The sequence below is a fragment of the Methanobacterium sp. genome (genome assembly GCA_030017655.1).
Lineage (GTDB): Archaea > Methanobacteriota > Methanobacteria > Methanobacteriales > Methanobacteriaceae > Methanobacterium_D.
Genome location: JASEIM010000001.1, coordinates 115344 through 173014, shown reverse-complemented (window position 1 = coordinate 173014; position 57671 = coordinate 115344). Strand labels below are relative to the sequence as shown.

The 57671-nt window shown below is 32.3% G+C and carries 61 protein-coding genes (2 of these 61 cut by a window edge); 18 read left to right on the top strand and 43 right to left on the bottom strand.

The window, feature by feature from the left end:
* Positions 1-402 carry the 3' portion of a zinc ribbon domain-containing protein gene (locus QMD61_00870; GenBank protein ID MDI6723177.1) on the top strand. 228 nt of this gene lie to the left of the window's left edge, so 402 of the gene's 630 nt are visible here — the last part of the coding sequence; its start codon lies off the left edge, out of view; the stop codon is at positions 400-402.
* Positions 403-606: 204 nt separating this feature from the next.
* On the opposite strand, the gene QMD61_00865 is transcribed toward QMD61_00870, so the two are convergent.
* Complete coding sequence (locus QMD61_00865; GenBank protein MDI6723176.1) at positions 607-1173, bottom strand: TetR/AcrR family transcriptional regulator; 567 nt, start codon at positions 1171-1173, stop codon at positions 607-609.
* 652 nt (positions 1174-1825) lie between these two features.
* Between QMD61_00865 and QMD61_00860 the strand changes: the two genes are divergently transcribed.
* On the top strand, positions 1826-2029 hold the full coding sequence (locus QMD61_00860) for a hypothetical protein (protein MDI6723175.1): 204 nt from the start codon (positions 1826-1828) through the stop codon (positions 2027-2029).
* A 76-nt stretch (positions 2030-2105) separates the two neighbouring features.
* Here the strand turns inward: QMD61_00860 and QMD61_00855 are convergent, their stop codons facing one another.
* Together QMD61_00855 and QMD61_00850 are read right to left on the bottom strand one after the other, a co-directional pair.
* Positions 2106-2372: a hypothetical protein gene (locus tag QMD61_00855; GenBank protein ID MDI6723174.1), complete on the bottom strand. Its 267-nt coding sequence runs from the start codon at positions 2370-2372 to the stop codon at positions 2106-2108.
* 559 nt (positions 2373-2931) lie between these two features.
* Positions 2932-3135, bottom strand: a complete 204-nt coding sequence (locus QMD61_00850; GenBank protein MDI6723173.1) for a hypothetical protein — start codon at positions 3133-3135, stop codon at positions 2932-2934.
* A gap of 255 nt (positions 3136-3390) precedes the next feature.
* Here QMD61_00850 and QMD61_00845 point away from each other — a divergent pair, with 255 nt between their 5' ends.
* A complete protein-coding gene (locus QMD61_00845; protein ID MDI6723172.1) occupies positions 3391-4581 on the top strand; it encodes a Xaa-Pro peptidase family protein in 1191 nt (396 codons plus the stop codon).
* Here QMD61_00845 and QMD61_00840 read toward each other — a convergent pair.
* From QMD61_00840 to hisF, 3 genes are all read right to left on the bottom strand, one after another.
* A complete protein-coding gene (locus tag QMD61_00840) occupies positions 4578-4862 on the bottom strand; it encodes a cyclase (GenBank protein MDI6723171.1) in 285 nt (94 codons plus the stop codon). The two genes, QMD61_00845 and QMD61_00840, sit on opposite strands and share 4 nt — an antisense overlap.
* Positions 4863-4978: 116 nt before the next feature.
* Positions 4979-5785, bottom strand: coding sequence for a hypothetical protein (locus tag QMD61_00835; protein MDI6723170.1), 807 nt, complete (start codon positions 5783-5785; stop codon positions 4979-4981).
* A gap of 785 nt (positions 5786-6570) precedes the next feature.
* Positions 6571-7335, bottom strand: a complete 765-nt coding sequence (gene hisF, locus QMD61_00830; GenBank protein MDI6723169.1) for an imidazole glycerol phosphate synthase subunit HisF — start codon at positions 7333-7335, stop codon at positions 6571-6573.
* Between the two features lie 60 nt (positions 7336-7395).
* Here hisF and QMD61_00825 point away from each other — a divergent pair, with 60 nt between their 5' ends.
* Complete coding sequence (locus tag QMD61_00825; GenBank protein ID MDI6723168.1) at positions 7396-7566, top strand: hypothetical protein; 171 nt, start codon at positions 7396-7398, stop codon at positions 7564-7566.
* Positions 7567-7569: 3 nt separating this feature from the next.
* The gene (locus tag QMD61_00820) at positions 7570-7743 is read left to right on the top strand and encodes a hypothetical protein (GenBank protein ID MDI6723167.1); all 174 of its coding nucleotides are present in this window, start codon (positions 7570-7572) and stop codon (positions 7741-7743) included.
* A gap of 51 nt (positions 7744-7794) precedes the next feature.
* Here QMD61_00820 and QMD61_00815 read toward each other — a convergent pair whose 3' ends face one another.
* A complete protein-coding gene (locus QMD61_00815; protein ID MDI6723166.1) occupies positions 7795-8313 on the bottom strand; it encodes a hypothetical protein in 519 nt (172 codons plus the stop codon).
* Positions 8314-8658: 345 nt separating this feature from the next.
* On the opposite strand from QMD61_00815, the gene QMD61_00810 reads away from it, so the two are divergent.
* Positions 8659-8841 carry a hypothetical protein gene (locus QMD61_00810; protein MDI6723165.1) on the top strand — a complete coding sequence of 61 codons (183 nt, stop codon included), beginning with the start codon at positions 8659-8661 and terminating at the stop codon, positions 8839-8841.
* A gap of 204 nt (positions 8842-9045) precedes the next feature.
* Here QMD61_00810 and QMD61_00805 read toward each other — a convergent pair whose 3' ends face one another.
* The 4 genes from QMD61_00805 to QMD61_00790 form a co-directional block, all read right to left on the bottom strand.
* The gene (locus QMD61_00805) at positions 9046-10302 is read right to left on the bottom strand and encodes a hypothetical protein (protein ID MDI6723164.1); all 1257 of its coding nucleotides are present in this window, start codon (positions 10300-10302) and stop codon (positions 9046-9048) included.
* A 712-nt stretch (positions 10303-11014) separates the two neighbouring features.
* On the bottom strand, positions 11015-11494 hold the full coding sequence (locus QMD61_00800; protein MDI6723163.1) for a hypothetical protein: 480 nt from the start codon (positions 11492-11494) through the stop codon (positions 11015-11017).
* 466 nt (positions 11495-11960) lie between these two features.
* On the bottom strand, positions 11961-13088 hold the full coding sequence (locus tag QMD61_00795; GenBank protein ID MDI6723162.1) for a GHMP kinase: 1128 nt from the start codon (positions 13086-13088) through the stop codon (positions 11961-11963).
* An 84-nt stretch (positions 13089-13172) separates the two neighbouring features.
* The gene (locus QMD61_00790) at positions 13173-14699 is read right to left on the bottom strand and encodes a trehalose-6-phosphate synthase (GenBank protein ID MDI6723161.1); all 1527 of its coding nucleotides are present in this window, start codon (positions 14697-14699) and stop codon (positions 13173-13175) included.
* Positions 14700-15288: 589 nt separating this feature from the next.
* Here QMD61_00790 and QMD61_00785 point away from each other — a divergent pair.
* Together QMD61_00785 and QMD61_00780 are read left to right on the top strand one after the other, a co-directional pair.
* A complete protein-coding gene (locus QMD61_00785; protein ID MDI6723160.1) occupies positions 15289-15447 on the top strand; it encodes a DUF305 domain-containing protein in 159 nt (52 codons plus the stop codon).
* A gap of 42 nt (positions 15448-15489) precedes the next feature.
* The gene (locus QMD61_00780) at positions 15490-15615 is read left to right on the top strand and encodes a hypothetical protein (protein MDI6723159.1); all 126 of its coding nucleotides are present in this window, start codon (positions 15490-15492) and stop codon (positions 15613-15615) included.
* A 350-nt stretch (positions 15616-15965) separates the two neighbouring features.
* Here the strand turns inward: QMD61_00780 and QMD61_00775 are convergent, their stop codons facing one another.
* Positions 15966-17489 (bottom strand): hypothetical protein, encoded by a 1524-nt coding sequence (locus QMD61_00775; GenBank protein ID MDI6723158.1) that lies wholly within the window; start codon positions 17487-17489, stop codon positions 15966-15968.
* A 459-nt stretch (positions 17490-17948) separates the two neighbouring features.
* Positions 17949-18776 (bottom strand): hypothetical protein, encoded by an 828-nt coding sequence (locus QMD61_00770; protein ID MDI6723157.1) that lies wholly within the window; start codon positions 18774-18776, stop codon positions 17949-17951.
* Between the two features lie 327 nt (positions 18777-19103).
* On the opposite strand from QMD61_00770, the gene QMD61_00765 reads away from it, so the two are divergent.
* Together QMD61_00765 and QMD61_00760 are read left to right on the top strand one after the other, a co-directional pair.
* A complete protein-coding gene (locus QMD61_00765; protein ID MDI6723156.1) occupies positions 19104-19313 on the top strand; it encodes a hypothetical protein in 210 nt (69 codons plus the stop codon).
* 555 nt (positions 19314-19868) lie between these two features.
* Positions 19869-20084 (top strand): hypothetical protein, encoded by a 216-nt coding sequence (locus QMD61_00760; GenBank protein MDI6723155.1) that lies wholly within the window; start codon positions 19869-19871, stop codon positions 20082-20084.
* Between the two features lie 95 nt (positions 20085-20179).
* Here the strand turns inward: QMD61_00760 and QMD61_00755 are convergent, their stop codons facing one another.
* Positions 20180-20392, bottom strand: a complete 213-nt coding sequence (locus QMD61_00755) for a hypothetical protein (GenBank protein MDI6723154.1) — start codon at positions 20390-20392, stop codon at positions 20180-20182.
* Between the two features lie 373 nt (positions 20393-20765).
* Entirely contained in the window at positions 20766-21032 is a 267-nt protein-coding gene (locus tag QMD61_00750; GenBank protein MDI6723153.1) for a hypothetical protein, read from the bottom strand.
* A gap of 94 nt (positions 21033-21126) precedes the next feature.
* On the opposite strand from QMD61_00750, the gene QMD61_00745 reads away from it, so the two are divergent.
* On the top strand, positions 21127-21285 hold the full coding sequence (locus QMD61_00745; GenBank protein ID MDI6723152.1) for a hypothetical protein: 159 nt from the start codon (positions 21127-21129) through the stop codon (positions 21283-21285).
* Between the two features lie 96 nt (positions 21286-21381).
* On the opposite strand, the gene QMD61_00740 is transcribed toward QMD61_00745, so the two are convergent.
* The 4 genes from QMD61_00740 to QMD61_00725 all read right to left on the bottom strand — a co-directional run bounded on the left by QMD61_00740 (position 21382) and on the right by QMD61_00725 (position 24626).
* Positions 21382-22359: a class E sortase gene (locus QMD61_00740; GenBank protein ID MDI6723151.1), complete on the bottom strand. Its 978-nt coding sequence runs from the start codon at positions 22357-22359 to the stop codon at positions 21382-21384.
* A 178-nt stretch (positions 22360-22537) separates the two neighbouring features.
* Positions 22538-23371, bottom strand: coding sequence for a cell division ATPase MinD (gene minD / locus QMD61_00735; protein MDI6723150.1), 834 nt, complete (start codon positions 23369-23371; stop codon positions 22538-22540).
* A gap of 459 nt (positions 23372-23830) precedes the next feature.
* Positions 23831-24061, bottom strand: coding sequence for a PRC-barrel domain-containing protein (locus QMD61_00730; GenBank protein MDI6723149.1), 231 nt, complete (start codon positions 24059-24061; stop codon positions 23831-23833).
* A 22-nt stretch (positions 24062-24083) separates the two neighbouring features.
* Positions 24084-24626: a hypothetical protein gene (locus tag QMD61_00725; protein ID MDI6723148.1), complete on the bottom strand. Its 543-nt coding sequence runs from the start codon at positions 24624-24626 to the stop codon at positions 24084-24086.
* Between the two features lie 438 nt (positions 24627-25064).
* Between QMD61_00725 and QMD61_00720 the strand changes: the two genes are divergently transcribed.
* Entirely contained in the window at positions 25065-25538 is a 474-nt protein-coding gene (locus tag QMD61_00720) for a DUF308 domain-containing protein (GenBank protein MDI6723147.1), read from the top strand.
* A 254-nt stretch (positions 25539-25792) separates the two neighbouring features.
* Here the strand turns inward: QMD61_00720 and QMD61_00715 are convergent, their stop codons facing one another.
* The 4 genes from QMD61_00715 to QMD61_00700 all read right to left on the bottom strand — a co-directional run bounded on the left by QMD61_00715 (position 25793) and on the right by QMD61_00700 (position 27839).
* On the bottom strand, positions 25793-26173 hold the full coding sequence (locus QMD61_00715; protein MDI6723146.1) for a zinc ribbon domain-containing protein: 381 nt from the start codon (positions 26171-26173) through the stop codon (positions 25793-25795).
* Positions 26174-26333: 160 nt separating this feature from the next.
* The gene (locus tag QMD61_00710) at positions 26334-26627 is read right to left on the bottom strand and encodes a hypothetical protein (protein ID MDI6723145.1); all 294 of its coding nucleotides are present in this window, start codon (positions 26625-26627) and stop codon (positions 26334-26336) included.
* A 14-nt stretch (positions 26628-26641) separates the two neighbouring features.
* On the bottom strand, positions 26642-27022 hold the full coding sequence (locus QMD61_00705; GenBank protein ID MDI6723144.1) for a DUF2769 domain-containing protein: 381 nt from the start codon (positions 27020-27022) through the stop codon (positions 26642-26644).
* A 187-nt stretch (positions 27023-27209) separates the two neighbouring features.
* Complete coding sequence (locus tag QMD61_00700) at positions 27210-27839, bottom strand: exopolysaccharide biosynthesis protein (protein MDI6723143.1); 630 nt, start codon at positions 27837-27839, stop codon at positions 27210-27212.
* A 79-nt stretch (positions 27840-27918) separates the two neighbouring features.
* On the opposite strand from QMD61_00700, the gene QMD61_00695 reads away from it, so the two are divergent.
* Positions 27919-29190: an alpha/beta fold hydrolase gene (locus QMD61_00695; protein MDI6723142.1), complete on the top strand. Its 1272-nt coding sequence runs from the start codon at positions 27919-27921 to the stop codon at positions 29188-29190.
* A 75-nt stretch (positions 29191-29265) separates the two neighbouring features.
* Here the strand turns inward: QMD61_00695 and QMD61_00690 are convergent, their stop codons facing one another.
* The 5 genes from QMD61_00690 to QMD61_00670 form a co-directional block, all read right to left on the bottom strand.
* Positions 29266-29625 (bottom strand): hypothetical protein, encoded by a 360-nt coding sequence (locus tag QMD61_00690; GenBank protein MDI6723141.1) that lies wholly within the window; start codon positions 29623-29625, stop codon positions 29266-29268.
* 39 nt (positions 29626-29664) lie between these two features.
* Positions 29665-30657, bottom strand: a complete 993-nt coding sequence (locus tag QMD61_00685; protein ID MDI6723140.1) for a hypothetical protein — start codon at positions 30655-30657, stop codon at positions 29665-29667.
* A 43-nt stretch (positions 30658-30700) separates the two neighbouring features.
* Positions 30701-31102 (bottom strand): response regulator, encoded by a 402-nt coding sequence (locus QMD61_00680; protein ID MDI6723139.1) that lies wholly within the window; start codon positions 31100-31102, stop codon positions 30701-30703.
* Positions 31103-31148: 46 nt separating this feature from the next.
* The gene (locus QMD61_00675; protein ID MDI6723138.1) at positions 31149-31523 is read right to left on the bottom strand and encodes a DUF4064 domain-containing protein; all 375 of its coding nucleotides are present in this window, start codon (positions 31521-31523) and stop codon (positions 31149-31151) included.
* Between the two features lie 133 nt (positions 31524-31656).
* Positions 31657-32106, bottom strand: coding sequence for an FxLYD domain-containing protein (locus QMD61_00670; GenBank protein MDI6723137.1), 450 nt, complete (start codon positions 32104-32106; stop codon positions 31657-31659).
* 400 nt (positions 32107-32506) lie between these two features.
* On the opposite strand from QMD61_00670, the gene csa3 reads away from it, so the two are divergent.
* The 4 genes from csa3 to QMD61_00650 all read left to right on the top strand — a co-directional run bounded on the left by csa3 (position 32507) and on the right by QMD61_00650 (position 34652).
* On the top strand, positions 32507-33100 hold the full coding sequence (gene csa3 / locus QMD61_00665; protein MDI6723136.1) for a CRISPR-associated CARF protein Csa3: 594 nt from the start codon (positions 32507-32509) through the stop codon (positions 33098-33100).
* Between the two features lie 26 nt (positions 33101-33126).
* Positions 33127-33375, top strand: a complete 249-nt coding sequence (locus tag QMD61_00660; GenBank protein MDI6723135.1) for a hypothetical protein — start codon at positions 33127-33129, stop codon at positions 33373-33375.
* A 72-nt stretch (positions 33376-33447) separates the two neighbouring features.
* Complete coding sequence (locus QMD61_00655; protein ID MDI6723134.1) at positions 33448-34296, top strand: nucleotidyltransferase domain-containing protein; 849 nt, start codon at positions 33448-33450, stop codon at positions 34294-34296.
* Positions 34284-34652, top strand: a complete 369-nt coding sequence (locus QMD61_00650; GenBank protein ID MDI6723133.1) for a HEPN domain-containing protein — start codon at positions 34284-34286, stop codon at positions 34650-34652. Before QMD61_00655 ends, QMD61_00650 begins: the two co-directional genes overlap by 13 nt.
* Positions 34653-34941: 289 nt before the next feature.
* Here the strand turns inward: QMD61_00650 and QMD61_00645 are convergent, their stop codons facing one another.
* The 14 genes from QMD61_00645 to QMD61_00580 all read right to left on the bottom strand — a co-directional run bounded on the left by QMD61_00645 (position 34942) and on the right by QMD61_00580 (position 55718).
* Complete coding sequence (locus QMD61_00645) at positions 34942-35265, bottom strand: nucleotidyltransferase domain-containing protein (protein MDI6723132.1); 324 nt, start codon at positions 35263-35265, stop codon at positions 34942-34944.
* Positions 35238-35621 carry a HEPN domain-containing protein gene (locus tag QMD61_00640; protein ID MDI6723131.1) on the bottom strand — a complete coding sequence of 128 codons (384 nt, stop codon included), beginning with the start codon at positions 35619-35621 and terminating at the stop codon, positions 35238-35240. Before QMD61_00640 ends, QMD61_00645 begins: the two co-directional genes overlap by 28 nt.
* A gap of 184 nt (positions 35622-35805) precedes the next feature.
* Complete coding sequence (locus QMD61_00635) at positions 35806-37041, bottom strand: PD-(D/E)XK nuclease family protein (GenBank protein MDI6723130.1); 1236 nt, start codon at positions 37039-37041, stop codon at positions 35806-35808.
* Positions 37042-37077: 36 nt separating this feature from the next.
* Positions 37078-39417 carry an ATP-dependent helicase gene (locus tag QMD61_00630; protein ID MDI6723129.1) on the bottom strand — a complete coding sequence of 780 codons (2340 nt, stop codon included), beginning with the start codon at positions 39415-39417 and terminating at the stop codon, positions 37078-37080.
* 23 nt (positions 39418-39440) lie between these two features.
* On the bottom strand, positions 39441-40481 hold the full coding sequence (locus tag QMD61_00625) for a hypothetical protein (GenBank protein MDI6723128.1): 1041 nt from the start codon (positions 40479-40481) through the stop codon (positions 39441-39443).
* A 5-nt stretch (positions 40482-40486) separates the two neighbouring features.
* Positions 40487-41005, bottom strand: a complete 519-nt coding sequence (locus tag QMD61_00620; GenBank protein ID MDI6723127.1) for a DUF1802 family protein — start codon at positions 41003-41005, stop codon at positions 40487-40489.
* A gap of 20 nt (positions 41006-41025) precedes the next feature.
* Entirely contained in the window at positions 41026-41784 is a 759-nt protein-coding gene (locus QMD61_00615; protein ID MDI6723126.1) for a hypothetical protein, read from the bottom strand.
* Positions 41771-43252 (bottom strand): PglZ domain-containing protein, encoded by a 1482-nt coding sequence (locus QMD61_00610; GenBank protein ID MDI6723125.1) that lies wholly within the window; start codon positions 43250-43252, stop codon positions 41771-41773. Before QMD61_00610 ends, QMD61_00615 begins: the two co-directional genes overlap by 14 nt.
* 20 nt (positions 43253-43272) lie before the next feature.
* On the bottom strand, positions 43273-46140 hold the full coding sequence (locus QMD61_00605; GenBank protein MDI6723124.1) for a helicase-related protein: 2868 nt from the start codon (positions 46138-46140) through the stop codon (positions 43273-43275).
* Positions 46141-46158: 18 nt separating this feature from the next.
* Positions 46159-48663 (bottom strand): DNA methyltransferase, encoded by a 2505-nt coding sequence (locus QMD61_00600; GenBank protein MDI6723123.1) that lies wholly within the window; start codon positions 48661-48663, stop codon positions 46159-46161.
* 2 nt (positions 48664-48665) lie between these two features.
* Complete coding sequence (locus tag QMD61_00595) at positions 48666-52286, bottom strand: DUF6079 family protein (GenBank protein ID MDI6723122.1); 3621 nt, start codon at positions 52284-52286, stop codon at positions 48666-48668.
* A complete protein-coding gene (brxF, locus tag QMD61_00590; GenBank protein ID MDI6723121.1) occupies positions 52273-52761 on the bottom strand; it encodes a BREX-3 system P-loop-containing protein BrxF in 489 nt (162 codons plus the stop codon). Before brxF ends, QMD61_00595 begins: the two co-directional genes overlap by 14 nt.
* A gap of 321 nt (positions 52762-53082) precedes the next feature.
* A complete protein-coding gene (locus tag QMD61_00585) occupies positions 53083-55536 on the bottom strand; it encodes an AAA family ATPase (GenBank protein ID MDI6723120.1) in 2454 nt (817 codons plus the stop codon).
* Entirely contained in the window at positions 55533-55718 is a 186-nt protein-coding gene (locus QMD61_00580; protein MDI6723119.1) for a hypothetical protein, read from the bottom strand. Before QMD61_00580 ends, QMD61_00585 begins: the two co-directional genes overlap by 4 nt.
* 202 nt (positions 55719-55920) lie before the next feature.
* Here QMD61_00580 and QMD61_00575 point away from each other — a divergent pair, with 202 nt between their 5' ends.
* Positions 55921-56898: a type I restriction enzyme HsdR N-terminal domain-containing protein gene (locus QMD61_00575; GenBank protein MDI6723118.1), complete on the top strand. Its 978-nt coding sequence runs from the start codon at positions 55921-55923 to the stop codon at positions 56896-56898.
* Positions 56899-56928: 30 nt separating this feature from the next.
* Here QMD61_00575 and QMD61_00570 read toward each other — a convergent pair whose 3' ends face one another.
* Positions 56929-57671, bottom strand: the 3' portion of a protein-coding gene (locus QMD61_00570; GenBank protein MDI6723117.1) for an ADP-ribosylglycohydrolase family protein. Its footprint extends 199 nt past the window's final position; only the last 743 of its 942 coding nucleotides appear in the window; the start codon falls outside the window, past its right edge; its stop codon occupies positions 56929-56931.

Below are 57671 nucleotides of genomic sequence, written 5' to 3'. Positions count from 1 at the left end.
AAAGTAGAGATAAAAGAAATTAAATCCAAATCAATTATTTGCCCTGACTGCCAGACTGAAAATGCGGAAAATTCCAGATTCTGCATTGGATGTGGAAAATACTTAAAGGATACTCCAGCCGAAGTAGCTGAAGAAGATATAAAAGAAATTACTGTAAATAACGAAGTTGAACATGAAAAATCTCCCGAAGAGACAGATTTATTAGAAGTATCCCAAGAAACTGATGATAATGCGGATGAAGAGCTGGATTTATCTAAAGATACTAAAGAGAGCTATACCGAACTTAAAAAAACAGATTTCTTTGAAGAAATAAAAAAAGCGAAAGAACTACTGGATTTGGGTGCGATTACAGAAGAAGAATATGAAAAAATTAAAAATAGCTATTTAAAACAGTTTGAATAATTATTATTTTTTTACAAATACTTTAAATACAGTTCTATTATCTCCATTACCATACTTTATCCTTTTCTTATCTTCCAAATAATCTTTGATCTTCTTAGTTTATTTTTAGTCTTCTGAATTATGGGCATCGCTAATTTACCCCATAATTCCAGGTTTATCCTATAAATATTATTCATCTTTCTCTTGGTTGTGTAATGAAGTATTTTATTTCAATTCAAAGTATTTAGCAGAACAATTAATGAATTCTTTTATCAATTCGTCTCTGTTAAGAGAATTTTGCCCCCTATATTTATCTAGAACAATGAAATAGGAAAAAGTAATTAAATTAAAGGCAAAAAATTTGAGATCTATATTGCTGTTTTGAAAGATTTTTAAATTTGCCATATTTTCTCCCATTTTAGAGAAAAAAATACTATTTGATCCCTTCATTACTGGAAATATTTCTGGATTTCCCTGAACTAAAATACTAATACATTCAAAATTCCTATCAATTAAATCAATAACGCCTTCTATAAAGGATTTCAGGAAATCCCTCGGGTCTTGTATATCTTCAAATATGAAGATTGAATCAAGATCATTTATAATTTTCTCCCTGTTTTGAAGGAGAACCATGTTAAAAAGATTTTCTTTGCTTTTAAATTTCCTGAACAATGTCATTTCGCTGAAACCTGCTTCTTCAGCTAAAGCCTTGGTTGTTGCACCGGTATATCCTCTTTCTGCAAAAATTTTTAATGCAGTGTCCATTATTTTTTGTTTAGTTTTATCTGTCATGATCTTCAATCTCCCGAATTATACAGGATATATTAACTCAATTAGTCAAATTCAATAAATATAATTAAAATTAACTCTCAATTCACTGCAACCTAATTAATGCCATTATTTATAATTAAATTATAAATGCTTATAAATATATTTTTTTTATGCCATTCACAAATAAATATAATATTATATTTATTTTTTGAATATTTTAAAGGTCTAAATATATATTCAAAATATATATGGATTTTATATCCACATAGTCTAATAGTTTATTTAGGTATAATAATTAAAATGCATCATTATGCCTCATAATCCATTTTCACCATGATTTTAGTGATAAAGTTCTTTATGGCTTGATCTTACTATTTAATTAACCAAAAAAAAATATTTTACTTTTGTTGGGATTTGATGATGGTTTTTTTCTTAATTAGGAATAGTCTAAATATTTAATAATAATTCTTGAAATTTTGGTTAACTCCCTTAAGGATTATATATTCACTGTTTAGATAACATACACTATGCAATTAAGTAATTAAGATAAATAAAACCGGATAAGCATATTTAATTCATATAAGAGATTGAATTTTTAAAATGAAGATTTAAAATATAACAATAAACAAATATAATAATTGACTTAGACTGTAAACGGTTCATGGTGATGAATATGGATTTAGAAAGAAAAACTAAAAAAATACTGGTAAAAACAGAAATGAGAGACGAGGGCATGTATGTTAAAATACCAAATACAGTGGTTGAATTTCTTGATCTTAAAGGTGGAGAATATCTTGAAGTAAGAGGCAAAATTAAGGGTGCGGCTGGAGAAAAAAGAAAAATTGGTATGAAAGTGACAGATGTTATTGAAGAATGAAATCTAAAATTCCCAATATCTCTTCAATTTTCTAATCACGTTTCACAATAATCTTCCCATTAACTATTTAAAGATGTCATTTTGATGACATTTTAATATGGTTGATCTCTTCAGATACTTTTAACAGATTATCAGTTAATCGTTTCAGTATATCTGCCACATTAGATTCTGTTATTTCTTCAAGATGGGGCTCATATGCAGTGGTATACACTTTTAGTTTTTCGTTAGTATAATTTTCCCTGTTATACCTCTCTATGTATTCCAATCCTGATTGAAGCTCTTCATATGCATTAATCTGCCCTAAAAGATCCTTTTTCTTATTATTAAGTTCTTCTAAGTCCATAAACTCTCATCCCTCCTTAACTAATTAAAAAGCATTAAAATATCCATTAAATGTTCCAATGTCCTTATTTCCATGTTATATTTCCCTAACATCAGAATGTCAAAATTCCAAAGCCTGATTTTTAGAATAAAATCAAAAATATTATTATCCATATATATGTCTTTATTAATTTAAATAATTTTTGTACTTGAAATTCAAGCCAATATAAAATCGCAGAATAATGTGTTTTACACTAACTCAAGAGGTCAGAGATTAATATCATGGAAAAGTAAAAAAAATAAAAATATTTAGAATAATTGAAGTAATCCATCAACATAAATTATGATTATGTCCATTTTAGTCAGTTTATTCATCTATTTACTTGCAATATTGTCTTTAATACAATAAAAACCTGTTATATGGCCATATAATCATATCGGATTCATTTCCAAGATTAAACGCTATTAAGCAACATTCCCCAAAGGTTTTCTCCTGAAAAATGCCCATAGAGCTGCTTACAATGATTTTACAACGTATCCTCTCCCTTCCATTTCTGGAGAATTTTTTTATTTAAATAATCCTAATGCATTTCATCGATTTCTGGAGCTAACTCATGTTCATCCCAGCAACTTTGAACAGGACAAAATCTACGAGGTAATTTTTTCTCTTTGAGACGTTCTATTATTTCGCAGTTTATAATAACAGACATATATTTGCATACATCTACAGTCAAGATATGCTCATGAGTTGTGCGGGAAATTTTCATCGATCCTGTTGAATTCATCATCATCACTGGAAAAAGATACGACAGATAGCCAGTGATTCGTCCAGATTTTTTAATATTGTTGGAGATTTTGTATTGGGGGTGAATTTTAATTCATTACTATCCATTCTTAAAACAGCTTTTAAACAAAAATAATTTGCAATTCTATCCATAACCTTCAGATCAGGTATATAATAATCTTAATTGTTTATATATTATGCTGCATCTACTATACTCAAGGTTACACTTTTAAAATATTCAGGAGAGTATGGATAAATGAATAAAGTACCTTTAAATGAACTTAAAAACCGTATGAAATGTTTTAGGATGCAGATGGACATATCAAATCCTGATTGGGAAATTACGGCCATCTTCAGCAAAATAAATCAATATTATTTTACAGGGACCATGCAGGATGGGATGCTGATTATTCCCAGGGATGGTGAAGCAACATTTTGGGTACGGCGAAGTTATCAAAGAGCTCTGGATGAATCTTTATTTGAAAAAATAGAACATATGAACAGCTTCCGTGATGCAGCAAAAGATACAGATAAACTTCCAGAAACGGTATATCTTGAAACTGAAGTGGTTCCGCTGGCTTTTTATAAGAGATTCCAGAAACATTTCCCATTTAAGAATTTTAAACCAGCCGATACTACCATTGCTGCAGTCAGGGCTGTGAAAAGTGAATATGAGCTCCAATTAATGAGAGAATCCGGTAAGATCCATCAGCACGTGCTGGAGTATATTGCAACAGGATTATTTAATGAAGGAATGAGCGAAGCAGATTTGGGGGCTGAGCTTTATAAAATTATGGTGGAAGAAGGACATCACGGAATAACCCGTTTTGGTATGTTCGATACCGAGATGATACTTGGACATGTTGGTTTTGGTGATAGTTCAATTTATCCAACATATTTTGATGGTGCAAGCGGCACCAGAGGATTAAGTCCTGCTGTACCTCTTCTTGGAAGCCGCGACAGGAAACTGAAGAAGGGAGATCTTGTATATATTGATATTGGATGTGGAGTTGAAGGTTATAATACAGATAAAACCGTTACATACATGTTTGGGCGTTCCCTCCCCCAATATGCAATAGATGCCCACAAGAAGTGTGTGGAAATACAAGATGAAATTGCTTCCATGTTAAAACCCGGCTCTCTGCCTTCTGAGATTTACAGATCAATAATGGATAATCTTGATGATGACTTTAAAAGGAACTTTATGGGCTTCGGTAAACGTAGAGTTAAGTTTCTGGGCCACGGGATAGGTCTATTAATCGATGAACTTCCAGTAATAGCAGAAAGATTTACTGAACCGCTGCAAGAAGGGATGGTCTTTGCAATTGAACCTAAAAGAGGTATTAAAGACATTGGAATGGTTGGAATTGAAAATACGTTTATAGTAACTCCTAAAGGTGGAGAATGCATTACAGGAAACAGCAAAGGATTGATTCCTGTTTTTTAAGCTATTGTCCTTTCTATTTCTTCAATGTAACGAATTTCAGGTTCTCCATGAACCCCCGCAGCAAACATTTTATTTTTGAAATCTTCACTTGCGAAGTACTTTCGAGCGTTATCCAGATCATCCCAGCTGTATATGACTGCTAATTCAAGGTGATTATCTTCGTTACGATAGATGTATGCTTCTTTAGAACCATTAATTTTACGATTAGCTGTGTTGTCGTCATAAATACGCTTCCATTTTTTATAATCTTCAATCTCATATATTACAAGCACATGCTTCATGAATTCACCCCGTTTTATTAAAAAATCATTAAGCATGTATTACTTTATAATTAGTAAGTATTATAATTAAGTTAAAAAAGTGAAAGACAAAAAAGATTTAAATAAGTCTTCACTATTTACAGCTTCAAATTTTCAACAGCACTTAAATAAGCCTTAGCATATCTCAATGTATCACCATATGATTCATAAAGATATGTTTCATATACAACAGCAGGAGTTCCACCATTAATTATTGGAATTGTTACATATTTAGGGCTTGTTTGAGAAGGAGGATTATAATATACAAAACCAGGTAATCCTTCCTTTAATTTAAGTGCAATTGATTTAGACCTGCCATCTTCTAATGGAGCGAATACAAACCACTTTTCTTTATAGTTTCCCCGATTAGAGTGTATATCTAAAGCTAAATTATAATTTCCCCCAATTACGTGGGGTACAACAAATTTATTGGCAAGTAACTGCCCATTCATCCTTCCTTTATCATAATCCCCTGCATTTTGAGTAACAGTAACCCTGTAAATATAGTAACAGTAATTTAATGATTTATCACTACTTTTTATTGACTCCACCATTGCTTTATGTGAGCTGGACTCGAGAGGATGCACACCAACTATAACAGCGATTCTAACTGGAGAATTTGAATTACCAAAAGGCCCCTCCACAGTTACTCTGCCATAATCAGTACTTCCAAGAATTTTAGATGATTTAGGAACATCAGAACTCTTTTTAGTATCATCAGAAGTATTTGAACCATTATCTATAGCATTCTGGTCTGAATTATCAGTACCTACATCCCTATCATTAACATTATCAACATTTAAATTACTTTTTTCTGTATTAATTAAATAAATAGATGCTGCAGCCACAACTAAAAAAACAAGAATCAATACAGCCCCTAATATAATTCTGTTTCTTTTTTCCATCTTTTAAACCTCATTGACCATAACTGATAACGCTATTTTTCCAGATACATTTAGATTTATAGGCCGCTGAAATTGTAAAAACTGGATTTTCATATGTTTTTCAATTAAATCTCCTTATTTAAGTACTTATGTCTTAAAATTCTAAGTAAAATTAGAGTTTTACATGCAAAAAAGCCCTCTGTGAAATTTTATCAATAGCCATTATGCTTTAAAATCTTAAATTTTATAAAAATCAGGGAGCTCCTAGTAAATAGAGAAATTTTTATGTTTTTTGATTTTTGATGCATATAATTTCTCAATAATCAGTCTAATTTTAACATAATATTCCATAATATGGGACAAAAATAAAAGTTCTACGAAATAATACTCTGAATAAGGAAGAATTTGTTTTAAAATTTATAATTTAACATTTCAACATCCATAATAAATTCATTTTCCAGATTTGTAATTCTCTATTTATCCATAAATTTCCAGCATGTTTTCTGAAAGTAAGGAAACAGCACCATGACCTCCGCAAATCAGACACTTTTTATTTTCAATTGATAAATCTTCATTTAATTCATCTAAAAGTTATAAAAGACCATTATTTCCTTTTTAGCCCTTTACCATCAACATTTACAGATTCATTGTATTCTTGGCGATTTCTGCCGCTTTATGCAGATACGGGTTTGTCAAGCATTCTGGTTATAAAAGAAAAATTTCTTCATTATCCCATCAAATATGAATATCTATTATTAAAATCGCCTGTAATTATTAAAAAAATTAAATTATGAACCTTTAAAGGTTCAACGTAAAACATCAATTCCTTTACCATGTAAATATTCTTTAACCTGCTTCACGCTGAAAGTACGGTAATGGAAGACTGAAGCAGCAAGTAGTATTTCAGCTCCACCTTTTTCTACTGCATCATAAAAATCTGAAAGCTTTCCGGCACCTCCAGATGCAATAACCGGCAGATTAACAGCATCAGAAATGGCTCTGGTATATTCCAGGTCGTAGCCCGCCTGCGTCCCATCGCCGTCCATACTTGTAGGTAGAATAACTCCAGCACCCATCTCTTCGCACTCGGCGGCCCATTGGACCGCATCTATTCCTGCAGGTTTGGTACCTCCAGCAACCACAACTTCAAATCCTGAGGGCATCTTTTCATTTCTGCATCCGTCAATTGCAATGGTTAAATACTGAGAACCGAATTCTTTAACTGCATCTTTCACTATTTCGGGTTTTTTTACTGCTGCACTGTTAATTGATACCTTATCTGCACCTGCATCCAGGGTTAATTCAATATCTTCCAGTGTTGCGATTCCCCCACCTACAGTTAGTGGTATATCGATGACTGATGATACTCCCTTCACCCATTCAAGGCGGGTTTTTCTGTTTTCAAGTGTTGCAGCTATATCCAGCATGGCCAGTTCGTCAGCGCCTTCTTCCTGGTACAGGGCTGCATTTTCTATGGGGTCTCCTGCATCTTTTAGATCTACAAAATGAACTCCTTTTACAACGCGCCCCTCCTTCATATCCAGGCAGGGCATTATTTTCACTGTTTTCATAATAAATCTCCCAATAAACTATCTGTTAATTTATTGGGCGATTATATAAAAAAAGGTTTTGTGAAATTTCGTATTTATTCAAGGTCAAAAAATTTAAGTTCCCGTGGGCTGGATAATAAACCATTTGCCCAAATAAATGCTGAAACAAAAGGAAAAGTAGAGAACCAATTAACTCTTGATGGAAGCAGCATTGTAGATCCTTCTGGAAATCCATTAAAAGAATATAAATGAATAATGGAAACGCCACCAGGAAGTACAGACACTCTTGATGACTCTACAGCTGCTAGTCCAAGTTTTACTCCAGATAAATCAGGAATATATAAGCTTATATTAATCGTAAACAATGGTGCTAAAGACAGTGCCCCTGCAATACATCAAATAAAAGTAAGCGATAAAGGAGTTACATAGAAAAAAATTAGAGAAATAATTCCTCTTTTACCTTTATTCTTTGAGAGTTATCTATTTCTTATTTTTATTTAAAGGATTACCTTTTTCAATCAAATTTACTGCAATTTCTTCAAATTCATCCCATAGGCCTGGTGCCTCCTCCTTAAAACGGTTAGAGCGTGGAATGGAGGATAATTCAGCCCCACTTGCAGCATATGTACTGTTATATTCCCTATCTTTAGTATCCAAATCAACAAGTTTTGAATAAATTGACCTTAAGATATCTAAACAGTTATTAAATGATGAAACCGCGATAATTTCCTTATCACTAAAAGTTATTGCCAGTAAAGAAGCCTGTTTTTCCCACATTGTTTCATTCCATGAAGGCATTGGCATTTTAATCAATCTATGTGCAAGATCAATCTTTGATTCATCAAGATCTGTCTTATTTAATTTGTACCAGAAATCCTTAAGAAGCTCTAAATTTCTCTCATTTTCAATTGAAATTAAAGTACGTGTTGAATTTATCTTCCTTCTTTTAGATTTCCTATCCTTACGCCAGTTACTTAACTCACTGGACGCTAAACCCATAACAACACCCAGACAAGTGGCCATTATGGGAGTATAATTTGTAATTTCTAACGTAAAAATCAACTCCAAAAATTTCATTTTAAAAAAGTGAAACCAGTTTTTATTTAATAAATCCATTTAAATTACATATTTAAAAACAAATAATGATTTATTTGGGTTAAATGGCATTTATCTGGCTGCTTAATTAATATAAGCAATTCACTCAGATTTTGTATAATATTATTATAATGTTTATTTTTAGTACTTTTAAAGGTTACTATCTTAAAAATTTGTAGGATCTATTATCTATTTTTAAAGGTTAAGAGATTCACCAATTATATTAAATTAAAATTAGAATATATTAATATGATACTTTTAGATGTCCTATCTTCCATAGTTGATGCGATTAGCAGTTTTATAAATGGAGTGATTAACGCTATACTCATTGTGGGATTTGGAGTAATTTATGGCATTATAATTGCAATCATAATCGGTTTTGTGGTGCTTGGAATTATCCGAGCAAGAAATAGGTTTAAAAGGAAAAAATAGTTATTTTTAAGTACATTTTCTGGCCTAAAATTTAAAAAAAGAAAAAAGAAAATATCAATTGTTTAGAACCACTAAACCACTTAAACCAATTAAACACCATTACTAAGTATTTTATTGGTAGTCCTGTCTTTTCATAGATACTTTAGCCGCGGAACAGTACTATGAAGTGACAGATACTCCAAGATCTATGACATTGAAATCGGTTCACAGACGGGTAGTGAATCTTTGGTTGTTATTAAACCTCCATCGGATGTTATTAAACCTTCGATGGTTAAGTGTATGTCTCCAGTTGTTGTTATTAAACCTCCAATGGATGTTCCTACACAATTCCCTGCCTTCATTTCCACCTGCTGCTCCATTAATATCACAGCATCTATACAGCGAATGTCCTCGCCAAGGATCTCTAGTTCTACGTATAGTTACACCTAAACGGACCAATTGATTATCCACTCTAGCAGTAATATGGGCTATGCCTGTCTGATGACCAGCACTTAAAGTAACGCTAGCGATTCCATACTTTAAGACTGTATTTTCGATATGGCTTCCAATACTACCAAGGTCTGTGGTGAATCTAACTGGTATTTCTGGTGGATACAATGTAGAATTAGCCTTATGGTTTCCACCTGCAGAATCTGTGTATAGATCAGCGGTGATTGTACTGGATCCGCCTGTATAAATTGAATTTGGATCTGCTTTGATTCTTAGAATAAGCCATGGGTCATAATAAACAACTGGTGAATTATATCTATTCTTTGCGATTCTCCCAGCAAATAACGGGTTTGTTCTGCTGAAATTAGTACCCCACCAATTATAACGAGCATCTACAGTACCAGAGTCCACATAGATGTCTTTTGGAGAGTTATCTAGAATTCTGCTGTACTTAATAGATAATTTGGATCCAATTCCAGTATTGTAGATTGCGCCTCCTAATCTTGCATTGTTATTTTTGAAGGTGCTTCCAGTAATTGTGGCATTTCCTAAATTGGCAATTGCACCACCAAATCTTGCTTTGTTATTTTTGAATGTAACTCTTTTTACGGTTAAATTACCCTTATTTAAGATTGCGCCACCTTCATTTGCATTTCCATTTTTGATAGTTAAATCCTGTATAGTGACATTATTGCCTGGAGTAATGTTAAATGCTCTGCCTTTTCTTTTTGGGTCGATTATGGTATTGTTTTCGCCTGTTCCTTTAATGGTAACGTTTTTATTGACAGTTATATCTTTGTTCCCCGTTCCTGTGTAAGTTCCTGGTGCTATGTTTACAGTTCCACCATTAGCTACATTATTAATACCTTCCCGTATAGTTTTATATGCTGTGCTCCATGTATTTCCATCTCCTGAAGTAACAACAGAGCCATTTACATATTTAACTGTGTCAGCTGCACTAACAGAACTTATAGCCATCATGGCTACTAATCCTACCAATAGGAGAAATATCATGTGTTTTTTTGTTATCATTTCTTTTTTCACCCCCATTTACAGTGAATTTTTAAAGGGACAAACCACAATAAATTGCAGGTTCTGAAAATTGTCTTAACACTCTTAAAAACCCATCTAAAACCAAATAACCTATTTAAATGCAATTATAATTTTATTTATTTTCTAACTGAATTTTAACTAAAGAATATTCACTGAGCCTCATCTAAAACCTGAATAAAAATTTAGGTTTCATTTTAATTGTAATTTTTATAGATGCTATTTGATTTTGTAATTAGGGATTATTACTGGTTTAATCAGTTATAACTACATTTACTATCGTTATTTTTAATTTTAAATGCTATTTTTATGAATATTATTTAAATTTTCAAAGATCCCTTTACTAATAATGGCTATTACTTAATAGCCAGTAATAATATATAATATATTATTAATAATTATTATGGTTTTTTAATAAAAATGAAAAAAATATACTGGCAATGTAACAGAAAAGTAATGCAAAAAATTTACTACTAAATAATTTTATAAATATCTAATTCCATGCAAAAAACACTAGCCCTTATAAAATATTAAAGTTTCACGTTATTAAAGAATAAAAAGGCCTTAATTATCTTAATTCATAGTAAAAGTATTTAAAATATTTTTTTCGATTGAATGAAACTATTTTATAAGCTACAAAAATTATACATATCAAGTATATTGCAAACGAATGTTTTATATTTACAATTAGTAATTATAAAGCCAAAATGGGTATTAAAACCAGTAATATCCCAATTAAAATCGCGGCAACTACAACAAGTGGAGATATTGATTTTTCTTTATTTTCAAAGTTATGGCCACAGAAAACACAGATCTGCACTGTTTTTATATTATCTTTTCCACATTTAGGGCAAACTTTGGTGTTATTATAACAATTATGATATTTACAGTCAATATCTGAATTGAGGTATAGAACGTATTTTAATTTCCCGCCACATTGACATCGTTCATAATCATCTGGAGATTCGCCTTTTAAAAGCTCATAGTAGCCATTACATCTTTTACAAACCAGGTAACCCATTAAAATCAACTCATATTCGGTTGATAGTTTCATCTTATGATGGTTTTTAGAATAAAAAACGAGATTACGAATAGATATTTCCCATACATTCGTGGATTCTAACCCGGATTTAGAGCTGTACTTGATTCTGCATAGATCATAATCAAGTACCATATATCATTGTACTAAAAACGGCGCTTTAAATACCTCGATTTATTCTTTTCCCTCTCTTTATGCCTTATTGGGGGATAGAATATATAAATTGTATTTAAGAATGTTAATTGAGCACAGCAGATGTAATATTGAATCATAACTTAATATTGTCGGTCAATATCCCCATTCTTTTATGTGTATTATTGATTCTCATTATTATTTATATTTTGTGTAACATATCCTCAAAGAAGTGCTAATTCAAGGCATATTAATAAGAAAAAGTTTTAATATTTATTAAAGAGTTTTAAATGACAAGGGTATGGCATAATATTGAAAAATATTTTCATTTTAAATCCCATAAAAACATAGAACACTGCATGAAAATTATTATAAAAAAATGAAGCTAAAAAACTAATTAATCTTATCAAATAAAGCATTTAGCTATAACTCTTCTATTTATAGTTTAAAATAAATTAATTCCTACAAACTATACATTACTAATTTCATGGCCTCTGGATCGTATTTTAAATGGTATTTCGCGGTAAATACCCTCAAGATCCTCACGTAATTTTTCTAGAGATTCGGGTTCAGGAGAAAATATGAGGACTCCTCCCCCTCCACCAGCGCCCAAAGGGAAAGCTGTGCAGTTGCAGCTCTTAGCTCGTTCCAGCATATCCCTGGAGCTATCCATGTAATCTTCACATAGTTTTGTTCGTATTTTTCGGTATTTATCTATTGATTCAAGGACATGATCCCATTTTTTAAGTCTTAATCCCTCCCGAAACTCATAAGCCACCTTAATTTTCTTAGAATGTAATCCATATCCTGTTTCAGTTAGAAGGGCGTTTCTCCATGCTAAATTCACATCAGAACTGCGTCGAGGGTGGCCAGAATGAAAAATAGCTGTTCTATCCTCTAAAAGATTGTAATCTTCTGGTTTTATGAGTTCAAATCTTAAAGATTCACCGTAACCAGTATCCGGACGTCCCGGTATTCCCCATGGAAACCAGACATAATCAGTTACTCCCCCAAAAATAACATTGGACTGTTCCTGTGTTCCTGTGATACTTACTCCAAAACCCTGTTCAATACGAGAAGCTAAAGAAATCAATTGTATATTGTTAAATGGGCGTCCTGCTAATTCATTTGCAAGTATACAAACGCCGATTGCTGCAGTTGATGATCCCCCGAGTCCTGAAGATTGTATACCTTCTCTCAGATTCTTTAAAACAAACATAACTCCTTTAAGGTTAAATATTTCAAGTATTTTAAGTAGCCAGTTCTCTTTTACTGGAGTTACTTCACCTGGAACTGCTGAGACTTCTGTTTTATATTCAATTGATTTTACACCTATAAGGTCTGGGTCAAATGGATGAGCCTCTATTTTAGTTCCTGTATCTATAGTTATACCCACTGTTCTTGGAAGAGTTTGCGTCCATTTTCTTCGTGGATCATCTTTTTCGGGGATATCTGGTAATTTCCAGAATGTCTGCTGGAATTCGCTTAAATCTAAACTGGATCCTGGACCATCAATTCTGTTATAGGCAATAACTTTTGGCAAAGCCTTTTCCTTTTCGGCTTTTTTTAAGAAATCATGAAGTTGAATTGGGAACACCTATCCATTAAAATCATTATTATTATTTTAAATTTAATATATATTAAAATTTGAAGATATCGGGAAGCTATCTTCAAATCACACCTAATTCATTTCAAAACGAGCTTCCTCAGGTTTTCCTGATTTAAGTGCCTGTCTTTCGTACATTACAGTTTCAATGTCTTTTAGTTGATCAGATATCCACCTGTTTAGATCATTCTGTTCTATGGCTGCCCTTGCTTCTTTAATCATCTCTGCCTTGGTTTTTTCATCCATTAATAGGGCCATGTCGATTGATTCAGCTGTCTGTCTTAGATCGTATGGATTTATGCAAATTGCTCCATCTTTTAACTCTTCATAACATCCTGCTCCAGTAGAGAGAACCAATACACCATTATTTTCGTTAACAATGCTCCCTTCTTTGGCCACGATATTCATTCCATCTAGTATAGGGTTAACCATTAAAACATCATATCTCTTTAAAAGGGCAATTACAAGGTGGTAGTCTCCCCTGCAGATGTATTTAATTGGCTCCCAATTTGCAGTTCCGTGTTTTTCGTTGATTTTCTTAACTATTTCCCTTATATTATCAGTGTATTCCCTGTAAACTTTTATATCCTGTCTTGTTGCCACCAGGGTTGCTACAAATTTAACTTTTTCTTTCCATTCTGGATATTTTTGAAGGAATAGATCATAAGCCTGGAATCCTCTGATTATATTTTTTGATAAATCTGCTCGATCTGTCCTGTAGATTAGCTTGCAGTCTCCAATCAGTTCATCTACTTCTGCTTCCTTAGCAATGACATCTGGACTTTTTGCAAGTGTCTGAAGGGTTTCTATGTCAACACTGATAGGATAGGTCCTTACATGGCAGATATGTCCGTCATACAGAATATCTCCCTTTATTTCATCCACCAATGCACTCGGCAGGATGAATTTAACTGTTTGGAAGAAATTGTTCATATAACGTGGAATATGGAATCCCAGAACATCATTCGTGAGCATTCCCTCTAATATCTCGATTTGCATGTGATTGGGCAGCTGCTGGAATGTTTCTGGTGCAGGGAATGGTATATGTACAAACTGACTCATAAGAACATCTGGATGCTGTTTTCTGATCATTTTGGGTGTTAAATAAATATGATAATCCTGTAACATTACTATTGGAGTCTTATTTGATGTACGAATATCTTCTCCTATTGCTTCTGCAAACTTGGTGTTTACATGTTTGTATGAATCCCATGCCTGGTGCAGTTCTTCGTCTGCACATGGTGAATATGGTGGATTCCACATGGAGTGGTGAATAAACCATAGCAGTGGATTTGCAAATTTACCATTAAAATTGTTAAAAATTTCATCTTCTGTTTTAATGAATTGCAAATAATATTCAGGGTCTTCTAATGGTATAGGCACTTTACCATTGTATTTATCATTTATATATTGATCACATTCCCCGATTGCGGAAGAAACCCATTTTGCATGCGTTTTTTTCATGAAGGGTATCATTGAGCCAACTATCCCCCCCAATCCTCTTATTAGTTCGAGTTTCCCCTTTCCATCTCTTTTAAACAGTACTGGTCCTCTGTTCGAGGCTACTATTATTTCTTTATCTTGTAAAAATTCAGAGTTCATCTGTGTGTCTCCTGTAACATTTGATAAATGGACTTTTGAGCAGTGGACATCATCTAGATGCCAATTGAACAGAATACTGCAGTTAAAACAGCAGATGGTACCCCTCCAATTGGCACTATCTTCATCCAGGACTTTTTATAAGTGATTTTATTATTTATCCACTATTTAAACTTTTATTATATTATTTGCTATTTAAAAATAACCAGAACCGTTAATAAAAACTTTAAATCAAGTTATTAATTAATTATGTAATATTCATCCACAAATAAATATTAATTATTTTTATCATAAATATAAACAAGTGGTGACTTAAATGAACGTACTTTACTCCCATCCAGAACATAAGTCATAAACACTGCACTTAAAAACTTAGCAGTCAATACCCTGAAATATTCGGGTTTTGAAGTTTTAAAGCCGTTTATAGTATTTAACGCAATGATGCTAAGCGAAGTTGAAGCATAAAAAACATTTCATGGAATAAAAAAAATTTTTAAGAGAACTTTAAGTGGTGTTTTATGAAAAAAACAATATTGGTTTTAATCATTTTATTTGGATTAGCAGCATTTATAAGCTCTTTAGTGGGCTAATTATGTTAAGAGATGGACTAATGGAAAATAATGACAATTCCGGCATGATGGAAGACGTGAATCGTCATTTTATTGAAAAGATGATTCCGCACCACGAAGATGCCATAGCTATAGCAGATATTGCCCTAAAAAAGGCAGAGCATCAAGAAATTAAGGAGTAAGCAAGAGACATTAAGGATTATCAAAGCAGGGAAATCTTCCAGATGCGAGAATTTTACAGGCGAACTTACGGCACAGATGTTCCATCAGCGGATAGTAGGATGATGGGAGATCAGGCAGATTTGGACCGGCTTGAAAATGCAAAACCATTTGACAGAGCATTTATATAAGAAATGGTTCCACACCACAGGATGGCGCAGATGCTTTTAAAAACTCTGATAATCGGGAAATGCGTGCACTGGCAGAATCTATCATTAAAATCAAAATGAGGAAATTGAAAAGATGCAAGAAGGGTTAAAGAATGGTATGGACAATCCCTGAATGAAAGGTATATGTGAATTTATCTAAAATGAACATTTATGGAAAATATATTCATTAGATTTATTTAGAAAATATAATTATTTCAATGTCCTTTTTTTAAAATATTAAGCGGTTTAATAATTGTCTTTTTGCCCTTAAAAATTTCGATTTTAATAATATGCATTTTATCTTAAGTATAAAAATAAAAAATAAAGAAAATTTATTTTCTTTTTGGTGCAAATAAACCACTGAAAACCGCTAGAACTGCAAGAATCAGCCCTGCAACTGGTATTCCTGTTTCCTGCATTTCCACGGTGTTGCTTGCTGCATTTACCTCATTAGATGGTGTTACTGGAGCTTGAAGCATATTTACTGTTGTTTGGACTATTTCAACGTCTGCTGCAGTAACATTGGCTACACCAGGTCCTTCGTTAGCCAGTAAAGGTCTTACAGCCTGGCCTAAAACCCATGGAACAGTGATTGAATTACTTCCAATTGTACCAAGGTCGGTGGTAAGAGTTATATTTGGGCCAGAGAAGAACTGAGCAGCATCACCACTGTGATTATTGCCGTTTGAATCCATATACACATTAGCAGTGATTGTTGATGTTTGGCCAGTGTATATTGTGGAGGGGTCTGCATATATGTTTAGCACGAGCCAGGGATCAGCATATACTGGGCCAACAAAAAGATTTGATGTATTTGGACCGGTATTATTTCCCCACCAGTTATTTTCTGCATCTGCTGAACCAGATCCCGCATTGTAGATAGCATTACCAAAGTTAGTCGCAGTGTTACCAATAATACGGTTGAAATGAGCAATTAATGTACCCCAATTATAGAATACACCACCATCCCAACTTGCTGAGTTACTAGCGATATTACACCCAGTTACAGTTAAAGAACCCTCTGAAGTAAAAGCACGATTGTAAATAGCACCGGCATACATTGCAGTGTTACCAGTAAAAATACTACCAGTTATTGTACAAGTACCCCAATTCAGGATAGCGCCGCCGCCAGCTCCAGTTGCAGTGTTATCAGTGAAAACACAATCTTTTACTGTTAAAGTACCATATCCATTGTAAATAGCACCAGCACAACTGTCTAGATTGTTATCAACAGTGTTACCGGTGAAAGTACTGCCTGTTACTGTTAAAGTACCACGATTGTTGTAGATTGCACCACCATCCCCACTTGCAGAGTTACCAGTGAAAGTACATCCCGTAATATTACAGGTACCTATTTGTTCTGGGTACCAAGGATTCTCTCCAGTATAAATGGCACCGCCGCCAATAGTTGCCCGGTTGTTCTCAAAATTACAGTTAATAATGGTTAAAGTACCTAAATTACCGATAGCACCACCCCAACCACTTTCATAACCGTTTCTAATGGTTAAATCTTTTATTGTGATTGTTCCATCATAAATATCCAGTATGTTGTTTGTATTCTCTGCATCAATTATGGTATTTTCTTTGCCTGCTCCTTGAAGGGTGAAACTTTTAGAAACATCTATATCTTTGTTTCCTGTTCCATTATAGTTTCCTGCTGCAAGGAATACGGTTCCGTTATTAGTTACGCCAGTAATACCTTCTTGTATTGTGTTAAATGCGTTTTCCCATGATTCTCCAGTGTGAGTTCCGGTGGTTAATGTAGCATTTACGTAGGTATCTGCTGCACTTGCAGAACCCATAGCCATAAAAAGAACCATTCCTGTTAATAATAAAAGCGTCAAGTGTTTATTCATGCGTTTTTTCACCTCCTTCATGCCTCATTCAGAATAAAACCAGTGTTTAGTTGTAAGTGAAGATGAGTGTTTGCGTAAATGGTCCACTTCTAAAAAAGTAATAATTTCGAGAAGTAGAATATACCATTAAATCTGAATAGCCATTTTTGTGTTGATTATATTACTATTAATGGTCTTACTCCATTAAAATTAGATAGTAAATACTACTATATTAATTTAATGCATAAAAATCAATAAAACCTAAAAAACAGTTATTTAATTAATATATGGCCATAATATGTTGTTTTAAGCAATTAAAAAGGAAAATAATTGAAATATATAAATTCATCTGCCATTTATTCAATTGCAATTTCAATAACTGTCTGTTTGCCAGTATAGTTACTCTTTATAATGTCTACTTTAACGAAAGTTTTTTGGTTATTCAATTTTTCTAATATATACAAAAAAATATAATTAAAATTAACTTATCAATTCTCGGTACCATTGCTTTGTAGATGAGGAATATCGTATTTTATAGGATTCATTTTTAATATATTGAGGTTCTCTGGTTGGCCCTACAAGTTTCCATCCTCCATTGCTTTTAACAGCCTTTTCTGTATAAAGATAAACTTCATCGAAATATTTATCATTGTCTGGATTAGAATCAGGAGTGTAGGCACAGTGATGAGTGGCTTTATACTGCACTATAAAAGAGCTATTATTAAAGCTTAAAATTTGGATTGAGTTATTTTTAATGTCAACATCCCCATACCACAACCCACTTATGTAATTATCACTTTTTACCTGCTCATTCTTTAATTTTCTATGATATATAGACCAGTATCCGCTTTTTTCAATTAACTGGGCTGCCTGGGATTTTATTTTTTCATCAGCAGGATGAGTATTATTAGATGATACTGCTGGTTTGGATTGGCTGGAAATGGAATTTACCTGATTAAAATCCATAAAAGGTGTAAAAAAGTACAATAATATAAATATAATGGCTATAATGGCCAGGATATGTCTTTTTGAACCTATTCCCCATGTAATTGTGGATCTATTATGATCTATCTTTGATGATTTTTCATTATCATAATCCCTTATGGATTCTATAATGGTTTTAATAGATTTATCGTCATCTTCATCATCTTTTTCTGGCCCTGGATGGTTATCTAAATCTTTTAGCCTGAAAATTCTTTCAATATATATTAATTCTCCGCCACACTGACAGCTAAGAAAATCATGGATGTTTTCTCCTTCCTGAAGCTCATAGTAGCCCCTGCACTTTTTACAAACAACATAGCCCATAAAAATCAAACTCTAATATTATTATTGTTAATAAATAATTTATTATTTATGATCATTATCAAAACAAAAACATTTATAAACCAATCATAAATATTAATTAAATCCGAAAATAAATAACCAATTTAAATCCTCTTTTAACAATTTAAAGTTTTAATATAATTGTATTTTATATATAAAATTATTATGAATGGACAAATGATGTTTAAACTCCCTAAATGTAAAAAGGTTATATTCTTTACTTTATTTTTTGATAAATACTTTGATGTAAAAAATCCTGAATTTTAATTTGAATGATTCTAAAAAGTTAAATATAATAAATTACAAAAAATGGGCAACGAAAATAAGTATAAAGGAGATAATATCATAGGAACCCAAAAAGATAAACGTAGGTTAGGTACAGACATATCTCAGGAACTATATACTGAATTTAAACAAATGGCTGCTATAAAATATAAGTTTCAAAAAGGATATACCAATTTGGCCTTAACCGAAGCCATCGAAGACTACATAAAAAAATGTAAAAACTCCAAAGGTTAAACTTACTTTTCCTATTTTTCCAATTTTTTAAATTGAAAATAAATTTTAAAAATCTATTTCTATTAAAAGTGATTAAAACAGGTAATTATGGCTTTTGAATACTTAAAAATAGCTTTAAAAGTATTTTATGATTGCATTAATTTTTTATTTTATCATTCAATCTTATTTCATGATTTATGTGATTCTCTGTTTTTTGATATTTTTTAAATTTAAATCCTGTTATTATCTTTTTGTGACTAATTTTGCATGTAGAAATAATTTATTGAGATTTCAAAATATTAATAGTAATAATATTTATATTACTTATCATAATATATATGCATGTAATACATCTATCCACTTATGAAAATCAAGCACCATATCAAACACTAATAAAGGCAATAATCTAAAAATAAGGATAAAAATAGCCTTAAAAATGAAAATATATGCTAATACTCAATAAATTTATGAATGAATTTAAATCAGCCCATATATAATAAAAACAATTTAAAAAACAATGATCATATGGAGAAATTAAACTCTGTATAAAAAAACCATTTAATGGGAGGTATAAAGGTGAAAAATGGGAAAGAAATTGAAATAAAAGATTTAACCATTAAAGATGGAGTATACCAAACATCAATGACATTAATACAATATTTTAACGATGATATCAGACATGGTAAAATCAGCGTACAGGAACACATTGTTATACCCATCAATTACCGTCTAGGAGTTGTATGCTGGCTGGCAAACTACAATATAGAAAAAGAAGCAATAGAAGTCTATTAAATAAATTTTGAAAATATTACAATTGCAATCACGATTTATTCTCTTCAAAATCCCTATAATCTTAAATTCAGTTGAATTAGCAACAAAAATCTAAACTATTCCAAGTTTGAACTGTAAAATAAAAAAATAAAAGCATCTGCAAATATTTCTGGAAGATTATCTTGAGTTACTTCGGCCTGACACTCTTCAATTGAAGATTGAAGGTTACTTAAAGCATTATTACGTGCTTCTTCACTGCTAAATTTCCTGAATTTTCCTCCATGTGTTCCAAGAGAATAATCAGGCAGTCCTTGAATCATGTCTTTCATTCTTTTGGCACTATCTAACATAAAATCAATGAAATCATCAGCTTCCTGGTCAAACTTCCTATATAACGCCTCTTTAAAAGCTCTGCATAACTGCTCATTGTACTTAGCGATTCCTGAAGTTCATGGCTTGTAATATAAGCAAAACTTGTAATTAAAACGCGCCAATTCCCATATCTTTTGTTTTAACTGTTCTACTTTCTTTCTCCTTGTTATATTTCTACTTACTGCAATTAATGACCTGAATTTACCATCAATAATTTCCGGAACCATGCAATTATATCAAACCAGTTCTCCTGATGAATTTCATTTTATGGACTTCTCAATAAAACCATATTGAAATTTTATTCCTTCAATGAATTTAAAATATCAGTCACTATACTTGGTAAATATCAACATTTTTCCTTGATAAGAAGTATTTTCTCCACCTAAGCATTGATTTTTTATTAACGACTGTATAAGCGTCTGAGCGACCTAAATATCCATATTTTTCAGTTTCTGGAGTTTCCTTGGCATATACGTTTATCAGGTATTCTGGATCAGGTTCTTCGTGTTGAATTTGTTGTATGTGTACTTCTACATGGGGATATTTCTCTAAAGTTTCTTCTACCTTTTTTTCGAAATCAGGGTTTCTTAATTTCATCATGTATAATTTATATTTGGGTAAGTATAAAATAGTATTACGTGTATCTTATAATTTAATACTTGATTTAAAACGAACTTAAGGAGCGATATAGATGGAAATAAAATTACATAAAACCATAGATATTAGAATTAAGGACGTAAATAACTTTAAAGATGCAGAAGACAGAGTAGACCAGGTTCTAGACAGTCTAAGGGCTGAAATACTGCAAGAAGTTGAGGACGTGTTAACTGAAGAAGCAGAAGGATGCTAAGATCATATCCATGAAATTATGAGTCCAAAAAATTTCATTAAAAATGGTTTTTGGAAAAATAAGTAAAAATAGTAGTATAAAATGTTAAATACATGTTCATAAGGGTTCTACCGAATCTAACTGGCAGTGTGCATATATCTCTGCTGTAGATCTTCCTGGAGGCCAGCATGTACCTATAATAAGCTCTCTACTACCCTGATTAAAGGTTATTTTATTAGTTTTGTAATCATAGCGAATATCACTGGCATTAAGCACGCTGTATACATATCTTTTCTGGGTTAAATAATCATCAATATATACTTTATCTCCCTTCTTAAGGGTTTCTATATGGTTAAAAGGAGCAGAATAAAACGTATGATGCCCTATAATTCCGCATGAACCATTTTGACCTGGATAAAAACTTTCCCCGTAGTGTAAAACTGCATTATATGCATTTAAAGTATCCGAACGTACATCCCATTTAACGCCTAACTTTGGTATGGAAATTGATGCAAAAACATAACTTTTTTTGAGCGATGCATTGTCCACCTTTAAACTATTTTTAATCACATCAAAACCATCCGGATTACCAAATAATATGTTCTTATCCTTTTCTTGCTTTGTTTTATAGATTACACTGTAAAGTGCGTTATTTTTTTGAAGCCATAATTCCTTTACAGTCAAAGATGAACCATTAATTTTAGTTTTATAAGTATTTACAGCGAAATTAACGCCCGATATACTTCCAGATTCACTTGAAACTGGTTTAAAATCATTTTGAACACCTTCTGGCGGAGTTATCACATAATTTTCATTGGGCTTGTAAACTGATTCTGGTATTGATTTATCTACATTATGCCCCTCAGGTATCATCTGACGGTTTATGGTTATATTTGAACCTGTTTCAGGGTCTTTAAAAACAGCTATCTGGCTATTTTGTGCTTTTAACTCCTGCCAATTTTCAGGATAGTCAAAAGAAATTTCACCATTTTTATAATGTTTGGTTGAAATCTGTGCACTTCCCTGTGACAAAACAAATATAAAGACCATTCCAATTATGAAAATTATTAATAAGTAGATGTGTCTTCTATTCAATTTAAACTCCCCTTTTTAGAATTTTTGTAGCTATTGTATAATAAATTTTCAGGGAATAATTTCATATAAATAATTCTTTATTGGATTTTAATTTAAACATTCAACTATTATTTCTCAGAAAAAAAACCTTATTTCCCATAATTTGTAGAATTAGTAGAAGTGTATCTTAAAAAAATTATTAGATTTTTTCTTTTTTTCCCAGCATCCCATCGATAAGTTTGGAAACTATTCCTTTATAATCTGGAACAAATGGAGTGTAATCTATACCCATAATATTTGCACCTAATTGCATTATTGGAGTATAAGCTATAGAATTAGGATTTTTTAAAACAAAGGGTTCTGCAAAAGCAGCTGCACGGCTAACTTCTGGATCATCAGGTATTTTGGCAAGAACCGGGATCCTTAAAATAATCTCTATCTCTTTAGTGGTTAAGAAGGTCCTATCGTTCTTATCACGATTTACAACCACTCCCAGAACATTCACCCCTAATTTACTGGCTACCAATTTGGTCTTAAGAGCATCGCTAAGGGCGGGGATTTCAGGAGTTGTTACAAGAATCATTTCCTGTGCTGAAGAAATAGCCGCTAATGCATCTTTTCCTAACCCTGCAGGTGCATCAATAAGGATTACATCAGTTTGTTGCGCCAAAAATTCTAATGTATTTTCTAAACGGCCGATTTCAACTTTTTTTAGGGTTTCCAGAGAAAGTCCGGCAGGTATGACCTTCACCCCCCTAGGACCCTCATAAATTGCCTCACTAATATCTGCATCACCAGAAAGAACGTCATTTAAAGTAACTGATCTGCCTTCCATACCTAAAATAAGTTCTAAATTGGCCATGGTCACATCTGAATCCAATAAAGTTACATCTAAACCATAGCTGGCTAAGGCAACTCCTAAATTAGCAGTTATGGTGGTTTTACCCACCCCTCCTTTTCCTGAGGCAATTATAATTATTCTTGTAATCTTTAAACCCCCATTATTACATTTAATGACAGTTATAGCTGTCATACATATTATGTTAATTAAGATATTTAATATTATCTATCCCTTGTGACAATAGTAACAATAAAAATAAATAAAAATAAATAAAAATCAAATTATAAGTTTACAAATTATTTATAATGCTTATAAATCTTTATTGATAATTCACATTTATTTTAATCATTTTTAAGCTAAATAAAAATCTAATAAATTTATTTATTCACTAAAAAAACATTAAATAAATATATATTTAATTTAAATGATTTAATTAAGCTCAATTATTAAATAAATCATTTATAATTAATTGGATTTTTTGAGATTATATGTAGAAAAAATTCTTTCACATTTTTGTGAAGATAGTAACTTATTTTTAAGGTATGTGTAAAAATTCTAATTAGAATTCACATAGAAACTATAAAAAGAGGAAATGTCTGGAGTAATTCTAACTAAATGTTAGCTAAGTATTTTTCTAAAAATAAATTTTTTCTAGTCTATTTTTTTAAGGAGTATTTTATCCCCAATCTGTTCAACAGCATTATAAGGAATTACAGCTTCATCTCTGGATAAACCTAACATTTCAGAAATTCCGCCAGAGCCCAAAACAATTGCCTCAATTTTGTTATTATCCCAATTTATTTCAACATCTTTTACTTTACCAACCACCATTGCAGAACTGTCTATAACTTCTTTTCCCTTTATTTGTTCATCTACCCTCATTTTATCACCATCTAAACGATGTCTACTTAGATGTTTCTTCTTTACCCTCTATGGCTGTTAATCTCTTTTCAATGTGTTCAAATTTCTTATTAGTGTGGTTTCTAAACTCATCGAACCGTTTGGTGAGGTCATCCACATCTCGTGAAACCTTGCTGTATCTTTTCTCAAGCTTGCCTAAATCCGACTTTGTGGCTAATGACCAGTCCTTTATGAGCTGATCGCTCTGTTCGTTTAAAAATTCGTCAATTCGTCCGGATAAAACATCAGTACTTATAGGAACATCTTTAACTCTTCCCTTTAATTTTTCACCATATCCAGATACTCTTTCACTTACTCCTGACATTCCTCCTTCTCCTTCAGTATTAAATCCACTGTATTGTTGAGAGATCCCTTCAGAAACACGGACCCCCACATCAGAAACCCCTCTACTTGCTTCAGTAATACTTGACTTTACCGTATCAAAACCTGCGCTTCCCGTTCTACCCATTTCACGAATATAATAATACAGAAGAACTATCACAGCTCCTGCTAAAACCAGAATTGCAAAAACTTCAAGGGGTGTCATTCTTAATTCCTCCTTTCAATCTCATAATTAATCCCTTTTTTTTAATATTATATTTGAATAAACTCATTTATATTTTTAATCTATTTTTAGGCCAATAATTTTTTATATTAGGCCAACCATATAAATAATAAAAAAAGAGTAGATTTTATTCCTTATTGGATTTAAATCGATTTTAATTGATGTGAAATAATGGCAGAAGTTCGAAAATAAGCGATGAACGATGATAAGATGAGTCATTATCCTTGCAATCATTTTATTACTCTTCCCATGCCTGTAATTATCTTTGCCCGGATATCAGCAATATTATTATTCCTGAGGTATGGTGTCCTAATGGCAAAATAATTCAAGGTTCTTATCCTAAATCCATCTTCAAAATCATTAATATTGAATGATACCAAAAAAATATTTTAAAGGCTTAGCTTGAAGGAGATGAATTCTATGCAAATTAAAGAGAGCGGATTGATCCTTATAATTCTTGGCTTAATAGTTCTGGCTTTCCCCGTCCTTGGAGTAATCCCCTTTAGCCTGATAACTGGAATTATAGTATCATTATTAGGTATAGGTCTAATGATTGCAGGTTTTTTAACAGATGAAACCACAGTCAGGATTTTAGCAATAATCATAGGAATAATAGCCCTAATTCTTGGTATAGGCTTCATAGTCAGCCCAGGATTATTCAGTTTTGTAGCTGCTTTATTTGTATTTATCGCAGGCTTATTTTTGATAGTGATGGGAATTGCAACCTTAACAGGCAAATTTGGCGGAGATAACAGATCAGGCATAGTTTCCTTGATTTTGGGCCTAATTTACCTGTTAATAGCCACATTTATATCCGATCCAGCAGTTCTAGGCACTTTAGTAGGCCTATGGCTTTTAATCACCGGATTTCTAATGCTATTTCAAAAAGACTAAAATATGTAACTTACCGGATAAAAAACTATACTTGGTCCATTATCTTTAATTCCTAAAAATTTATATTCAATTATATGAAACTTTTTTTAAGCCCTCGAGACGCTGCTATCTTCAAAATTTCTGCATCTTATCAGTGTTTAATACTATAAAGCCCATAATAAAAGATTAAGGCTTGATTTACATAAAATTTTAAAAAAATAGAGTTCATTTAAACTTATTTAACAAACTATCTACTTTACCTTGTTTTTATGACTTTATCGAGTAAACTTCTTCAATAAACCATCCGCCTCTTTCAAGAGCCCTTTACCAGTATCTTTAGCTTCTTTAATGAGCTTATCCACCTCATCATCATGGGACTTTTTCTCCGGAGCCTGTAATCCGAGCCTGGTTCCGCATTCTGTGCAGAATTTAAGGTTAGCTGAAAGTTTTTTACGGCATTTTGGACAGATAACCTCCTTTGGGGCTGTTTCAATTTTAGTACCACACTCAGTGCAGAATTTTGTGTCTTTAGGTAATTGCGCTGAACAACTTGGACATTTTAATTCCTCTTGTTCCATTTTACTGCCACATTCAGTGCAGAATTTAACATTTTCTTCTATTTGAGCTCCACAGTTTGAACATTCTCTTTTTGCCATTAATATAGCCTCCACAGGATAAATCTTTGCATTCCAATAAAGATTTAACTTTTAATACCAGTTTATCTGCACATATTATTATGATTTATGATCAGTGTGGAAATAGAGTATAAGAAGGTTCTATGGTTATTTTCGGCATGTAGACCATAAAAAAATGAATTTATTCAAGCTTCTTTTGATTTAATTCAGCTTTACATCTCGCCAATTCTATTTTAGTTTGTTCTAATTGGCTCAAAGTTTTATTTAAATCTCTTTTAAGCATTAATGTCCTGATCCATAAATAAATGGCCAGTGCAAGAAGTACAATGATAATGATTATTAACAGGCCTATGGTGATTCCTGCTGCAAAAGTTGCCCAAAAAAGGCTGAATCCATAAACAGCATAAGCTATAGCTGCTAAAATCAATATTACACCTGCTATAATCAAGACAGTTTTTAAACGATCATAATTCATAAAATCACATCCCCCTAATCTCTACGCAGGTAGTAATGTCTGAGCATATCATTAACGCGTATTATATCTTCCTCATTTCTTTGACCAAATGAACAGTGGATTGAAGCTCCATTAAGACAGAAATAGCTTTCAGGACTTCCAGATTCCAGATCATTTTCTAAATAAATAGAACAATCTGTACATCTGCACTTTTCATTTACATCCAGGTCATTGCACTTTTCTTTACCAGACGCACAATACAAGGCAGGGAAATCTTCAGGCTCAACCATACCAGAACCTAGCGCTTTTTCCTGGAGCATTATCATATTATCTTTTACACACTGGCTTTTTCCCTGCACTTTGCACTTGCTGCAGAGGCATTTTCCAATATTTTCCAGGTTAAAATCAATTTCCATAAATATCCATCTAATTGGTGTTTAAAAGTTGCTATGCATGAATAAATGTTTTCAAAGAGCAGGTTAAATTCTTCTTCAAGCTCCTCCCACCCCAAATCAGACATATTATAACAACTCATTAATATTCCATGTATTATTATGATCTTTATATTATGTAATATTTTGGATATGCAAAATATTATAGATTTTAACCAAAATAAGATAATCCTGCAGATATTCCAGCCCATCCAAGTAAAATAACCGAACCAAAATAGATAATAGTTATTATAACCGCACCATAACCTGCTAAAATCAAATAACCATCACATTCTAAAGTTCCGGCAGCCAGGAGAAAAACCCCAAAAGCAGGTAAAGTATTTGTTAGTGGAACAGGTAAAGGAAACATGAATAATAACGTACTTAACAATAAAAAGAATTTATTCACCTTAGGAGTTATTAAACCTGTAGTCATCACCAAAAGACGAGGCTTAACAAATCTTTCAATATAATTAAACACACGAGATGAAATATCCAAGGCTTTAATTAAATTCTTATGGGATATTTTCTTTTTCTGGAAACGATTGGGAATTAAATCTCTGTTGAATATTATACTAATAATGAGCGTGAATATGATTAATCCAGCAATTATTCCAGTTCCAGGGATATATATGGGAATTAAAAATGGTGCTGCAAGCAGCATGGATATTATTAACTTACCCTGGTCTCCCATTAATTTTAAAAACTCTTTTAAAGTAATATCGCCCTCAGGGACTTTTTTATAAATTTCTGGCAGTACCCTTGAAAATTCGCACTGCTCACCAGGATGTTTTAAAACCATATACTATATTATATCTAAGATAATTTAATAATAATCCAGATCAAATGAATAATGAAAAATATGTAGGGGAAAATAATTTATGAGTTCATTAACTTTTGAAAATCTAAAAATAATGGCACAGGAATTTATAGACCAGCTGATTCAAGGCGATTTTAAAGAAGCGGCTGCTAAATTTGATGAACCAATGAAAACCGCTCTTGATGAAACTAAATTACAGGAATCCTGGCAAAATATAATTGCAGATATAGGTGTTCTGCTACAAATAACTCCTACACAAACAACTGAAATGGAAGACTACAAAATTATTGTTATCAAATGCCAGTTCCAACGGTCTGACGTCGATATACAGATTGTTTTCAACAAAAAGGGACAGATCAGTGGCCTGAACTTTACTCCCCTACAAACCGTTTACAATCCACCGGCTTATGTAAATGAATCCGCTTTCCATGAGGTGGAAGTGACTCTTGGGGAGGGAAAATGGGCCCTACCAGGTACACTGACAATACCTGCTGGTTCTGGACGTTTTCCAGGCGTGGTGTTAGTGCATGGCTCTGGACCGAATGATAGAGATGAGTCAATTGGCCCTAACAAGACATTTCGAGATCTGGCCTGGGGTTTAGCCTCAAAGGGTATTGCTGTGCTGCGGTATGATAAACGCACTTTCAAACATGCTAAAGAGCTTACTCCAGACCTAATAGAGAAAATGACTGTAAAAGAAGAGGTCATAGACGATGCGCTGCTTGCAGTTGAACTAATGCGTCAAACAGAAGGCATAAACCCCAAACGTGTCTTTTTATTAGGTCACAGTCTGGGCGCCACTCTTGCTCCCCGAATTGGTCAAAAAGATCAGAAATTGGCTGGATTGATTATCATGGCAGGGATAACCCGCTCGCTTGAAGAAACCATTTTAGACCAGTATACCTATCTTTACAGCCTTGAAGGCACAATGACCAAAGAGCAGAAGGCAGAACTTGAATCTTTAAAGGAGAAAGTAGCACATTTAAAGGATCCTGAAGATAAAATTTCGCGCCAGGACTTACCATTAGGAGTTCCAATAGCTTACTGGCTGGATTTACGTGAACATAATGTACTGGATGCGGCTAAGGCGTTAAAAATGCCTATTCTGGTCATCCAGGGCGGACGTGATTATCAGGTTTTGGAGGAAAAAGACTTTGAAAACTGGAAAACTGCTCTTAAACAAAAGAAAAATGCTAGTTTTAAACTTTTCCCCAAACTTAACCACCTATTCATTGCAGGTGAGGGTAAATCAACCCCACAAGAATACATGATTGAAGGCCACGTAGAAAAAGAGGTAATAGATTCAATTGTCCAGTGGATCGGGAAAATATAAATATGTACCAGTTTTTTTCCGCCATTAACATTTTTCGCCATAGTAGACTAACGAAGTAGGTAAAAAGATTGAAAATTAATTTTTCCCAATTAAAGAATACAAACGCTCTCTTTCTTTTTTTCTATCCTCTTCTGTTTCTACTTTTAAATTACCCCTAATTACAACTCCATTTCTAAATTTGATATAACCTTCTTTACCATGACCACAACAGGCATATTCCACCCCTGGTAGTTCTCCTAAACATGCATCATACCCATCAGGAGTTGGCTCTTGTCCACATCTTTTACATGGCCTATGATAATCATTATTTGTTTTTTCACCGGTATCCAAATATATCTCTTCACCTTTTTCATTTAACCAAATTTCATAACCCCTATGATACATAGAAGGAATTGAATTGCTTTTTAAAAAATATTTCAAGATTTTAGATAACATATAATCTCCATTTGATTTAAAAATTAATAAAAAATGATTTCACATCCTCAAACTCGCCCTTCTGCTAAACCTAGCCATCCCACCAACATCCTCATTTTCAACTTCAAGACTCTTAAAGAAGGATGCATGAATAACCTGGTCTTTAAATAATAGTGCTGATCCGACATAGGAGTCGCTGGCAAACCTGTAATCCCAGCCATATCCAACAGAACTATGCTTGCTTTCATTGCACTTCATAATGTCTTTAATGAATTTTCTTGCACTCTTTAGTGTGTCTACATCTTTTATTTGTTTATCTTCAGCCTGAACGAGTGCATCCAGCGCATAGCTTTTAATTAATTTTTTATGCAGATCCATATAGGCTGATTTGCGGGAAACAATATCAAAACCCATGATCTCACCTTTAATGAGTACTATCAGCCCTTTTTGATCCTGAACTCTTTCAAATGCGTTGATATAGTCGTTTAAATCCTTATTCTTGGCTTCGTATACATCTCTCATGGCGCCTGTTGGTGAACACACCTCCATTTTACTGCTTAATTGGTGAACTTCATCCCATACAGCACTCTGGTCAGACGAATAATGTCCATTTCTTTCTACTGACCTTGATACTGATGCTGATTTCACATTTCTTACCCTGTACGATGCAATTGCATCAGAATCCTGGAAATGGTCTAATTTATAGGACCACCTGCCTTCTTCAACGCAGCTTACAGAGATAATGGTCTCTGATTTCTCCTTTAGAAGTATGGATGTGTTCACAATCCTATTTTGCTTTGCGCCCACAAGCTCCTCCCCATCAAGGATCAATACTGGTATTTCTGCCTCGTTAATCACTTTAAGTTCATGTACATGGCCAGAATCATCCACTTCGGTGATTTTTAGCAGATCAAGTTCCATTGCCTCTTTTAAGGTGAAATATTCAAGCCCATTCCCATTTTTTGAAAGAATGGGGATTACTGCCATTCCCCCAAATTCCTGCACTTCGCCCATTTCAAGGCCTGAAAGGTAATCCTTTATTATTACATCCATTTCTATCACGCACCTATCCATTTCTGGTTAATTTATAAATCGATTATTTTAAATCCCCTATTTCATTCTTTAATTCTTCTGATTCAAATCCATACAGAGCTGTTTTAATGGTGTTGATTAATTCATCAGTATTGAATGGTTTTAATATAATAGCAGAGGGTTTTGTTAATTCAGCTTGTAGTTTTTCATTGAAATATGCTGTAAGGTAGATGATTGGCGCTTCCAGAACTTCCCTTATCCTTTTAGCGGTTTTTATACCTTCATTTAAAGCCTTTAAATCCGTATCAATTATAATCAGGTCTGGTTTTATTTCCAGGGCCATCTTTAAGCCATTTTCACCAGAATTTGCTGTGAATGGTTTATATCCTGACTTTAACAGGCTGTTCTGGATTTCCATTGCTATGATGCATTCATTTTCAATTAAAAGTATCCTTGAAGCTTTCATTAGACAAAACTCCTCATTTAAACTAATCACTAGTCCTTTTTCGGGTTTATTTCCTCACTAGAGCCATTAAGCCCCCAAGCACGAGAAAAATTCCCCCCAGTATATAAAATACGAATATGCAGATGAATCCAATTATTCCGCTTAGTAGCATCAAGATTCCGCCTAGCTTTGGATTCTTTTTAACCAGAATTGCCCCGATTATTCCTGCAATTGATACAATAATAGCCACAGTTCCCAAAATCATTATATCAGAGTAACCAGCAAAGTTAAAGGCTTCTCCAAAGCTCCCAACGATTAATGCCCCTATACCTCCAACCAAACCAAAGAATCCCCCAAGAATCCCGAAAACTAATTCCATAGTTCTTGAAGGTTTTTTGTTGTCCTCAATTATTCCATATCCCTCTTTTACTTCTTCAACCATAATTTCACCTCAAAAATCTTCGATTTTTGTGGCACTCAAAATCCATGATTTTGGTGCATCGAATCTTTGATTTCGAATGTTCGGAAATTTTCTGAATTTCCTCAACCTCAAAAAGATAAAATAAAAGTATAATTTATACTTGTAGTGTGGTTCTATAGATTGCAGATGAATCATCGCCGCCAGAAAATGGTCCATCAAAGACTAAAAGCTCTACTTTAGAAGGACTTCCTGCATCTGTTCCTAAGTAATCATTAGTTGAAAATTTAACTTTTTGTCCGGATTTAAGGTCATTCATATTCCATGCAAGTGAATTTCTTTCAATCACTGCTCCGCTGGAGTCATACCAAACTGTAACCATTTCAAGGTAGCTGATATCCTTATTAGGAGTTAATTCTCCTTTTATAGCATAACCACCATATCCTTCATTGCTTACCTTTAAATTTTCAATTTTAAAATGTGCTTCTGCACTTGTGGATGGATTTGATGAACTTGTTGTGTTTGTTGAAGAATCAGTGCATCCACTTATAGCCACAACACCTGCAACTAAAAGTATTCCTAATATAACTAAATATTTATTATTCATTTTTTACCTCCTCTAATTTTTTGGTTATTAAAACCAAATTATGGTTTTAATAAGGATTCTAAATTGAAAAAATGCAAAAATCTCAGTTCTATTGTATTAAGAAATTTTATTTTTCCAACTCCTCCACGTTAATCCAACATTATATTTGCACTCGGAGTATATAAATGTATATGTTTTACATTTACAAATATAATAAATACTATAAAAAATAGAATAAAAACATAAATAAGATGTATTTAATATCATATTTACATATATCATATATAAAAACACCGATTTTAAAGGTTAAATATTTAATTTAATGGTTAATCATAGAAAAGTATATAAGGCTTAATACATAGGACTAAAACAATGATAAAAAGTGTTTACTTTTTAACTCCTGACATAGGAATATGATATTATGGATAACACCCTAATTTCAACCATCTATTCAATTGAACCAGTGATGTTCTGCATTACCCAGTTTGCACCAAAAAAAATAGTTCTACTAAGGGAAGAAGATTCCAACAAAAAACAAAGTGAAGCAGAAAGAATGCTCAAGGAAACAGTTGGAAAAGTAATGGAACTTGAAACAAAAATCACAAGCCTATATGACGTTGTAAGGATAGCAGAAGACACAGCAGATGTAATTGAATCTGAACACGCCCATGGAAGAAAGGTAATTGTAAACGTTAGCGGCGGAAGAAAACCACAAGCCCTCGGCGCTCTCTTTGGATGTTATGCAAGACACGACAGGGTAGAACGCATCGTCTATGTTACAGAAGAAGATAAAGAAATCATAGACCTCCCCATCCTAAACTTCGGAATCTCACCAACAAAAAGAATAATACTCGAGGAATTAAGTCAAAACGGAATATCAGTACAAAACCTTGCAATAAAAGTGGGGATAAGCAGGGGAATGACCTATAACCACATAAGAGAACTAAGGGAAATGGGCTTTATAGACCGGAATAAACTTGAAATTACTACTGCAGGGCGCCTGGCGATAATTTAAAATCATTCTTACTATATGGTGAGAAGATGATAGAATTAGAAGAAGCGGAGATCAAGGCAGCTTACAAGCTTCTAAAACCCATAAAAAATGGGATGGTAACAGTCGTCTTTAGAAACAGGCTTGGAGAAATAATAGAAGAAGACGATGACGATATTCTCCTTGATATTGAAGAAGAATTAATCAACCAGGGCTGGATCCATCAGGACCTGAAAAGCAGGCTTTTAACACCTACTAAAAAGCTTCTGGCTCGTTATGGGCAGAATATAAATCATTAATGTCCTCAAATAGTATGAATGTAATCTTTTTTTAAACAAAAATATTTATATATGGTTCTATAATTAGAACATATGGTACTAAAATTAGAACAATTTAATCTGGAGCATCTGGCAACTAAAAATACCATAAAGATACTCAGATTTCTTATTCTAAAACCATATCTTTCTTTTGGCCTTAGTGAATTATCAAAAGAACTTAATATTTCCAAATCAAATGTTTTACGGATTTTAAAAGTTTTAACCCAATACAATCTAATTTTAGAACAAAAAAGCAGTCGCAAAAAAGTTTATAGGATAAATTATGAGATGAATGCGGTTAAAATCATGTGGAAACTATTTATGGATGAAGAAAGGCAAAATATAGATATTAATTTTAAAAACGTTATCGATCTTTTATACCATCAAGTTAAAAATGATGTTGAATTATTCATAGTCTTTGGAAGCGTCGCTCAAGGCTTAGCAACACAAAAAAGCGATATAGATATCTGCATCGTTACTAAAAAATCAATAAATATAGATAGGTTCGAATTCTTACCCCATAGATTTGAAATACACGAGTATAAATGGGATGACATTAAAAATCCAGTAGACTTTATTGTTCTGGAAGCCCTTTTAAATGGTATCGTATTTAAGGGAAATATTTTAAAAATCATCGCTGAAATACGTTCCTTCGGAAAGCCTTACGTTATCTATCGTGTTGAAAAAGCCAAAGAATTCTTAAATAAGTCAAAATCGTTAGAAGGTGAGGCCAGAACCTATTATGAGAGAATGGCCGAGATAACAATAGGTGAAGTCAAATCAATTGTTGTAAGGGGAAAGACCATACCCAAGAAAAAAATAATCCTTGAAAATATAGAAGAGGAAATTAAATGGCTTGAAAATGTAATATCACGTGAAGGTGAGGAAATATGGTTAATTTAGATATGGATAGGGCAAAAAAGTTGTTAAAATCAGCAAGGGATCTATATGAACAGGGAGATATGGCTGGTGTGGCAGGACTAGCATATGCAGCATTTGAATCTGCCACAATGACTTTAACAGACAAAATTAATGGGAAAGATTATAAAAGTCATAATTTAAGAAGAGAAAGAGCAAAAGAATTGCTTAAACGAAACCAGGATAAAATAGATTTACTATGGGAAATCCGGAACATTGATTTTTATGGTAATGTGAAAATAGGGGCCCCTAAAAGAGAAATTACAGAAAAAGAGGTTCAAAACGGTTTAAATGCCGTTGAAAAAATTATTGAAGAGATAGAAAAAATTTTAGCAGAATAATCAAGATTTCTATAAAATCCGAAATAGTTACCGTCGTCTTTAGAAACAGGCTTGGAAAAATAATAAAAGAAGAAAATAATATTCTCCTTGATATTGAAGAAAATTAATCAACCGGGGCTAGATCCATCAGGACTTGAAAAGCATGCTCTTAACTCCTACTAAAAAGCTTCTGGCTCGCTTTGACTAATGAAGTTTTTGTAAATTATTTAATACTTTTTTATCTCTATAATATTGCTTTTTCTGGGAATTTATCCTCTAAAATTATGCCTTCTTTTAAGGCCTTCGAAATCTATGATTTCGTGGCCACAAACACTCCGTGTTTAAGGGCTTCACTAACTATTCCAATTTCAAGTTTTTTCTTTTCGAATTCTTCAGGAGTATACGGCAGGATATCCACATCCTGGTCAAGATTCCAGAATAAGAGAACCTTTTCAATTCTTTTAAGAAAATGTATTCCTTCAAATTCTTGGCTTACAATAATAAAATCATAGTCACTCTCTTTTAAATATTCATTTCTAGCCCTGCTTCCAAATAGAATGATTAACTGAGGATTAAAATTCTTTTTAACTTGATTCAAAAAATTATTTAGCTCTTTAACTCCTGCTCTACCCATTTTACCACGCCTTTTGCGATTTTTAACCGTTCTCTTGCTATTTCATCGTCATAAAGTTCATAAGGAACTCCATTTGCAGCATCAGGGTAACGAGTTATGACGAAATCGGGGCTTAACTTTCTGAGTCCACTTAAAAATTCATCTGGAATCTTAACGCTTCTTCCTAAAAAGAGTAATGAATGTGTTGGACCAGAGGATTCTTTGAGTTTATGGATATAAAGTGCTTTAAGTGCTTTTTCAGCCGCTTGTTGAGATAGAAAAGCAGCAACATAATATTCTTTTATTTCGAGGTTCTTAGAGGCACTTTCCAGGTCTTTCAGGGCCTGTTTCCACCAGTTAGAAACTTCTTCTCTCATTTTAAACATCTAATATGCTAGTTTTAGAATTAATTTTTAATATCTCAAACATCTTACCCAAATGTCCACTATGTACATATTGTCCATTATGTACTAAAAACCTTTTTTTGAACATATGTCCCCAAAATAATCATAATATTAATAGTGTATTCAAAAAACTTGAGAAACATTTGAATTAAGTAATTCATGGAACTGTAAGCACATTCTTCCTACTTTCAGATTTCCCACAGAACGTCCTAAAGTCGCAGGCATCACACGTTCTCTTATCAGGATTTGGAATCCATGAAGATTTTATTCCCTTGCCATGAACTTCACAGACGATGCTGTTTTCAATTTCTGCCACTACTTTGTCGAATTCATTAAGAGAATTGTTGATGGATTCATTTTCGGTCATGATAAAACGTATGGATCTTTCGTTTTTAAACACCTGCAAAAACTTCGTTTTTGCGGCATCAAAATCTTTGATTTTGAATGTCTCAGATAGATCAGGTGCTTTTGATTTTGTATTCCATTTAAGGAGATTATTTAAATCATTTCCCAATGGCATAATATCGGTGCTTTCATCTTGAACTTCATCTTTAAGCAGCTTCAAATCCTCTTTAAATAGAGATAATTCATTAAGATAAAATAAAATTCCAGTTAAAACTGGACGTGACTCTGGCTGCATTGAGCGGAGCCATGAATAGGTTAAAACCTGCCACTGGTGATGCTGCCATGAAGGAGAGTTAACAGGAGGCCTTTTCATACCTTTATAATCTACAATAATCTCGTATTCTGGAGAATCCAGTTTTTCGATTCTTTCTTTGTATTCCGGGTCTTTATGCAGATATTTAATAATTAAATTCTTTTTGGAAGCTTCTTCTATTTTTACAGAGCTTAAAACGTCGATTATTCCAGTTACACCGTAATAATTTGAACGGCTTACACCTTTTTTGTATCCCGGCATGTCCCTAATACCTTTAAGCCTAACCTCAGCATCATCGATCAATTGGAAAAGGTGCGGACCCCAAGTATTAATCGCAGCTTCTGCCCTAACACTCGCAACAAGCTTATGGGGGTGCTTATGATCATCACAAAGCCCCTGTATATCATTAGGTTTTTGGAATGGGCAGAACAAATTTGCAGGTGGCTGCAATCCCCTTGATCTCATTCTCTTATCAATTTCAAGTTCTATTATCCTGATTTGATTTTCCCAGTCCCATGGAAAATCATTCCAATCCTTATCTCTCCAACGAAGATATGCTTCCTCCATTACGCCGTGAATAAAATCACCAAACCATAACTGTATAGGCATGGAAGGAGGTAGCGTTCCCTTGTTTTGATACCTGTACTGCAATCCACATGTTAAATAAGCTAATAAATCTCCAGTTAGGCTGTATTCTGGGATTATATATGGTTTTGATCTTACTGAAAGCGTCATATTTTTCCACCTTTTACTAAATCAACTTTAATACTCTTAATCCTTTATTATTCCCATCTCTATCCCAAGTGTGGCCACATTAGGGATATATCGAGGAGTTCCATCCTTCAATCTGTATCCATTAATCACTGAATTTAAACCAATCAATAACAGTACATCCTGCGCCCTGCTGAAGGCCACAAAGTACTGTCTGATTAAATCATCGAAAGCCCTGTCTCTTCCTTCCCTATCTGGAGCGCCTAAAGGACAGTATAATCTTAATTCATCTTCAAGTGTGCAGGATTTTCCTCCATCTTCTGGAAATCTCTTAAATGCTTGTGCAGGGTAACTCTGCCGGAAATCAGAGCCCACATCAACAATAACCAGTGGAAACTCCAATCCTTTGGCCTGGTGAATGGACATGAAACTTACCCTATCATCAGGAAGAGTTTCTAAGAGATCCTCATCAACATCAATAGCACCTGTAGCAATGGGCACAAAAATATTCCAGTAGGCTTCTTTTAGCGAATATTCCTCTAATTCAGGATATTTTTCATCAAAAACTATTTCAGAGCCATAATTACTGAAAAAACCAGTTTGGGCAATGGTTCTAGTTACAGCTTCAAGGTAGACCAATCCTTCAACATCATCTTGAAGCACTGGAATCCATGTAACTAATTTATAAACTAAATCCATGAGTGGAACATCTCTTTTCCATTTTCTTCTGCCAAGTGGTGTTCTTGTTTTCCATGCATCAACAAAGTGTTTAAGATTTACTGGTTCGGCTGGTTCAGGGTTTTCTTCAACATACTTTTTGGCTGCTTCACGCCATTTACCAAACCTATACTTTGCAGAGCGTGGCAATTTTTCTATATTATCTTGAACAAGACCTTCAGGATCAATACACTCTAAAATCAAGCCACATAGGATGCTAACCCAGTAAATCCGCTCTAAGCTCTGGCCACGAGGGTTAAACACAGAAATTGCAGGATTAACTTCCATCAGTTTTTCACGTAGCCTTAATGGTAATCTAGGTTTGCCTCCAAAGTTTCTCTCCCTTGGAGAGCTTAAAAGAAGAGAAATATCTGTAGGGGAGCCTTCTTTTGGATCAGCTTGAATATTATAGACCCTCCCCTTATATTCAAATTCATAGCCATCTTCATAGATCACCTGATGAATAAATTTTGCCAGGTCTTCAGCTAAAGTGTGAATATCTCTTCTAAACATTCCCAATACTGGAAAATCGGTAAAATCACCGGATCTAGCAGGTTCAATTGGTGGTTTACCTTCAACTCTTGCAGGCTGGAATTTTACATCTAAACAAGCGAAATCGTTGCATAAATCAACCACACATTCGGTGGAACGGTAATTTTTAGAAAGATTAATAAGATCATGAGTAATATTTAGCTCATTTTGAATTCTTTCCTTGAAATTAGTGAATAAATCAACAGTAGCGCCTCTGAATCTATAGAGAGACTGGTCATCGTCGCCCACAACAATAATACTGCCTTTATTTTCAATTGCAGCTTTTGCAAGGTGGAAATAAATCTTTTCTTGAAGTAGATTAGTGTCCTGGTATTCGTCCACTAATATTAGTTTGATGTCTTTAAGGAATTTGTCCAGTTTCCCATCTTGAAGCTTGTTTAAGAACTCCTGCTCCAGCATGGCAAAATCATAAAGTAATTTATCTTTCAATTCGTTGATGTAGTCTGCAATGGCATCACAGGCTAATTTACACCCAGGATCATCATTTTGATCCCTAAAAGCATAGAAATCAACCTGATCATGATAGAACCTGTCTTTAATTTCTAAGAGAATCTTACTCATTTCAGAAGTGTTAAAACCAAATTTAGTGCCTCTTAAATTAATTAAATATTCTCTTAGATCCTCTTCATGATGTCTTTCTTGACTAAAAAGGCCAATGCGCATCATTAGAGCATTTGCCACAAAATCTTCAACTACAACTGGAGGTGCAGCTCCAGGATCACGATGATTCCTTAAAATATCTTCAGAGATGCTGTCCAGGGTTCCTGTGATTATCTGGTTAAAATCAAGTCTTTTTAAATCGTTATGAATTGCTGAATAGGATGAATCTTGTAGTAGATATTGTCTTATCTGGTCGCCCCAGCTTAGGATTCTTGATCTTAGTTCTGCAGCAGCTTTACGGGTGAATGTTGTTGCAAGGATGCTTGAAGGATGAATATCATCAACATAGATAAATTTAAGGATTTTTAAGACCATGACTGTGGTTTTTCCACTTCCAGGGCCTGCAACAATGAATTGGGATTGGTTTATTGGTGCGGAGATGGCTTTGTTTTGGTCTGGGTTTGTTTCTTTTTTAATATCTCTTTTGAGGTTATTCACTACGATTTGTTCGAATTGTTGCCATTCTATCACTTAATGCACCTGATTTTTAAAGTTTATCCATTTATGGTTTCAACTTCATCCAATACTTCTCTTATCAAATCCCTGTATTTTGGAACAATTTTATAATTATCTTTAATTTCTCCTTCATTTCCATAAGGCATTTCAAATTCTAAGATTTGCCTTAAGTGATCATTACTTTTCTTTGTTATATATTGGGATACATTACTCAATAAAGTTCCAGCATGACCTATATTATTTCCAAAACCATAATCATTATAAAATTGCTCTTTAATCTCATTTCTATTGAAAAATTCATCTTCAGAAAGCAAAATTTCAAAGAATGCGATAAGACGAGGAGTTAAATTAGATTCACGGGTAAATGACTGATATAATTTATCTTTAAGTTCATCATTTGGGTAATTACCTTTTTTGAGTGACCACCAAGGAGTATTATAACTCTTATCAACTTTTTTTACCTTTTCGGCCTTTTTCTCAATGTAATCCTCTACACCAGGTGTTGGTATAAGTACTTCTGAATCAAGAAATATTGTATCATCAGTATATTTATAGGGAGTTAATTTTACCACTTTAATGTCTATTCCATAATCTAATAACCATAATGAAGCTTTAAGAACATCCTGATGGAACTCTTTAGATACTATAAACATTCTTTGTTTCTGATTTAATTTTTCCAAATCCTCTTCTACAAATTCTTCTATCTTCTCCTTTGCGTTAGAATCTTCATTTCCAGATTTCTTAAGAAATGTTTCATACATATCAATTATATCTGGAAAAGCGTATTCAGAAAACTGTGCTGCATATGTAATAGCCTGCCAATAAACATCCCTACCTGAATCATCCCTCTTAAGCTCAATAATTACTAAATTACCATTTTTATCCAAAGCAATTAAATCTGGCTGCCTTCCAGAAGGTAATAAAATTTGTTCAGAAATAATGAGAAGATTCTCTTTTAAAATGGAAGGGTTATCTTTAACCCAAACTTCAATATCAAATCTTTCTTTAACTTGTAACTCGCTAAAATTAACAATTTTTAACTGATTCACTTCTCTACTTTTAAGACTTATTTTATACATTAACATCACTTATTTAATATTTTAATTAATTTAGAGAATTCATTATCACTTAAAACAGGTTTAATGCCTTCTAAAGAAACTTCTTGATCTAAATTAGCAAATAACATTCCTTTTGTCCTTCCAGCCATAACTGGTTCTTTTAATTTATAAACCTTTAAAATCCATACATAGGCTTTTTGTTTACCTAAATATGATTTAACATGTTCATTTGCCCAAATATGATATTTTCTCAATGATCCAATTTTTTGTGGGGATTTTTCAATTACTTTTTCTACTTCAGCAAAATATTTTACTTCTATTTTACTATCCTCTTTTTTAGGGAGAGCATTTTCCTCAACAAAAGATTTATATTTACTTTGAAAATTATCTAGATAATCATCCTTAATTGTATAGCTAACGGTAGGATAAAAAATAAATTTATCGTTTGTTGTCCCGTATTTTCTTATTATAATAGACTGTTTTTTCTGTCCTAATGCTTCTATTATGGCATTCCATTCATTTAGACATTTTTTTATTTTCTGCATATTAAATACCCCTTTAATATTCATATTTTCTTAAAAACTTTAATTAATGTTTCTGAATCCCAAAAAAATTGATCATGAAACGTAACCACTTTTTGACCTAATCTAATACTGTATTCCCATAATACCGAATTATATTTTTTAGCAATTGTATTTACATCAGGTAAATCATAATATAAAAATAAATAATCCTCCAAATCGTCTAAATTAATTTGAGGAGACTTTTTGAATTCTTCAGAATATAATTTTAAGAATAAACAAAAATTTAATTCATCTAATGTAGTTTTTCTGGTCCAAATATATTCTTTTCCCTTTTTTTCTAATAATCCAAAGCTAACTAATGTACTAATCAAATTTCTAATGGATCTAGCTGAGATATCTTTTTCACCAAACTTCTCTATTACTTTTTTTCGCAAAAAAGTGTAATTTATTGGATTATCATGTCCATAGATGTCTTTAATCATTTTAGTTAAAGTTCTTAACATAGGAGATCGGAAAAGAAGTTGATATAACAATAGAGGTTCAATGGATTCCAAAGGATATTTTTTAGCTATGTGAATAATTGGAACATCTTCTACAACTTTTCCTTTAGAATTATCATGAGTTTTTAAATAATAGCGACTTAAAACAGTTATAACTTTTCTTTTACCGTCTTTTCCTTCTAATTCCCAGATTAAATTATGGAGATCTTCTTTATGGTCTGAAATTTTATCCCCAATTTCAATTTCCTGGATAACATTATAAATCCACTCTGGTTTAAGTGGCCTATCAAATCCTTTCATTGGATTTCACCTCAATAAATGGTAAAACAACTTCTTCTATGGATATTCCCCCATGTGTAAGTCTAGAATTTTTTTCTCGGCCTAACATGGAGTTTCCAGTCATTAAAAGGATATATTCTTCACCCATTATTTTTTTAAACTGAATTATAATTGAATTTTCATCTTTGTATTCTTTTAAGATATTTTTATGTTCTGATATTAAATATCGGAGAGCTTTTTCATTAACTAACTTTTTAGGAACATTTATTCCATTTCCCTGTGAAAAAATATTCCCATGGTCAGAGCATAAATAAACTTTAAATCCTTTTTGGACTAATGAATCAAGGAACATGTCGAGTTTGCTATTTCTTAATAAAGTTTCCATACTATTAATGAGTAAATTTTTATCCATTAATTTATTGTGCACTATCTCATCTACAAATGAAAAAATAATTCCTAAGGCTTCATAATCTTCAAAAGCATAATCTTCAGGTACTTCGTCTGGTTTTGAGAATCTATTGAAGTAAACATCATTTTCATCAATATTATGATTACTTAAAGCTTCTTTAAACAATTCTTCTTCAATTCTAAGATTAGATTTCTTTTCAGGTATTTCTAAGGGCACTAATCCCGAAAATAAAGCTCCTCTGGAATATCCTGTTTCACTAGGAAGAATAGAAAAAGAATATTTAACATCAAACTCTAAATTAGTATTTTCTTTTAAATATTCATAAATTACCTGCCATTCCTCAAATCCCATACAATCAAAGCATATAAGAGCAATTTTTTCATCTATTTTGATGATATTTAATAGATTGGAGTTTAAATGAGACTTTGTATCAAAAGTAAGATCCTCATAATCATTTAGGATAAATTTAATAAATTCTGATTGGATTTTATTAATCAAATCGTCTATTTCTAGGGAAAGGTTATTTTTATGAACTAAATACATGATTTCTCCATATATATTCGCGATCTTGCCCCAATTCGAAGAATTGATATTAAATGATTGTTTTTTAAGTTGTTCTGTTAATTCATATGCTTTATATTTGGAATCATCTTCAGTTAATGCCATATTCTTTAAAAATGTTTCTGTATCTTTTTTGGATAGCTGTTCAAAGAAATCGTCTTTTTTCTTTAAATAATGTCTATAAATTTTCTGATAATCATTAAAGGAAATAGAAGAAACTATCTCTTCATTTAGATATGGAAAAATATCTGAAGGCCCAATTTTGATTTGTGCATGATTTGAGAGAAGATCATAGGGTAATGCTTCTTTATCATTAAAAACAATCATGAGATTAGTGAAATTTTCTCTAAGGATTCTTCTAAGCCTAATTTCATTTTCAAAAGTACAAATATAGTATTTTTCACTAATTTTATTTTTAATATCCTGATAATCTATTAGATGGGTGGGATCGATTACAAATAGAACATCTACATTTAGATCCTCGATTAAGGTGATTATCTTTTCATACCACATTTGCATTTGAACCCTCTAAAACACTCTTATTTAAAAAGTACTCTTGCTGCTTGGAAGCATTCAATTTCAGGGAATAACTCGGATTCTTTTTTTAGTTCAAGCATACGTTCAGATCTTTCTTTTTTCAATTCTTTCATCCGGCCCTGGCGAATGTTATCAATCTTAATTTCTTGGATGGCATGTTCTTTTTGCCTGTAATATTGTCTTATTTTTTCCAAATCTTCTTCAATTTTAGATTTAATGTTTTGTTCAAATTCCCAGAATATATTTTCTGCTAATTCATTTGCCTGCTTTTCTGCTTTAGAATAATAATCAGATATATCAGTATGTACGGTATTTTCTGTATCTAAAAGATTTAAATCACTCATGTCACTTAAATAATCAGATATTCTCCTATTAAATCTCAAATTATCATCAATGAATACTGTCAGGACATGCTGTTCATCTATATTAAAATTATTGGAGATAGTGAATAGGAAATTGAATAAGTAACCTTGAGTACCTTCAAAATTGCTATCTTCTATGCTAAAGGATGATGTTTTCCCCATATTTTTAGCTGCAAGAAGTGATTCATTTAAATAAGGATGTTTAAAGGATAAAAGATCAGCATCCTCTTCATCTAAAGCTTTATTCTGTTCAAAAATGACTTTAGAAAAGTGTTTAGGAAATACGTCTGTTTTAAAATCATTTTTAAAATAGAATACTCCCTCTTTATTCTGGTATTCTTTTAATTCCAGTCCTCTTTTTTCTAAGAATAAATCTGTGAATCTCTGTATTTTTGTAGAGATTCGTCTAATATCTTCTACATCAAATGACTTTAAGTTTTCATCATCAGAGAAGGGAATTAGAATATCGTCTTTTTCCAGAACATCAGTGGCTTTCTGGAACATTAAATCAGATATTTCTTGAAGTTCTTCATCATTAACCTTATTTTTGACAATGTAATCAATATACAACTTATCGAAGCTAAATTCTTCATCTAAGGTAGTTAATATGTCATGAAGTTTATCCTCACCAAACTGTTTTTTAACTATCTCCAGTTTTCCTTCAATGGTATCCCTGACATATTCTTCAATAGTGTCTGAAAGGACAAAATTAACCACAATAACGTCTTTATCCTGGCCTATACGATCTACCCTACCAATTCTCTGTTCTATCTTCATGGGATTCCACGGTAGGTCATAATTAACCACTACATGACAAAATTGCAGGTTGATACCTTCTCCACCGGCATCTGTTGACACCATTATTTGCGCAGATTCTTTGAATTTGGTTTTCTGTTCTATCTTTTCCTGAAGACTTAATTTACCATTAATGTAAGCTGTTTTATATCCAATTCTTTCCAAAGATTCAATGATATATTTTTGAGTTTCAATAAACTCTGTGAAAATTAAAATCTTTAAATCCTTATCATTTTCAGTTCTTTTAAGTTCATCAATTATTTTTATAAGTTCCCGCATTTTGGCATCATTTCTTCCAATAACTGCATTTTTAGCCAGTTCGATACATCTTGTAATGATACTTATTTCCTTTTTAACTAAATGAGGATTATTGAGGATGGGAACAATCTTTTCTAAATCATATAATTGTTGTTCACCGGGAACATCAAAGAAATCATCAAGAGAGTATTCCATAACCATTTTAGCTTGCTTTGTTAAGGTTTTAATGGTAGCTAATCTTCTTTCTAAAGATTTTAAAACTGCTTTAGAACTACTGGAAACAATACGCTGATAAAGCATTAATAGAAAGATTAGAATATTATTATTTTCTTGTCTAGCATGATCATAATATTCTGAAACATAATTAACAACTTCTTGATATAGTTCTTTTTCAGGATCATCTACTCCCATTTCCCATTTAATCTTTCTCAAAGTCGTTATTCTTTCTTTAAATAATTTATCTCCATTAAAATCAATACTGGCTCGTTTACGATTTTTAACTGTTATTTTTTTCACATTTTTAGGTTTCAAATCTTCTATGCGATTAAAAGTGTAGGGATCCACTAATCTCAAGAGATTCTTGAAAACATCCGGTTTGCCCTGATGAGGAGTTGCTGTTAAAATCAAAAATATAGGCACAGAATCGGATAATGCTTTACCCAATTTATAACGGGCTGTTTCTTCTGTTCCATCAGCTTTTGCTAATTTATGAGCCTCATCTATTATCACCATATCCCAGCCAGCATTCACACAATCCTCAAATACAAACTTATTGTGTTCGTCTCGCCGATTCTTCTCACGTTCGGATAGATCTGAATGACTCTTCCGAGGCTTTAAAAAATCAATAGAAGTTATAACATTATCAAATTTGGTCCAGACATTAGTTTCCAAACCATAAAGTTGTTTAAATGATTTAAAACTATTCCCATCAAAAATTGAGAAATCTTCTGAGAATTTAAGTTGTAATTCATCTTTCCATTGCTGAGTTAAACCAGCAGGAGCTACAATAAGCACTCTTTTTACAATATTTCGCAGTTTTAGTTCTTCCATTACCAGAGCTGCTTCAATAGTCTTACCTAACCCTACTTCATCGGCTAAAAGACAGCGAGGTCTAAATTGATCAATTACAAAATTAAGGGCCAGTAATTGGTGAGGCAGAGGTTTTATTTTAAAGTTAACTGGTGAAAGAGCTTTCTCTTCCGAGGCTATAGCCTTAAGTGAATGGGCTAAATAATTCAATTTAAAATCAAGGGTTGGAGAGAATCTAGAGTTTGATAAAAGGTTTAAAGGAGTTTCAATTGGTTTAATATCATCCCCTTTAATCTCAACTGTTTTGCAGACATCTTCAAAAAAGATTTTGAAATATTCTTCTGAGAATATTTCTCTTTTAGAGATTATGGTCCCCTCACCATATTCTAAGTACAAATCACTTAGTATTTTGTCCCCGATTTCCATGATAAAAACTCCTGAAACTTACTCTTCTCCGGATGTTTTTATACGGGCGATGTCTATGAAATCCATAATTTCTCCACTGGATTCCAGGGTGCTGGCGTATAATTTGTCGGCAATGGTTAGTATGTCTTGGTAACGACCTTCCTGGTAGCATTTGGTGAATCCATGGACCAAGGCTTCTCTTCGTATGTTTTTGATTTTTCCTTTCTGTGTTTTAGCCTGGTTGAGGAGTTTTTCAAATGCTCGGTCCAGTTCTTTTTCTCTGTTTTTATTGATTTCCTCTTTTTCCTGTTGATTCAGTGGACGTCGGTATTTTCCATTTTCAATGATGAAGTTATTATCTAGGATTTCCCGGAGTTCCGGGATTACATCATCAGATTTTTGAGAAATAGGATTGAATGCAGATAATATTTCACTGAAATCCTTTGGTTTATTCAAGAAATTATAAATCCATGTCAGAGCAGATTTTTCATCAGTTACTACTAATACTTGCTGACCGTCTAAGACTTCTTTTAACTGATCTAAGCTTAGGCCACTTTTCCATTCATTATATTCTTTAACTTGACTATCTGTGAACCAATAGCCATCTAATTCAGTTAAATTATCACTAAGAAGTTGATGGAAATTTGTAGAGTTAAATCTGATTTTGAATCCATTTTCTACGTAATGTGCAAGGGTTTTTGAATATAACATTTGTTCAGTTCGACCTATATTTGGTCTGATGGGTAAATGTTCAAGTATTTCGGTGATGAAATCAATTTCCATATTTTCACCAGCATTTGCTATAAAACGCCTAGAAAATTCCTCTTTAGGTTTATATGCATTAATAATCAAATCATTTTTCACAGCACCCGCCGAAGTGACTTGTTTGAAACTACCTTGTTGTTTATCAAGAGTTGTGACTTGCTCTATAATGAAACCAGCTCGATTAACACTTTCTTGTATAGAATTCCACACAGAAGCCTTTGAATTATGAAAAACTATTGTTATCCAACGCTTAGGTTTAAGAATTCGATACATTTCTTTAAAACTTTGTGTCATTAACTCTGTATATTCATTTAAAGCTTTATTTTGTGTTTTATTGATAATTGCTTCTTTATTGTTGTTTGTAAACACTTTTAACCAAGATTCAGTTATTAAATTTAGTTCAGAATACATCAAATTTGAACCAAATGGAGGATCAGTGAAAATATAATCAACAGAATTATCTTTCAATTTTAACATTGTAATAGAATTAATTGATATTGAACTATTTTCCGTTAAACATTTATTTAATGATTTTAATGGATTTAAAATTCCTCTTTGTCCTTTTAGTTTCCTTTTTAAGTATTCTAATACATTTAATTCTTTCATCATTGATGGGACATATAAAGTTCCAGATACATTTCCAGTCCTTGATCCGTATCTTGACATTCTTGAATTGTTTACGAGTAAAATTAAGAGCATTATTTTTAAATTAGTATCTTTAATTTTTTCCCAAATGCTACTTAAAACCCACAGATTTCTTTTTGTATAAAAATGATGTATGTTAGTTATTCCATGAGATCTTTTAGGCTGTTCTGTGTTGAAACCATTAGGAAGCTCATTAGTAGGATACCAAAACGGAATTTCCATTTCGTTAATCTTTTTTAATATATTTAAGTCATGTTTATCAGGTACTTTCTCAAATTTTTTCTTACCTAATTTATAGTTTATTAACACAGGAACTTGTTTTGCTTGAGAAATTTTTTTCCTTAATGAATTATCAAAGAACTCTTCGAACGCCCTTTTTGAACTCTTTTTAGTGATTTTTGCGTCACATTCAGGACATAAATAATCACTTTTAACTTTTTTAGTTTCTTTAATTACTGCAGCATCCCAAAAAACGTATTCTGCATTACAATAAGGACAAATTAAAACATCACTCCAAACTGTATAGTTAATTACACCTTTTTGATAACTTTTATCATCAGAAAAAATACCATTTGATTTAGAATCAAAGCCTCTATGATATGTTTCATACATCCAGCCACATTCCTTTTCTACGGCTTTTATAATCTCATTAGCTTTTTTTTCAAATTCTTTAGGATGAACCGGATTATTATAATTATATGCAATGAAACTGGCGACAGTAGAAATATCTGATAAAATCGCTTTTCTATTACTCATTTGGGCAGCGACTCCAGTCATTCCACTACCACAAAACCCATCAAAAACAATATCGCCAGGTTCGGTGTAATGTTCAATGAAGGGGATAATTGCTTTATGTGGTACTTTAGTATGGTATGAAAAAGCATTATAAATGGAAGAGTTTTTTCCTTCACTCACATTCGCAATAAATGGTTTCCTTTTATAATCATCATTCTCTGGATCATAATGAGTTCCGTATTCTTCAATAAACTCTTCAATATAGGGATTAGGACAAGCAGTATAAAATGGAGGGTCAGAAAGGGCTAGAATATCTTCATCTTCCCCTATGGGAAAACCATCAATATCTCTAACTGAATCCAGTAGTTCTTCTAATGGTTTAACAGATTTTTTATCCATTTTTATTCCTCCTCCCATAGTATCCTGATATTTCGTTTGTCTTTATTGCCCAGGACCTCTTTTTTATATTGATCCAGTTTTTCAGTGAAAGAATCATAATCTAAAGAGGCCGAATCTGAGAATATAAATTCAATAAAACTATTTGGATTAATTTTAACTGGTTCTATCTGTTTAAACAAGTTATTTAATGCACTAATAACCTCTTGATTGATTTCGTCAGGTAATTCCTGTTTATCCTTTATTTCAGTGATTATATCCTGTTCTTCGTTAGAGAGTAGTCCTATATTATCTCTGTAGGCTTCAATATCATCCAATATGGTGGTGGTCCATTCCTTAGAAATTTCATCAATAGAATCTTCTAAAATATCAATTTCCTGGTTGATATTGTCAATTCCTTTTAGATTTAGGGGGAACTTACACCATGGACAATAATAATTCGTATCATGCAACTGTTCTTCTTTAAGTTGGTTACACTTAGAGTGAGATAGAGATATGATTTCTTCATCCATTTTATTTAATCTCAGAGCATTAATTCCAGTAATGGTTTTCATATTTCTTAATCGTTTCATTTCTGGATTTTGATTAATATCCTCAAGTTTTTGCCATTTAATATCCTGACCAATTGTTTTTTCGTGTTTTGAGAAGTAAATAGTTCCATATCTAAGTTTATATTGTTGTAACTTCCCCTTAAGCATTCTCCGATTTTCAGATTTTAAAAGAGCATTAATTTCTATGAGTGGTGAAATCTCTTTTTCTAAATCCTTTAGAATAGTCCGATCTGATTCAGAGAAAATTTTTGGGTAATCCTCCATCCATTTTAAAGAATTCTCTACATATGAATAATCTTTATAGATGAATTCATTATAATCTAAGATTAATCCTCTAATATTTTGGATTAGATCAATTGTTCCTTTAATATTGTCCGCTTCATCCCCTAAATCTTCAATTTTCTTGAAATCATTAGCTGTTTTTACAGAATATAATTGTTCTAAGGGAAATTCATCAATTAGACCAATCTTCTGTTCTAATTCAGATAAATTAATTAAGGGGTCTGTTTTTAGCGAAATCTCAGAAAAAGCACTATTTATACCTTCAATATCTTCTTTTATTTCCAGTACTTTTGTTCTAAATTCTTGTAAAGCTTTAGAAATCTCTTTTTTATCCCGAATCAAACCTGGATTCAAATCTATGGCCCTGAATAATTTAGATAACTTTTCAATATCAGGACCATCATCGATAATGGCATAGGGAATATTCTCAAATGTGCGCAGACCAGATTTAAAGATCACAGCTAAATCAGAGGAAGTAATGGTCCCTCCACCTTTTTTACGGAGATTTATCTCTCCATTATAGGTTAAAACCACTAATATTAATTGAATTAGTTCTTTATCTAATCCAAAGGGAGAGATGGATAATCTTTCCACTAGTTCTTCCACACTAACATTTTTCCCTTTATTTTCCTGAAGTTTTTCAGTTATACGTGTAGAGTAAATAGAAGTGCTGGTATCGATGTATCCATCAATATTTAGTAAACCTAAAGCTACCAGCATATTTTTTGTATTGGAAAATAATGCGGATTCTCCTTTTTGGGTTAAAGAAGTAATAGTATCCTCAACTTCGCCTTTTATATTATTATGAGAAAGTTGATTTAAGAATTTAGGATATTTCGGATATTTTTCAGTGAAATAATCATTGAACAATTTTTCCTTTAAATCATGGAAGAATTCATTGAAGTTATCAGGTTCTTTAGGAATAACTGATTTGATTTTTTTCTTTTCCCCTGCAATTTCAATATTGGCTTCTAAAAACATCTTTAAAATGAGTTTTTTAGCTTCCTTTTCAGATTCACTGAATAGTTTTTGCATCACTGTTTTTTCAAAATTTTCACTGATAAGTAATCTAATGGCAGCCAATCTTTTTAGAATATAATTTAATTCATCATTTATTCCAATAGATAATATTCCAGTGTTTCTTGAGCTGGATAATTTTGATTGATTTTTGTAAGGGGATAAAACCACTAAATTAAAATCATATTCACCGTTTATGACATTTTCAGAATTATCATCGTAAATAAATGATCCTAGTCTGAAAGATTTCCTATCGGACCAGGTACAAGAATCTATGAAAGTTCTTATATAAGATTCTTCTCTATCTGAATTAATTAAATCACTGTATTTAATTAATTTTAAGAATTCTTCATCTTCCATACCTTTTTGGATTCCACCAGCTATTTTCCTCTCGATAATCGCTTCATAATCCACACCAGCCACATCTAGATAATAATAATCTTTATCTTTTACTATATATTGGCCATTAGCGGCAGTACGAACCCTATTTAATAAGACAGCGATTTTATCTTTACTATCCATTCCTTCAGACAATATTAACAAGGTATTAGCAAGTTCTTCCGGAGTAGCACCATTTAATTTAGTTTTACCATAAATAGCCAAAATTCCTAGCGCCTTGACTAATCTAAGAGCATCTTCCTGGTCACGTTCAGGTAATGTATCTATTTTAGTATCTAATGTTTCCACAGCATCAACAATAGAAATAATGTTATCTAAATTTCTAATGGTATGTTTGGAGTTGATTTCATCAAAAACAGCGTCATAAGTAATGAATTTAGGAAATTCTTCATATAAAATCTGGGATACTTTCTCCATACTAAACTGAATAACTCCTCTTTTTTCAAAATAGGGCAATTCGTCAAATATTTTAATTACATATGGATGTATGGGGAAAATATCAATAAATGCATCTGGATTAGCATTTATAGGTGGAAATTTCTCTTTATAATCAGATAATAATGATTCTAATTCTAATTTTTGCTCATTACTTTTTTTAAGAATCCGCTTGGAAATTACTTCCTTAATATCCTCTTTAGATATGGTAATTTGAACAAATCTCTCGGAAACCCTACCAAAATCCTCTGCTTGTTCCACATATTTTGGATTAGAGAATACATGTTCCTGCATGGAACCAATGAAACGGAAATCGTTGCTTATGGATACCTGTCCTAAAATACGTAAGAATTGTAAATCTCTGGTGATTTCTTCTTTAGTTTTTTGCTTTAAAAAATCAGATATTTCGTCAATTATCACTACAAAACCCATTTTCGGATCTTTTTCTTTGATTATACTGATGATTTCATTTAAATCTTTTTTGAAATCTTCGGGACCCGTAGAAATATATTGGGGTATTTTAATCCCATATTTTTCTTCAAGTTGTTGTTCTACTCTATCAAAAAAGAATTCGCTTAATGACGCCGAGCTGGGTTGTAATTCGAACTGTACTACAGCAAATTTTCGATTTAACTCTTCTTTAAATTCTGTTTTTAATTCATCATCTGAGATATATTCTGCTAGATCTCCATTTTCAAGTAAAGAAACAATCCAGGCTAAAAGGTGAGACTTACCGGAACCATAACCTCCAATAACCAGTACAGATTTACTCTTTGGTTTTGAAATATTGGAAATGATTTTTCTGACACTCTCTTTTAGACGTTTTGAAACAATATAATCAGAAACAATTGTTTTTTGACCATCATAAGTATCAATGTCGCTATCAATATCTATAACATCTTTTATCTCACCAAATTGTATTAAATCTTTAATTTGAGTCATTATTATCCCCGGGAATTGCTATTTTATCTAAATCAGCATAGACTACTTCTTCTAATTCGGTTTCATTATAATCTAATCTATCTGGAGTGGAGTATATGGCTAAATTTCCTCTTAATCTTGCTTGAATGAATATTATTCCCTCTTTATTACCTCTCATATGGTATTTAAACTGACCATATGGTCCAACTTTTCCTAGCTCTTCCGAATATAAGATAGATGTATTTATGAAAATTGATTTATCACCCAAACTTTTTACCCATCTTTTTATCTCTGAACCAATTCTTAATTTTATTTTTTCAGGAGGAATTTTATCAGATAATTCAAATATTTTCTCTTCTACATCGTAAACTTGCCAATCCTCCTTTTTAAGATAATTTATAATTTTTTTTTCTTTTAAACGATTATTTCCAACAATTGTTAGAAGTTTAAACCAATTTTTCCGGTTTTCGTCTAATAAATCATTGATATTTTCCATTTTTATATCCCCCCCTAATGATCGATGTAATTAGTGAAATCTAATTAAATCCCCTTATTTAGTGCAAACAAACATTTTTTTCAAGTATAATATCTTTTTATATTAAGAATTATTTTCTCTAATAATATTATTTCCTGTTTAGCTTTAATAGAAATATTCATAAAGTAAATATGAATAATATGAGCATAAACATATTGTTTCACATTTTTTTAAAAATCTAAATTGTAATTTACATTGTTTACTTAAAATAATTTCAGATGCATAATATATAAGTGTTAATGTTTTTTATTTACATTTAACTTTTTATTGATAATTAACTAATCATCTTTTTCTTATCAAATTCCAATTAAAACTTCCACAATTACACCTAACAGCTTCAGGAGTATTTTCTCGCATAGAAACATGAATCATCCCTTCACAGTTCTCACATTGAAAAACACGGAATAAATCCTGAAAAGCCTCAACAACAGGTTCAAAATCCTTCAAATCAAAGTCAGCCCATTCATTATAGTGCACATTTGCATTAATAGCCCATTGCTCTCCATTCCTGCGGTTAAAAACTTCTTTAGAGTTATTCTCAATCTCTTCTAACCTTGAAAGCTCATCAAAATTTTCCCATGACCTTGAAGCTGTTTTAGCCTTTTTTAACAATTTATTATAAGAACCAAGCGCTGCGGGAAGCAAGTCTCCAAGTTCATACTGCCCGCTTTCCTTAAATTTTACAGGCGCTTGCAGCGAATCACAGACCAACCGGAAAAACTCCTCAGACCCGCGCCTTAGTTTTGCAGCTGCAGCAGATACATCATTGCGCATTAAATCATCTTCAATCTTATCCCAAATATCAAAATCAGTGCCCACAGCCGGCCCAGATTCCAATGTCCAGTTGAAAAGCTCAATCATGCCTTTATTAGTTACAACACCTTCTGATCTAAGCTGACGGGCCCAGGTCTTGTCATGCGTTGTAATGAAAAACTGCCTTCCTTTAAACGAATTGGCCAATAATTTGCATATTTTTCTTCGATGCCCATTATCCACTGACATCATCACATCATCTAAAATAATTAAGTCAATCAGACCTTCTGTTATGCTTTCAGCAAGCGCCAGATAAAGACAAATTCCCATAGTATCCTGATGGCCCTCGCTGTGCAGTGCATTAGGTGGATGAACACCCCTACCATGGAAATCAACTCTAAAATCTAATCCTGCTCTTTGGGGGATAATTTCAGCTCTAAAATTGTTTTCATCTTCTTCATGCATTCCAATATATAGTTCTTCAAATCGATCTTTAATTCCATTGTATAATTGACCTAAAACTGATTCCATTGATTCAACATACGAATTAACCAAAGTCTCAGCTTTTTTATAGGAATTATAAGCTTTTTCAACTTCAATTTGAGCTTCTTCATATACTTTAAGGTTTTCTTCAAGTCGAATTAACATTTCCCAAGCTGTTTGTTTTGGAGTAGCTTCTGGAACTTTTAATTTAACACTTGAAAGTATTTCATCAAAAATAGAGCGAATATTTTCAGGTGCAAATAAATTCTGGACCTGATTTTCACTTAAATGATTATTATGATAATTTTCCAATACGTTCTCCAAAATAATTGAAAGTTCTTTTAAATCTTTTATCCAGGATTCAAGTATCATATATTTATCCTTTATTTTTAAAGTTTCTAAAGAATCCAAAATTTCATTAATATTAGACATTAATGTACTTATTTCATTATTAAGTGAAGATGATAATCGTGAAATTTCATCAAGTATTTTAGATGCTTCTTTTAAGCTGTCTAACTGATTTTCTAGATTTTCTTTTAACTCTCCAGGGTTCCAATCAGTTCCACACAATGGACAATTACCTTTTTCGTCAATTAGTACTAAACCTAATTCTGTTAGTCTTTTAAGGTCAGTTACTTTTTTAAGCCTGGGATCATCATAAATTTGAGCTAATAGACTTCTTAATTTCTCATCTGTTTTTGAAATATTTCCTTTATTTTCTTTTGAAAGTATTTGACAGATATTTTGAACATCTGACTCTAAAATATCCACATTTACGGAGTAAGAAGAGCTAATAACTGCTTTAATATCTTTTTTTAAAAGAAATGAATTAATTTCAAAAATAGGTTCTCCACCTAAAATATTACGATTTTCATTAATCATTTCAAGCACTTTTTCCTCATTAAAGCTTGTAATTCCAATTGTAGCATTAATATTTGCTTCAGCAGTTTTTTTAGAGCCTTCAGCAGATTCTAATTTATTTTTAAGTTGAGTTTTAACCCTCAATAAATATTTCCTTATTTTTTCTACTTCATTTATCTTAAGAAGCTTTTGAATCTGATCTGAACGCGCATGAGCATCTGAAGCTACATAATTAAGAATTTCTCTTCGAGTTAAAACATGTTGACCTCTATCCGCCATCTCTAAAATAGGTTTAATCTTAGATATAACTTCAGGATCACAGAATATAGTTCTAGGCTTATCCAAAGAACGTTTGATTTCCACTGGATATGAGAGACCATCTATTTCAAATAATCCCTTAACAGATACATCTGCAGGGGTGAAATCAATATGAGGACCGTGATCTTTTAGTCTTATATCCTTGGTACCTCTACCAGTCATTCTTGAAATTTGGCCAGTTAATAAAAAATCGAGTGCATCTACAATAGTACTTTTTCCAGAGCCATTTGATCCAAAAACAAGGAAGTTTTGACCATTAGGTGTTAATTTTATATATGGAATTCCCCGAAGGTTATTGATTTCAAGTTCTAGAAGTCTCATTCCTCACACCTTGATAAAACTTCCAAAATAGGGTTAATATTATTAAATTTACCTTCTTTAATGAGTTTTTTAATTTCAATTAATGTATCCGGGTCGAAATCTTCATGATTTTCAAGTTTTAACATCATTTCATTAAGAATTTGTTCAACAATTGTCTTTGAATGAGTTATTTCTTCCCTCATAATGTTCACCATGCATATTTTATCTAATTATTAATATTAATTAAACATAAGGCTATTAATTTGTAAAGAGGGTATACTCTTATTTTATATCATATTATAGTGGTTTATTTATATAATTCATTGTTTTCTATTAGAATTAAATAAAAAAACTTATATATAAATAAGTTTATTAATTTAAATCATTTTAAGGTGGAATGATTAATTGAAAAGATGGCTATTATCTTTAAAAGATAATGTAAACTATTTAAAAATAGATGAAAAAGATGAAATTAATTTTTATATTGATAAATATGCTAAAAAAGGAGACATTGTGGCTATTTATGCTAGTCCCTGTACTCATATTTCTCATTTTTTTACAGTTAAAGAATCATCACCTTATGAATATGGAGATTTTGAAAAAGAAAAATATCAAATGATTATTTACAAAAAATTTAAATTACCAGTCCCTATTCCCTTAAAGGAAATGAAAGAGTATTCTGTTTTAGATGGATGGATCACCAGATTCCCTAATTTTATTTATGAAATGCCTGCAGATACGTGGATTAAAATGATGAATTTTATTTTAGAGAAAAATCCAGAACTAATTAAGCCTAATACTAAACAATATGATACTAAAAACAAAAAGATACGTGATTATATGGATATAGAACATATAATAGAATTCGTTCAATCATGCGCTGAAAAATCTAACAATATTGACGATCAAACCTGTTGCAAGATTCCTTTAAATGAAGCATCTACTGAACAGACAATTATTCGCCCTATATTAAGATATTTGGGTTGGAATATTGATGATTTATGTGATTTAAATCCAGAATATAATATTGGTCCAAAAAGAGTTGATTATGTTTTAAACTACGGTAACTCTAACAAATTATTTATTGAAGTTAAGAATTTTAATAGAGATTTAACAAAAGAAAATGAAAATCAGCTCATAGACTATTGCGATTCAAAAAATGTAAACCTTGGGTTGCTTACAAATGGTAAAATTTGGCAATTTTTCTATTTAACTTATGAAAAATCAAACTATATTAGCAATCGCCAAAAAATTTGTGAAATAGATGCGCTTAAAGATGATAAAAAGAAGATTATAGAATTATTTAGTCAACTACTTTCCAAAGAAGCTATTAAATCAGGGAAAGCTTTTTCTTTTGCTGAAGAATTATCACAAAATAAATGATAGTTAATTTATTTTTCTCAAATCTTTATTTTATAATGAATTTTTACTAACATCATACAATCCCTCAACAAAAGAATCAATCAAACCAAATTCCGCCAGATTATCTCGCCATTTCCCTGGAATTCCACTCTCACCATAATAAGCCCCAGCAATCTGGCCATAGATAGCCCCTGTTGTATCAGCATCTTCACCTAAATTAACTGCCAGCAAGCAGCCATCTTCAAAATCTTTACCTTTATAAAATGCCCAGAGAGCCGCTTCTAAACTTTTAACCACATATCCTCTCCCTCGAATTTCTGGAGGGTTTCTTTCTTTAAATGAGCCTGAGACCACTTCATCAACTTCTGGATCTAATGGATTTTCATCAAAGTAACCATCAACTGGTGAATATCTTTCAGAAAGCAGTTCTTCTTTTGAAACTCCATTAATTGCCCCACAAATTATTCCGCCCATATATTTGCAGGCATCAACCACTTTCGGATGTCCATGAGTTGTTTTAGAGCTTTCACCTGATTTTTCTATTGCTTCCAGGGGATCCTGATGATAAAACATTGGGATTGGAGCTAAACGCATTAATGAACCATTACCACATGAACGTTCGTCTGTTGAACCACAATAAGGCTCACCAGTAGTTTCAAATTTGTGTATAGCTTTTCTGGTGGTGTTTCCGATGTCAAAACATCTTCCAGTGATGCTTAAATGTCCTTCGCGGTACCAGCGCCAGTATCTTTGGAGTTGATCAGATGGATTAAATCCCTTTTTCTCGATTAAAC

What these genes read in the sequence shown, in the direction of transcription:
- QMD61_00580 (MDI6723119.1), bottom strand. Translation starts at nt 55,718, where the DNA reads ATGAGGGAAGAAATAACTCATTCAAAGACAATTGTTGAACAAATTCTT.
- QMD61_00860 (MDI6723175.1), top strand. Translation starts at nt 1,826, where the DNA reads ATGGATTTAGAAAGAAAAACTAAAAAAATACTGGTAAAAACAGAAATG.
- QMD61_00655 (MDI6723134.1), top strand. Translation starts at nt 33,448, where the DNA reads ATGGTACTAAAATTAGAACAATTTAATCTGGAGCATCTGGCAACTAAA.
- QMD61_00695 (MDI6723142.1), top strand. Translation starts at nt 27,919, where the DNA reads ATGAGTTCATTAACTTTTGAAAATCTAAAAATAATGGCACAGGAATTT.
- QMD61_00765 (MDI6723156.1), top strand. Translation starts at nt 19,104, where the DNA reads ATGGGCAACGAAAATAAGTATAAAGGAGATAATATCATAGGAACCCAA.
- QMD61_00820 (MDI6723167.1), top strand. Translation starts at nt 7,570, where the DNA reads ATGGAAACGCCACCAGGAAGTACAGACACTCTTGATGACTCTACAGCT.
- QMD61_00725 (MDI6723148.1), bottom strand. Translation starts at nt 24,626, where the DNA reads ATGACACCCCTTGAAGTTTTTGCAATTCTGGTTTTAGCAGGAGCTGTG.
- QMD61_00640 (MDI6723131.1), bottom strand. Translation starts at nt 35,621, where the DNA reads ATGAGAGAAGAAGTTTCTAACTGGTGGAAACAGGCCCTGAAAGACCTG.
- QMD61_00805 (MDI6723164.1), bottom strand. Translation starts at nt 10,302, where the DNA reads ATGATAACAAAAAAACACATGATATTTCTCCTATTGGTAGGATTAGTA.
- QMD61_00620 (MDI6723127.1), bottom strand. Translation starts at nt 41,005, where the DNA reads ATGCAGAAAATAAAAAAATGTCTAAATGAATGGAATGCCATAATAGAA.
- QMD61_00780 (MDI6723159.1), top strand. Translation starts at nt 15,490, where the DNA reads ATGCGAGAATTTTACAGGCGAACTTACGGCACAGATGTTCCATCAGCG.
- QMD61_00745 (MDI6723152.1), top strand. Translation starts at nt 21,127, where the DNA reads ATGGAAATAAAATTACATAAAACCATAGATATTAGAATTAAGGACGTA.
- QMD61_00815 (MDI6723166.1), bottom strand. Translation starts at nt 8,313, where the DNA reads ATGGGTTTAGCGTCCAGTGAGTTAAGTAACTGGCGTAAGGATAGGAAA.
- QMD61_00865 (MDI6723176.1), bottom strand. Translation starts at nt 1,173, where the DNA reads ATGACAGATAAAACTAAACAAAAAATAATGGACACTGCATTAAAAATT.
- QMD61_00680 (MDI6723139.1), bottom strand. Translation starts at nt 31,102, where the DNA reads ATGAAAGCTTCAAGGATACTTTTAATTGAAAATGAATGCATCATAGCA.
- QMD61_00810 (MDI6723165.1), top strand. Translation starts at nt 8,659, where the DNA reads ATGATACTTTTAGATGTCCTATCTTCCATAGTTGATGCGATTAGCAGT.
- QMD61_00610 (MDI6723125.1), bottom strand. Translation starts at nt 43,252, where the DNA reads ATGCAAATGTGGTATGAAAAGATAATCACCTTAATCGAGGATCTAAAT.
- minD (MDI6723150.1), bottom strand. Translation starts at nt 23,371, where the DNA reads ATGACAGCTATAACTGTCATTAAATGTAATAATGGGGGTTTAAAGATT.
- QMD61_00835 (MDI6723170.1), bottom strand. Translation starts at nt 5,785, where the DNA reads ATGGAAAAAAGAAACAGAATTATATTAGGGGCTGTATTGATTCTTGTT.
- QMD61_00615 (MDI6723126.1), bottom strand. Translation starts at nt 41,784, where the DNA reads ATGAAAGGATTTGATAGGCCACTTAAACCAGAGTGGATTTATAATGTT.
- QMD61_00775 (MDI6723158.1), bottom strand. Translation starts at nt 17,489, where the DNA reads ATGAATAAACACTTGACGCTTTTATTATTAACAGGAATGGTTCTTTTT.
- QMD61_00845 (MDI6723172.1), top strand. Translation starts at nt 3,391, where the DNA reads ATGAATAAAGTACCTTTAAATGAACTTAAAAACCGTATGAAATGTTTT.
- QMD61_00750 (MDI6723153.1), bottom strand. Translation starts at nt 21,032, where the DNA reads ATGAAATTAAGAAACCCTGATTTCGAAAAAAAGGTAGAAGAAACTTTA.
- QMD61_00645 (MDI6723132.1), bottom strand. Translation starts at nt 35,265, where the DNA reads ATGGGTAGAGCAGGAGTTAAAGAGCTAAATAATTTTTTGAATCAAGTT.
- QMD61_00840 (MDI6723171.1), bottom strand. Translation starts at nt 4,862, where the DNA reads ATGAAGCATGTGCTTGTAATATATGAGATTGAAGATTATAAAAAATGG.
- QMD61_00685 (MDI6723140.1), bottom strand. Translation starts at nt 30,657, where the DNA reads ATGGATGTAATAATAAAGGATTACCTTTCAGGCCTTGAAATGGGCGAA.
- hisF (MDI6723169.1), bottom strand. Translation starts at nt 7,335, where the DNA reads ATGAAAACAGTGAAAATAATGCCCTGCCTGGATATGAAGGAGGGGCGC.
- QMD61_00785 (MDI6723160.1), top strand. Translation starts at nt 15,289, where the DNA reads ATGTTAAGAGATGGACTAATGGAAAATAATGACAATTCCGGCATGATG.
- QMD61_00635 (MDI6723130.1), bottom strand. Translation starts at nt 37,041, where the DNA reads ATGACGCTTTCAGTAAGATCAAAACCATATATAATCCCAGAATACAGC.
- QMD61_00690 (MDI6723141.1), bottom strand. Translation starts at nt 29,625, where the DNA reads ATGTTATCTAAAATCTTGAAATATTTTTTAAAAAGCAATTCAATTCCT.
- brxF (MDI6723121.1), bottom strand. Translation starts at nt 52,761, where the DNA reads ATGGAAAATATCAATGATTTATTAGACGAAAACCGGAAAAATTGGTTT.
- QMD61_00790 (MDI6723161.1), bottom strand. Translation starts at nt 14,699, where the DNA reads ATGAACTCTGAATTTTTACAAGATAAAGAAATAATAGTAGCCTCGAAC.
- QMD61_00700 (MDI6723143.1), bottom strand. Translation starts at nt 27,839, where the DNA reads ATGGTTTTAAAACATCCTGGTGAGCAGTGCGAATTTTCAAGGGTACTG.
- QMD61_00800 (MDI6723163.1), bottom strand. Translation starts at nt 11,494, where the DNA reads ATGGTACTTGATTATGATCTATGCAGAATCAAGTACAGCTCTAAATCC.
- QMD61_00585 (MDI6723120.1), bottom strand. Translation starts at nt 55,536, where the DNA reads ATGAGACTTCTAGAACTTGAAATCAATAACCTTCGGGGAATTCCATAT.
- QMD61_00770 (MDI6723157.1), bottom strand. Translation starts at nt 18,776, where the DNA reads ATGGGCTATGTTGTTTGTAAAAAGTGCAGGGGCTACTATGAGCTTCAG.
- QMD61_00850 (MDI6723173.1), bottom strand. Translation starts at nt 3,135, where the DNA reads ATGAATTCAACAGGATCGATGAAAATTTCCCGCACAACTCATGAGCAT.
- csa3 (MDI6723136.1), top strand. Translation starts at nt 32,507, where the DNA reads ATGGATAACACCCTAATTTCAACCATCTATTCAATTGAACCAGTGATG.
- QMD61_00660 (MDI6723135.1), top strand. Translation starts at nt 33,127, where the DNA reads ATGATAGAATTAGAAGAAGCGGAGATCAAGGCAGCTTACAAGCTTCTA.
- QMD61_00755 (MDI6723154.1), bottom strand. Translation starts at nt 20,392, where the DNA reads ATGAAAGACATGATTCAAGGACTGCCTGATTATTCTCTTGGAACACAT.
- QMD61_00715 (MDI6723146.1), bottom strand. Translation starts at nt 26,173, where the DNA reads ATGGCAAAAAGAGAATGTTCAAACTGTGGAGCTCAAATAGAAGAAAAT.
- QMD61_00650 (MDI6723133.1), top strand. Translation starts at nt 34,284, where the DNA reads ATGGTTAATTTAGATATGGATAGGGCAAAAAAGTTGTTAAAATCAGCA.
- QMD61_00855 (MDI6723174.1), bottom strand. Translation starts at nt 2,372, where the DNA reads ATGGACTTAGAAGAACTTAATAATAAGAAAAAGGATCTTTTAGGGCAG.
- QMD61_00605 (MDI6723124.1), bottom strand. Translation starts at nt 46,140, where the DNA reads ATGGAAATCGGGGACAAAATACTAAGTGATTTGTACTTAGAATATGGT.
- QMD61_00595 (MDI6723122.1), bottom strand. Translation starts at nt 52,286, where the DNA reads ATGACTCAAATTAAAGATTTAATACAATTTGGTGAGATAAAAGATGTT.
- QMD61_00675 (MDI6723138.1), bottom strand. Translation starts at nt 31,523, where the DNA reads ATGGTTGAAGAAGTAAAAGAGGGATATGGAATAATTGAGGACAACAAA.
- QMD61_00625 (MDI6723128.1), bottom strand. Translation starts at nt 40,481, where the DNA reads ATGTATAAAATAAGTCTTAAAAGTAGAGAAGTGAATCAGTTAAAAATT.
- QMD61_00710 (MDI6723145.1), bottom strand. Translation starts at nt 26,627, where the DNA reads ATGAATTATGATCGTTTAAAAACTGTCTTGATTATAGCAGGTGTAATA.
- QMD61_00720 (MDI6723147.1), top strand. Translation starts at nt 25,065, where the DNA reads ATGCAAATTAAAGAGAGCGGATTGATCCTTATAATTCTTGGCTTAATA.
- QMD61_00705 (MDI6723144.1), bottom strand. Translation starts at nt 27,022, where the DNA reads ATGGAAATTGATTTTAACCTGGAAAATATTGGAAAATGCCTCTGCAGC.
- QMD61_00670 (MDI6723137.1), bottom strand. Translation starts at nt 32,106, where the DNA reads ATGAATAATAAATATTTAGTTATATTAGGAATACTTTTAGTTGCAGGT.
- QMD61_00600 (MDI6723123.1), bottom strand. Translation starts at nt 48,663, where the DNA reads ATGGATAAAAAATCTGTTAAACCATTAGAAGAACTACTGGATTCAGTT.
- QMD61_00730 (MDI6723149.1), bottom strand. Translation starts at nt 24,061, where the DNA reads ATGAGGGTAGATGAACAAATAAAGGGAAAAGAAGTTATAGACAGTTCT.